84 protein-coding genes (1 of these 84 cut by a window edge) are annotated in these 53539 nt (G+C 47.9%); 83 read left to right on the top strand and 1 reads right to left on the bottom strand.

Features of this window, described 5'->3' with window-relative positions; translation table 11 throughout:
- Positions 1–168: the start of a helix-turn-helix domain-containing protein gene (locus tag GT641_RS11505; protein ID WP_012742976.1), read on the bottom strand. Its footprint begins 198 nt before the window's first position; the window shows 168 of its 366 coding nt (coding positions 1–168); its start codon is at positions 166–168; its stop codon lies beyond the left edge, outside the window.
- Between the two features lie 241 nt (positions 169–409).
- Between GT641_RS11505 and GT641_RS11500 the strand changes: the two genes are divergently transcribed.
- The 83 genes from GT641_RS11500 to GT641_RS11100 all read left to right on the top strand — a co-directional run bounded on the left by GT641_RS11500 (position 410) and on the right by GT641_RS11100 (position 53512).
- The gene (locus GT641_RS11500) at positions 410–826 is read left to right on the top strand and encodes a helix-turn-helix transcriptional regulator (protein ID WP_161117620.1); all 417 of its coding nucleotides are present in this window, start codon (positions 410–412) and stop codon (positions 824–826) included.
- A gap of 28 nt (positions 827–854) precedes the next feature.
- Complete coding sequence (locus GT641_RS11495; protein ID WP_161117619.1) at positions 855–1349, top strand: helix-turn-helix transcriptional regulator; 495 nt, start codon at positions 855–857, stop codon at positions 1347–1349.
- Positions 1350–1379: 30 nt separating this feature from the next.
- On the top strand, positions 1380–1988 hold the full coding sequence (locus tag GT641_RS11490; RefSeq protein WP_041254101.1) for a cell wall hydrolase: 609 nt from the start codon (positions 1380–1382) through the stop codon (positions 1986–1988).
- Between the two features lie 14 nt (positions 1989–2002).
- Complete coding sequence (locus GT641_RS11485; protein WP_161117618.1) at positions 2003–2302, top strand: hypothetical protein; 300 nt, start codon at positions 2003–2005, stop codon at positions 2300–2302.
- Positions 2303–2470: 168 nt separating this feature from the next.
- On the top strand, positions 2471–2701 hold the full coding sequence (locus GT641_RS11480; protein WP_243143757.1) for a hypothetical protein: 231 nt from the start codon (positions 2471–2473) through the stop codon (positions 2699–2701).
- A 1-nt stretch (position 2702) separates the two neighbouring features.
- A complete protein-coding gene (locus tag GT641_RS11475; protein ID WP_012742969.1) occupies positions 2703–3611 on the top strand; it encodes a recombinase RecT in 909 nt (302 codons plus the stop codon).
- A gap of 11 nt (positions 3612–3622) precedes the next feature.
- Positions 3623–4420, top strand: a complete 798-nt coding sequence (locus GT641_RS11470; RefSeq protein ID WP_161117616.1) for a PD-(D/E)XK nuclease-like domain-containing protein — start codon at positions 3623–3625, stop codon at positions 4418–4420.
- A gap of 19 nt (positions 4421–4439) precedes the next feature.
- Positions 4440–5219, top strand: coding sequence for a phage replisome organizer N-terminal domain-containing protein (locus GT641_RS11465; RefSeq protein WP_161117615.1), 780 nt, complete (start codon positions 4440–4442; stop codon positions 5217–5219).
- Positions 5220–5221: 2 nt separating this feature from the next.
- On the top strand, positions 5222–6076 hold the full coding sequence (locus GT641_RS11460; RefSeq protein ID WP_161117614.1) for an ATP-binding protein: 855 nt from the start codon (positions 5222–5224) through the stop codon (positions 6074–6076).
- Positions 6077–6080: 4 nt separating this feature from the next.
- A complete protein-coding gene (locus GT641_RS11455; RefSeq protein ID WP_117483421.1) occupies positions 6081–6350 on the top strand; it encodes a hypothetical protein in 270 nt (89 codons plus the stop codon).
- A gap of 10 nt (positions 6351–6360) precedes the next feature.
- Positions 6361–6810 carry a RusA family crossover junction endodeoxyribonuclease gene (locus GT641_RS11450; protein ID WP_161117613.1) on the top strand — a complete coding sequence of 150 codons (450 nt, stop codon included), beginning with the start codon at positions 6361–6363 and terminating at the stop codon, positions 6808–6810.
- Between the two features lie 10 nt (positions 6811–6820).
- Entirely contained in the window at positions 6821–7945 is a 1125-nt protein-coding gene (locus GT641_RS11445) for a DUF1351 domain-containing protein (RefSeq protein ID WP_161117612.1), read from the top strand.
- Positions 7945–8613 carry a hypothetical protein gene (locus tag GT641_RS11440; protein ID WP_161117611.1) on the top strand — a complete coding sequence of 223 codons (669 nt, stop codon included), beginning with the start codon at positions 7945–7947 and terminating at the stop codon, positions 8611–8613. Before GT641_RS11445 ends, GT641_RS11440 begins: the two co-directional genes overlap by 1 nt.
- 2 nt (positions 8614–8615) lie before the next feature.
- The gene (locus GT641_RS11435) at positions 8616–8927 is read left to right on the top strand and encodes a hypothetical protein (protein ID WP_161117610.1); all 312 of its coding nucleotides are present in this window, start codon (positions 8616–8618) and stop codon (positions 8925–8927) included.
- Positions 8928–8936: 9 nt separating this feature from the next.
- Complete coding sequence (locus tag GT641_RS11430) at positions 8937–9161, top strand: hypothetical protein (protein ID WP_161117609.1); 225 nt, start codon at positions 8937–8939, stop codon at positions 9159–9161.
- 5 nt (positions 9162–9166) lie between these two features.
- The gene (locus tag GT641_RS11425; protein ID WP_161117608.1) at positions 9167–9466 is read left to right on the top strand and encodes a hypothetical protein; all 300 of its coding nucleotides are present in this window, start codon (positions 9167–9169) and stop codon (positions 9464–9466) included.
- A 5-nt stretch (positions 9467–9471) separates the two neighbouring features.
- A complete protein-coding gene (locus GT641_RS11420) occupies positions 9472–9729 on the top strand; it encodes a hypothetical protein (RefSeq protein ID WP_161117607.1) in 258 nt (85 codons plus the stop codon).
- An 11-nt stretch (positions 9730–9740) separates the two neighbouring features.
- Complete coding sequence (locus tag GT641_RS11415) at positions 9741–10031, top strand: hypothetical protein (RefSeq protein ID WP_161117606.1); 291 nt, start codon at positions 9741–9743, stop codon at positions 10029–10031.
- 10 nt (positions 10032–10041) lie between these two features.
- Positions 10042–10302, top strand: a complete 261-nt coding sequence (locus GT641_RS11410; protein ID WP_161117605.1) for a hypothetical protein — start codon at positions 10042–10044, stop codon at positions 10300–10302.
- Positions 10303–10362: 60 nt separating this feature from the next.
- On the top strand, positions 10363–10569 hold the full coding sequence (locus GT641_RS11405) for a hypothetical protein (protein WP_012742957.1): 207 nt from the start codon (positions 10363–10365) through the stop codon (positions 10567–10569).
- 89 nt (positions 10570–10658) lie between these two features.
- Positions 10659–11255, top strand: a complete 597-nt coding sequence (locus GT641_RS11400; RefSeq protein WP_161117604.1) for a MerR family transcriptional regulator — start codon at positions 10659–10661, stop codon at positions 11253–11255.
- A 279-nt stretch (positions 11256–11534) separates the two neighbouring features.
- Positions 11535–12050, top strand: coding sequence for a hypothetical protein (locus tag GT641_RS11395; protein WP_161117603.1), 516 nt, complete (start codon positions 11535–11537; stop codon positions 12048–12050).
- Positions 12051–12323: 273 nt separating this feature from the next.
- Positions 12324–13742 (top strand): hypothetical protein, encoded by a 1419-nt coding sequence (locus tag GT641_RS11390; protein WP_161117602.1) that lies wholly within the window; start codon positions 12324–12326, stop codon positions 13740–13742.
- Positions 13691–14614: a ParB N-terminal domain-containing protein gene (locus GT641_RS11385; RefSeq protein WP_012742953.1), complete on the top strand. Its 924-nt coding sequence runs from the start codon at positions 13691–13693 to the stop codon at positions 14612–14614. Before GT641_RS11390 ends, GT641_RS11385 begins: the two co-directional genes overlap by 52 nt.
- A 7-nt stretch (positions 14615–14621) precedes the next feature.
- Positions 14622–15083, top strand: a complete 462-nt coding sequence (locus GT641_RS11380) for a LuxR family transcriptional regulator (RefSeq protein WP_161117601.1) — start codon at positions 14622–14624, stop codon at positions 15081–15083.
- Positions 15083–16531 carry a phage terminase large subunit gene (terL, locus tag GT641_RS11375; RefSeq protein WP_118389538.1) on the top strand — a complete coding sequence of 483 codons (1449 nt, stop codon included), beginning with the start codon at positions 15083–15085 and terminating at the stop codon, positions 16529–16531. Before GT641_RS11380 ends, terL begins: the two co-directional genes overlap by 1 nt.
- 11 nt (positions 16532–16542) lie before the next feature.
- On the top strand, positions 16543–18021 hold the full coding sequence (locus GT641_RS11370) for a hypothetical protein (RefSeq protein ID WP_161117600.1): 1479 nt from the start codon (positions 16543–16545) through the stop codon (positions 18019–18021).
- Positions 17942–18898, top strand: a complete 957-nt coding sequence (locus GT641_RS11365) for a phage minor head protein (RefSeq protein ID WP_161117599.1) — start codon at positions 17942–17944, stop codon at positions 18896–18898. Before GT641_RS11370 ends, GT641_RS11365 begins: the two co-directional genes overlap by 80 nt.
- 4 nt (positions 18899–18902) lie before the next feature.
- Positions 18903–19382: an XkdF-like putative serine protease domain-containing protein gene (locus GT641_RS11360; RefSeq protein ID WP_012742948.1), complete on the top strand. Its 480-nt coding sequence runs from the start codon at positions 18903–18905 to the stop codon at positions 19380–19382.
- Between the two features lie 85 nt (positions 19383–19467).
- Positions 19468–19680, top strand: coding sequence for a hypothetical protein (locus GT641_RS11355; protein WP_117483403.1), 213 nt, complete (start codon positions 19468–19470; stop codon positions 19678–19680).
- Positions 19681–19709: 29 nt separating this feature from the next.
- A complete protein-coding gene (locus GT641_RS11350) occupies positions 19710–20966 on the top strand; it encodes a hypothetical protein (protein WP_161117598.1) in 1257 nt (418 codons plus the stop codon).
- A gap of 17 nt (positions 20967–20983) precedes the next feature.
- Complete coding sequence (locus GT641_RS11345; RefSeq protein ID WP_117483401.1) at positions 20984–21415, top strand: DUF2190 family protein; 432 nt, start codon at positions 20984–20986, stop codon at positions 21413–21415.
- 18 nt (positions 21416–21433) lie between these two features.
- Positions 21434–22459: a hypothetical protein gene (locus GT641_RS11340; RefSeq protein ID WP_161117597.1), complete on the top strand. Its 1026-nt coding sequence runs from the start codon at positions 21434–21436 to the stop codon at positions 22457–22459.
- A 12-nt stretch (positions 22460–22471) separates the two neighbouring features.
- Positions 22472–23071: a hypothetical protein gene (locus tag GT641_RS11335; protein WP_161117596.1), complete on the top strand. Its 600-nt coding sequence runs from the start codon at positions 22472–22474 to the stop codon at positions 23069–23071.
- Positions 23071–23481: a hypothetical protein gene (locus tag GT641_RS11330; protein ID WP_012742942.1), complete on the top strand. Its 411-nt coding sequence runs from the start codon at positions 23071–23073 to the stop codon at positions 23479–23481. Before GT641_RS11335 ends, GT641_RS11330 begins: the two co-directional genes overlap by 1 nt.
- Positions 23478–23834, top strand: a complete 357-nt coding sequence (locus GT641_RS11325; RefSeq protein ID WP_118096189.1) for a hypothetical protein — start codon at positions 23478–23480, stop codon at positions 23832–23834. Before GT641_RS11330 ends, GT641_RS11325 begins: the two co-directional genes overlap by 4 nt.
- A gap of 119 nt (positions 23835–23953) precedes the next feature.
- Positions 23954–24289, top strand: a complete 336-nt coding sequence (locus tag GT641_RS11320; RefSeq protein WP_243093940.1) for a hypothetical protein — start codon at positions 23954–23956, stop codon at positions 24287–24289.
- A gap of 13 nt (positions 24290–24302) precedes the next feature.
- Positions 24303–24605: a DUF5026 domain-containing protein gene (locus GT641_RS11315; protein ID WP_012742939.1), complete on the top strand. Its 303-nt coding sequence runs from the start codon at positions 24303–24305 to the stop codon at positions 24603–24605.
- The gene (locus GT641_RS11310) at positions 24602–25483 is read left to right on the top strand and encodes a hypothetical protein (RefSeq protein WP_161117594.1); all 882 of its coding nucleotides are present in this window, start codon (positions 24602–24604) and stop codon (positions 25481–25483) included. The genes GT641_RS11315 and GT641_RS11310 overlap by 4 nt, the downstream gene beginning before the upstream one ends.
- Before the next feature lie 11 nt (positions 25484–25494).
- On the top strand, positions 25495–25734 hold the full coding sequence (locus GT641_RS11305) for a hypothetical protein (protein WP_012742937.1): 240 nt from the start codon (positions 25495–25497) through the stop codon (positions 25732–25734).
- A 2-nt stretch (positions 25735–25736) separates the two neighbouring features.
- On the top strand, positions 25737–27140 hold the full coding sequence (locus GT641_RS11300) for a phage tail sheath subtilisin-like domain-containing protein (RefSeq protein WP_117502444.1): 1404 nt from the start codon (positions 25737–25739) through the stop codon (positions 27138–27140).
- Between the two features lie 16 nt (positions 27141–27156).
- On the top strand, positions 27157–27621 hold the full coding sequence (locus tag GT641_RS11295; protein ID WP_012742935.1) for a hypothetical protein: 465 nt from the start codon (positions 27157–27159) through the stop codon (positions 27619–27621).
- A gap of 79 nt (positions 27622–27700) precedes the next feature.
- Positions 27701–28270: a hypothetical protein gene (locus GT641_RS11290; protein WP_012742934.1), complete on the top strand. Its 570-nt coding sequence runs from the start codon at positions 27701–27703 to the stop codon at positions 28268–28270.
- Positions 28271–28423: 153 nt separating this feature from the next.
- A complete protein-coding gene (locus tag GT641_RS11285; RefSeq protein WP_161117593.1) occupies positions 28424–33112 on the top strand; it encodes a phage tail tape measure protein in 4689 nt (1562 codons plus the stop codon).
- A gap of 3 nt (positions 33113–33115) precedes the next feature.
- Positions 33116–33799 carry a LysM peptidoglycan-binding domain-containing protein gene (locus GT641_RS11280; protein WP_161117592.1) on the top strand — a complete coding sequence of 228 codons (684 nt, stop codon included), beginning with the start codon at positions 33116–33118 and terminating at the stop codon, positions 33797–33799.
- Positions 33800–33809: 10 nt separating this feature from the next.
- The gene (locus GT641_RS11275; protein ID WP_161117591.1) at positions 33810–35051 is read left to right on the top strand and encodes a hypothetical protein; all 1242 of its coding nucleotides are present in this window, start codon (positions 33810–33812) and stop codon (positions 35049–35051) included.
- A 15-nt stretch (positions 35052–35066) separates the two neighbouring features.
- A complete protein-coding gene (locus GT641_RS11270) occupies positions 35067–35423 on the top strand; it encodes a hypothetical protein (RefSeq protein WP_161117590.1) in 357 nt (118 codons plus the stop codon).
- Positions 35424–35437: 14 nt separating this feature from the next.
- Positions 35438–35875 carry a DUF2634 domain-containing protein gene (locus tag GT641_RS11265; protein WP_161117589.1) on the top strand — a complete coding sequence of 146 codons (438 nt, stop codon included), beginning with the start codon at positions 35438–35440 and terminating at the stop codon, positions 35873–35875.
- A gap of 14 nt (positions 35876–35889) precedes the next feature.
- Complete coding sequence (locus GT641_RS11260) at positions 35890–37008, top strand: baseplate J/gp47 family protein (RefSeq protein WP_161117588.1); 1119 nt, start codon at positions 35890–35892, stop codon at positions 37006–37008.
- Positions 37009–37019: 11 nt separating this feature from the next.
- Positions 37020–38291, top strand: a complete 1272-nt coding sequence (locus GT641_RS11255) for a putative phage tail protein (protein WP_161117587.1) — start codon at positions 37020–37022, stop codon at positions 38289–38291.
- Positions 38288–38683, top strand: coding sequence for a phage tail protein (locus GT641_RS11250; RefSeq protein WP_118488076.1), 396 nt, complete (start codon positions 38288–38290; stop codon positions 38681–38683). Before GT641_RS11255 ends, GT641_RS11250 begins: the two co-directional genes overlap by 4 nt.
- Positions 38684–38702: 19 nt before the next feature.
- Positions 38703–38900 (top strand): hypothetical protein, encoded by a 198-nt coding sequence (locus tag GT641_RS11245; RefSeq protein ID WP_161117586.1) that lies wholly within the window; start codon positions 38703–38705, stop codon positions 38898–38900.
- A gap of 14 nt (positions 38901–38914) precedes the next feature.
- On the top strand, positions 38915–40147 hold the full coding sequence (locus GT641_RS11240) for a DUF6273 domain-containing protein (protein ID WP_161117585.1): 1233 nt from the start codon (positions 38915–38917) through the stop codon (positions 40145–40147).
- A 67-nt stretch (positions 40148–40214) separates the two neighbouring features.
- Positions 40215–40631 (top strand): hypothetical protein, encoded by a 417-nt coding sequence (locus GT641_RS11235; protein WP_161117584.1) that lies wholly within the window; start codon positions 40215–40217, stop codon positions 40629–40631.
- Positions 40632–40948: 317 nt separating this feature from the next.
- The gene (locus tag GT641_RS11230) at positions 40949–41968 is read left to right on the top strand and encodes a reverse transcriptase domain-containing protein (RefSeq protein WP_161117583.1); all 1020 of its coding nucleotides are present in this window, start codon (positions 40949–40951) and stop codon (positions 41966–41968) included.
- 4 nt (positions 41969–41972) lie between these two features.
- The gene (locus GT641_RS11225; RefSeq protein ID WP_161117582.1) at positions 41973–42146 is read left to right on the top strand and encodes a hypothetical protein; all 174 of its coding nucleotides are present in this window, start codon (positions 41973–41975) and stop codon (positions 42144–42146) included.
- A 1-nt stretch (position 42147) separates the two neighbouring features.
- Positions 42148–42360 carry an XkdX family protein gene (locus GT641_RS11220; RefSeq protein ID WP_192919850.1) on the top strand — a complete coding sequence of 71 codons (213 nt, stop codon included), beginning with the start codon at positions 42148–42150 and terminating at the stop codon, positions 42358–42360.
- Positions 42361–42618: 258 nt separating this feature from the next.
- On the top strand, positions 42619–42972 hold the full coding sequence (locus GT641_RS11215) for a serine/threonine protein kinase (RefSeq protein WP_161117581.1): 354 nt from the start codon (positions 42619–42621) through the stop codon (positions 42970–42972).
- Between the two features lie 16 nt (positions 42973–42988).
- Positions 42989–43210, top strand: coding sequence for a hypothetical protein (locus tag GT641_RS11210; protein WP_012742918.1), 222 nt, complete (start codon positions 42989–42991; stop codon positions 43208–43210).
- A gap of 65 nt (positions 43211–43275) precedes the next feature.
- A complete protein-coding gene (locus tag GT641_RS11205; RefSeq protein WP_161117580.1) occupies positions 43276–43980 on the top strand; it encodes a hypothetical protein in 705 nt (234 codons plus the stop codon).
- A 70-nt stretch (positions 43981–44050) separates the two neighbouring features.
- On the top strand, positions 44051–45115 hold the full coding sequence (locus tag GT641_RS11200; protein ID WP_161117579.1) for a GH25 family lysozyme: 1065 nt from the start codon (positions 44051–44053) through the stop codon (positions 45113–45115).
- Between the two features lie 20 nt (positions 45116–45135).
- Positions 45136–45309, top strand: coding sequence for a hypothetical protein (locus tag GT641_RS11195; protein ID WP_012742915.1), 174 nt, complete (start codon positions 45136–45138; stop codon positions 45307–45309).
- 626 nt (positions 45310–45935) lie between these two features.
- Positions 45936–46109 carry a hypothetical protein gene (locus GT641_RS11190; RefSeq protein WP_161117578.1) on the top strand — a complete coding sequence of 58 codons (174 nt, stop codon included), beginning with the start codon at positions 45936–45938 and terminating at the stop codon, positions 46107–46109.
- A 78-nt stretch (positions 46110–46187) separates the two neighbouring features.
- Complete coding sequence (locus tag GT641_RS11185) at positions 46188–46340, top strand: hypothetical protein (protein ID WP_161117577.1); 153 nt, start codon at positions 46188–46190, stop codon at positions 46338–46340.
- 5 nt (positions 46341–46345) lie between these two features.
- Positions 46346–46687, top strand: a complete 342-nt coding sequence (locus GT641_RS13020; RefSeq protein WP_192919848.1) for a hypothetical protein — start codon at positions 46346–46348, stop codon at positions 46685–46687.
- Position 46688: 1 nt separating this feature from the next.
- Positions 46689–46877: a hypothetical protein gene (locus GT641_RS11180; RefSeq protein WP_161117576.1), complete on the top strand. Its 189-nt coding sequence runs from the start codon at positions 46689–46691 to the stop codon at positions 46875–46877.
- Entirely contained in the window at positions 46874–47257 is a 384-nt protein-coding gene (locus tag GT641_RS11175) for a hypothetical protein (protein ID WP_161117575.1), read from the top strand. Before GT641_RS11180 ends, GT641_RS11175 begins: the two co-directional genes overlap by 4 nt.
- Before the next feature lie 16 nt (positions 47258–47273).
- Positions 47274–47519 carry a hypothetical protein gene (locus tag GT641_RS11170; RefSeq protein ID WP_161117574.1) on the top strand — a complete coding sequence of 82 codons (246 nt, stop codon included), beginning with the start codon at positions 47274–47276 and terminating at the stop codon, positions 47517–47519.
- A gap of 4 nt (positions 47520–47523) precedes the next feature.
- A complete protein-coding gene (locus GT641_RS13015) occupies positions 47524–48276 on the top strand; it encodes a hypothetical protein (protein WP_192919847.1) in 753 nt (250 codons plus the stop codon).
- Positions 48276–48794 carry a hypothetical protein gene (locus tag GT641_RS11160; RefSeq protein ID WP_161117573.1) on the top strand — a complete coding sequence of 173 codons (519 nt, stop codon included), beginning with the start codon at positions 48276–48278 and terminating at the stop codon, positions 48792–48794. The genes GT641_RS13015 and GT641_RS11160 overlap by 1 nt, the downstream gene beginning before the upstream one ends.
- Positions 48764–49183 (top strand): hypothetical protein, encoded by a 420-nt coding sequence (locus tag GT641_RS11155; RefSeq protein ID WP_161117572.1) that lies wholly within the window; start codon positions 48764–48766, stop codon positions 49181–49183. The genes GT641_RS11160 and GT641_RS11155 overlap by 31 nt, the downstream gene beginning before the upstream one ends.
- Before the next feature lie 81 nt (positions 49184–49264).
- The gene (locus tag GT641_RS11150; RefSeq protein WP_161117571.1) at positions 49265–49636 is read left to right on the top strand and encodes a hypothetical protein; all 372 of its coding nucleotides are present in this window, start codon (positions 49265–49267) and stop codon (positions 49634–49636) included.
- A gap of 15 nt (positions 49637–49651) precedes the next feature.
- Positions 49652–49780, top strand: coding sequence for a hypothetical protein (locus GT641_RS13315; RefSeq protein ID WP_279282162.1), 129 nt, complete (start codon positions 49652–49654; stop codon positions 49778–49780).
- The gene (locus GT641_RS11145; RefSeq protein WP_161117570.1) at positions 49777–50187 is read left to right on the top strand and encodes a hypothetical protein; all 411 of its coding nucleotides are present in this window, start codon (positions 49777–49779) and stop codon (positions 50185–50187) included. Before GT641_RS13315 ends, GT641_RS11145 begins: the two co-directional genes overlap by 4 nt.
- 8 nt (positions 50188–50195) lie before the next feature.
- Positions 50196–50546, top strand: coding sequence for a hypothetical protein (locus GT641_RS11140; RefSeq protein ID WP_161117569.1), 351 nt, complete (start codon positions 50196–50198; stop codon positions 50544–50546).
- Positions 50539–51051: a hypothetical protein gene (locus tag GT641_RS11135; protein WP_161117568.1), complete on the top strand. Its 513-nt coding sequence runs from the start codon at positions 50539–50541 to the stop codon at positions 51049–51051. The genes GT641_RS11140 and GT641_RS11135 overlap by 8 nt, the downstream gene beginning before the upstream one ends.
- Positions 51048–51308, top strand: a complete 261-nt coding sequence (locus GT641_RS11130) for a M15 family metallopeptidase (protein ID WP_161117567.1) — start codon at positions 51048–51050, stop codon at positions 51306–51308. Before GT641_RS11135 ends, GT641_RS11130 begins: the two co-directional genes overlap by 4 nt.
- A complete protein-coding gene (locus GT641_RS11125) occupies positions 51305–52111 on the top strand; it encodes an HNH endonuclease signature motif containing protein (protein ID WP_161117566.1) in 807 nt (268 codons plus the stop codon). Before GT641_RS11130 ends, GT641_RS11125 begins: the two co-directional genes overlap by 4 nt.
- Complete coding sequence (locus GT641_RS11120; RefSeq protein ID WP_161117565.1) at positions 52112–52321, top strand: XRE family transcriptional regulator; 210 nt, start codon at positions 52112–52114, stop codon at positions 52319–52321.
- 101 nt (positions 52322–52422) lie between these two features.
- Positions 52423–52632: a hypothetical protein gene (locus tag GT641_RS11115; RefSeq protein WP_161117564.1), complete on the top strand. Its 210-nt coding sequence runs from the start codon at positions 52423–52425 to the stop codon at positions 52630–52632.
- A gap of 79 nt (positions 52633–52711) precedes the next feature.
- Positions 52712–52990 carry a hypothetical protein gene (locus GT641_RS11110; protein ID WP_161117563.1) on the top strand — a complete coding sequence of 93 codons (279 nt, stop codon included), beginning with the start codon at positions 52712–52714 and terminating at the stop codon, positions 52988–52990.
- An 11-nt stretch (positions 52991–53001) separates the two neighbouring features.
- The gene (locus GT641_RS11105; protein ID WP_161117562.1) at positions 53002–53178 is read left to right on the top strand and encodes a hypothetical protein; all 177 of its coding nucleotides are present in this window, start codon (positions 53002–53004) and stop codon (positions 53176–53178) included.
- A 4-nt stretch (positions 53179–53182) separates the two neighbouring features.
- On the top strand, positions 53183–53512 hold the full coding sequence (locus tag GT641_RS11100) for a DUF4313 domain-containing protein (RefSeq protein WP_161117561.1): 330 nt from the start codon (positions 53183–53185) through the stop codon (positions 53510–53512).
- Positions 53513–53539 lie beyond the last annotated feature (27 nt).

The following is a 53539-nucleotide window of genomic DNA, read 5'->3' as shown; positions in this document are numbered from 1 at the left end:
CACGCCCAGGAAGTCTGCAATCGGTTTGATGTATTTCGCTGGCGGGTCGCTATTGCGAGTTTTCCAGGTAGACATCGTAGATGTCCGAATGCCGAGGCGGTCGCACAGATCAGTAGCCTTTTTGTCCGTTTTTTCAAGGGTTTCAGTGATTCTTTCGATGATTTCCATAGGCAACCTCCGTGGTAAAAATAATACGCAAATAAGAGTAAAAACATTTACAAACTCGCAGATACGTGCTATAATAAATACATGAAATACAAAACAACTCAAAGTTGCGAGCCGAGAGATTGTGCTTGTATTTCGTGCGTCTGTTTGCGAGTTTGTAAAGAGGTTTACTTACATTATAGCACGCAAATCAGAAAAGATAAATAGTTTTTACACAAATGCGAGAAAGGAGTGAAACGCAAGCATGAAGCAGGAAACATCACAGTGGGGCAAAGCTGTTAAAAAAGCAGTAATCGACCACGATATGACATTGAAGCAGCTGGCCGAAAAAATCGGTTACAGCAATGCTACTGTTTCCCAGGTAGTCAACGGCAGATATTCCAATTCGAGTTACAAGGTAATCGCTGAGAAGATCAACGAAGTGCTTGGAACGGAAGGACTGCCGGAGAGAACCGAAACACCGTCCGATGAATGGTGTCAGACAGTGAAGGTGGAACTGGTAAAACAGAGCATGACCGTCAATGAGCTGGCGAAGCAGCTGGATGTCTCCAGGGATCGGCTGTCACTGGTAATTAACGGCAAGATGATGAACAAAGCAATCGTAAGCGGGGTGAATAACCTGCTCGGAATCAACCTGGTCGCTGTTCCAGCTGATAAGTAAATTATAGCGGAAGGGTAGGTAACAAGAAATGGGAAGAGGCCCTACAAACGAGAACACAAATATGTATTTCCAGGCCAGGAAAAAGGCGGCAACGTACAACGAGAGGCTATGGAGCCGTGAAGGAGCTGCAGAACTGTTGGGAATATCGGTTTCGACATTGGCAGATTATGAGCTTGGCAACACGAAGGTTGTCCCGGTGGACAAGGTGGTGCTTATGGCTGACCTCTACAACGCCCCGGAATTGATTACTGGGTACTGTATGCGAGAATGCCCGGTACACGGATTCCTACCACTGGCAACCGAAGAAAAAAGTTTAGAAGGAATTGCACTAAGGCTTTTGCAGAACTTCAATGAGGATTCATTGAAGAATATGCGAGACAGTCTGATCGAGATAACTGCAGATGGAAAAATCACAAAGGATGAATTACCAGCCTTGGAAAAAATCATCGGGCAGCTCGAAAAGATGGCAGAGGTAATAAGCGAAATGAAAATTGCCGGAGAGAAGTATTTGAACGGCAAGTAAGCCGGAGCAACGCCGGAAAGGAGTTCAGAATTGAAGAAAGCAAGTAAGCGAAGAATATTGTTTGCGGCAAGAATGGCAACGATGGTCGGAGCTGCCTGTTTTGCAGTAAGTGGCATTTCAGAAACGCTCGGGCAGGAGAAAGAAAAAAGCCGGCCGGTCTACATAGCCACAGAGGAAGTGGCAGAGACGACGTATATGCCGGAGGTCGAAGAGACAACGCAACCAACGGAGACAGCAAAGGCAGTTGAGACAGAAGAACCGTTGATTGCAAGTATGGATTGGGACAAGGACGATTCTTACCTGCTATGCAAGATAGCAATGGCCGAAGCTGAGAGCGAAGGCGTGAAAGGAAAGGCACTGGTTATGCTGGTAGTCCTCAACAGAGTTTGGAGCAATGAGTTCCCGGACACAATCGAGGAAGTGATTTTTCAGAAGAACCAGTTCAGTCCAGTTGCAAACGGAAGATACGATGCAGTAGAGCCGGACGAGGAGTGTTACGAAGCATTGAAGCTGATCCAGGTAGACCATTGGAACGAAAGCCAGGATGCTTTGTATTTTGAGAGCAAGAGCGACAGTAAGTGGCACAGCGAGAATTTGGAATTTCTTTTCAAGTACGGCAAGCACTACTTCTATAAGTGAAAGGAACAGGCGGTATGAGAAGATTTAGAAAGAAAGTCAGAAGATTTGTGAGACTGTATTGGTTTTGGGTAAGCCTGGGACTGGCCCTCACAAAAGTATCGGTTGAAGCAGCGTACATCGAGAGAGGATATAAAGCCTACGGCGGCGAGTGGCTGGTTTTACCAGTGGTGATGATCGTCGGATATTTTGTAAATGAGGCGAGAATGTACCTGCCGGACTTCATTGAAGAATGGAGAGAGGAGAAAGCCTATGAGCGAAGAGCTGCAGAAAATTGTAGACGAGTACAGAGAGAAAGAAATTCACATCTCAGATGAAGAGGCTGAGCAAATCTTATGGTTGTGCAACCGGAAGATGGATATATGCAAGATTGAGAACAGAGAGGAATACCTGCCGTTGTTATTCAAGGACGAGGTTAAGAACTATCTGTTCAGATGCTCGGTAAATGCTACGACGTTTTTGAGAAGATTGGAGGCAGAAGGAATATGTGTGCAGAATGCGGTATGAACCCATGCCATCCAAGATGCCCGAACGCACCGGAGCCGGTACCGGTTCACGAATGTGTGAAATGCGGGTATGGAATCCTGGCAGGAGATAAGTTTTGGGATTCTCCGGAAGGGAAGATTTGTGAAGAATGCGTGGATGATATGAGCGCAGAAGAAATATTAAAGTTGTGTGGCGAAAGCCTCACGGAAGCAGAAAAGGAGGAAAGGTAGTATGGCAGAACAGAATGCAGTGGCAACACAGCAGGGAACGCAGTTAAGTGTAGCAGCGCAGGTTAAGAGCATGATTTCCCAGGACGCAGTAAAGAAGAAATTTACGGAAGTCTTAGGGCAGAAAGCACCACAGTTTTTAGCATCCATTACGAATGTGGTTGCTGGATCAGCACAGTTAAAGAAATGCCCGGCAACAACGATCATGAGCGCAGCGTTTGTAGCAGCAACCTACGATTTGCCGATTGACAGCAATTTAGGGTTTGCGGCAATCGTGCCTTACAACAACAATAAGTACAATCCGCAGACGAGACAGTGGGAGAAACATCCGGAAGCACAGTTTCAGATGATGTACAAGGGATTTATCCAGCTGGCGATCCGCTCCGGATATTATGAAAAGATGAACTGCTCGGTTGTCTATAAGGACGAGCTGGTTTCATACAATCCGATTACCGGAGAGGTTGAGTTTGTGACGGATTTCTCGAAGTGTACGCAGAGAGCCGAAGGAAAATCGGAGAACATCGCTGGCTATTATGCCTGGTTTAAGTTATTAACCGGTTTCAGAAAAGAACTGTTTATGACAACGGCAGAGGTTGAGAACCATGCCCGCAAGTATTCGACAGCGTACAGATACGACTTGGAAAATAACAAGAAGGGCAGTAAGTGGACGACAGATTTTGAGGCAATGGCATTAAAGACGGTTATTAAGATGCTCCTCAGCAAGTGGGGTATTTTGTCAGTGGATATGCAGAGAGCAATCCAGGACGATCAGAAGGTTTACGACGAGGACGGCGAAGGAAGTTACGGTGACAACCAGCCAGACATCGTAGAGGCACAGGACCCGTTCGGTAATATCGAGCAGAAAGAAGAGGAACAGCAGATCGGCGGCTTAGATTTGGAAGAGGTTGAATAGGAGGAAGAAGAATGCAGCTGACATCAGAAAATTATTATAGCCAGGAGGCTAACAAGGAGTACATGAGCGTATCGGGGTACAAGGATTTTGCCGGAACCTACGGCAAGATGCCTTGCGAGTTCTACGGAATGGAGAAACTGAACGGACGCTGGGAGGATGAAAAGAGTACAGCACTGCTGGTAGGAAGCTATGTGGACAGTTATTTCGAGGGAAGCCTGGAACAGTTCAAAAAGGACAATCCGGAAATCTTCACTCAGAAGGGAGAGTTAAAGGCGAACTTCAAGCAGGCAGAAGAGATCATTGCACGTATTGAGCGAGACGAATACTTCATGAAGTATATGAGCGGTCAGAAGCAGGTCATTATGACAGGAGAATTGTTCGGAGCGAAGTGGAAGATCAAGATGGACTCATACATTCCGGGAGTGGCTATCGTTGATTTGAAGGTTATGGCATCCATTACGGATTTGAAGTGGGTAAAAGACATCGGCTACCTCGATTTTGTCCGTTACTGGGGTTACGACATCCAGGGTGCGGTCTACCAGGAAATCGTGAGACAGAATACAGGCGAGAAGTTGCCGTTCTTCATTGCAGGAGCAACGAAGCAGACAGAGCCGGACATCCGCATTATCCACGTAACAGACAACTATCTGCAGGAAGCGTTGCACATGGTAGAAATGAATATGCCGAGAATCCTCAGAGTTAAGAATGGAGAGGTTGAGCCGGACAGATGCGAATTGTGCGATTGCTGCAGACACAACAGAGTGTTAAAGAAGCCGATCTCGATTATGGACTTGACAGCAGGCATTTAAGGAGATAGGCGGTGACTGAATGGCAGACAACAGAAAATATTACTACCTAAAGCTGAAAGAGGACTTTTTCGACACGGACGAGATGAAGATTTTGGAGAGTATGAAGGATGGATATTTATACAGCAATATCCTGCTGAAACTCTATCTGAAAAGCCTGAGCAATTCCGGCAGGTTGATGTATAGAAATGTGATTCCGTACACGCCGGAAATCCTGGCAACTTTGACAGGGCACCAGGTAGGCACCGTCGAGAAAGCATTGGATGTATTCAAAAAGCTGGATTTAATCGAGATGCTCGATAACGGAGCAATTTACATGATGGATATTCAGAACTTCATCGGCCAGTCGTCCAGTGAGGCTGACAGGCAGAGAGAATATTACAACCGTATGAAGGCTGAGAAGGAAGCACTGGCAGGAGAAAGCACAGAAACGCCGGAACTTCCGGAGCCGAAAGAACCGGTACAGCCTGCAGAACAGAAGTCAAATAAGGCGATTGGTAATTACACCACGGATTTCGAGGAACTGTGGGAGGCATACCCGAGGAAGGTTGATAAAGGGCAGGCATACAAGAAGTATAAGGCCCGCCTGGAAGATGGCTTCTCCCACGAGCAGTTGTATGAAGCGGTAAAGAACTATGCGGCACAGTGTAAGAAGCAGAGAACAGAGACAATGTACATAAAGCATGGCAAGACATTCTTAGGAGAGTCAACGCCGTTCCTGGACTATCTGCCAAAGGACAAGCCGGTACAGAGCGAGGCAGAGTACGACGACAACGAGAATCCGTTCGGAAGGAGTGAGTGACGATGAATTTGGATTTGCAGAAGGTATTACCTGCAGAAGCATTCGAGACAGAGCAGAATGAGGGCGACTACATCGGCAAAGACGGACTGCTTTACTGTGGAGTCTGCAGAACCAAAAAGCAGACCAGGTTGCCAGCGTCGGATTTTACCGGCGGCAGGGAGATAATTGTTCCATGTATCTGTAAGTGCAAGGTTGAGGAGAACAAACGCAAGGAAGAGGAAGAAAAGAAGAGACAGGAAATGCAGCGCTTGGAAAGATTGAAAGCCAGCAGCCTTATGGACGCCAAGCTGAAAGCGGCAAGGCTGGACGGATACCAGGTGGACGGAGACAATCAGAAAATCTACAACCTCGCAGGCAATTACGTGAAAAGGTTTGACGAAATGTACGAGAAACGCCAAGGGTTGTTGTTTTGGGGGACGGTCGGAACCGGGAAGAGTTACACGGCCGCCTGCATTGCGAATGAGTTGCTGGATCAGATGATCCCGGTGGTTATGACATCATTCGTGAAGATACTGCAGAACATCCAGGGCAACCCCGACGAGGAAGAAAGAATAATGGCGGGACTGAATGCGGCAAAGCTGTTGATTATCGACGACCTGGGAGCAGAGAGAAGTACCGATTATGCGTTAGAGAAGGTGTACAACATCATCGACAGCAGGTATTTATCCGGAAAGCCGTTGATCCTCACTACGAATATGACATTGAAGGATATGCAGGAGTCAGAGGACATCCGATACAGACGTATCTATGACAGAATATTTGAGATGTGCTTTCCGGTAAGGTTTGCAGGCAGAAGTTGGAGAGAAAAGGCGGCGTCGAAGAGGTTCGATGCCATGAAGAATTTAATGGAGGAATGACAGCATGGGATTGATTAAGGTGGCAGAAATCAGCATTGACAAGCTGGAAGATCGCAAGACGGTTACGGCAATCCTGCACGAGAACGGTTATACCGTCGGGCCAGGAAAGAGAAAAAAGACAGAGACCGGAAAGCAGTTAGATTACTACTTGAAGGTGTATGTGGAGGAAGGCACAGATAAGGCAGAACTCTACAAAGCAACAAGCGGAAAAACGAAGGTGACAGCCAAGAAGGTGACGGATAAGATGTCGGCCGAGATTGGCGACAAGGCATAGGAGGCAGAAAGTGGATGAAGATATGAAGCAGATTCGTTTCACAATACCAGGACAGCCATTCGGGAAACAGAGACCGAAGTTTTCAAGAGCTGGGGCGTATGTTAAGACGTACACCCCGAAAGAGACCACCAGTTATGAAAACCTGGTGAAGCTGTTTTACAACGAAGCAGCCAAAGGAAAGATGTTTCCGGAAGGGGCAATGCTGGATGTAAGGATAATTGCATATTACGAAATTCCGAAGTCCACCAACAAGAAGAAGCGCAGGGAAATGTTGGAACACAGGATCAGACCAACCAAGAAGCCGGACTGGGATAATATCGGCAAGATTGTTTGCGACAGTCTAAACCTGGTAGCGTACCACGATGATTCGGCAGTCGTGGATGCACAGGTAAGGAAGTTTTACCCAGAAACGCCGAGGGTTGATGTGATGATAAAGGTCGTAGGACCGGATCAAATTTAGGAGGTAGACAATGGCAGGAATAAAGAAAACTGAAACAGTGGAAGCAGAAGTTGTTGAGACAGCGGTAGTACCGGCAGGGAAAATGGAGTTCAGACTGATTAACCCGACAGAGGATGGTTTCCTCAGACGCATTCAGTGGAACAAGGAAGAGTTGGAGGCTGCAGTAAGAGCCAAGATTGCTGGCTACGAGAATGTGGTTTACACAGAGGAAAACATTAAGGCAGCGAAGAATGACAGGGCAGAGCTGAACAAGCTCATTAAGGCTATTGAGGAGAGAAGAAAGCAGGTAAAGAACATCATCAATGAGCCTTATGCAGTGTTCGAGGCAGAGCTAAAGGAAATCACGGCACTTATCAATGAGCCGGTCGCACTGATCGACCAGCAGGTAAAGGCGTTCGAGGAGAAACAGAAGGAAGAAAAGAAAGCGGCTATCAAGGCTACCTACGATGAAAATATCGGAGATTTGGCCGAGGTATTGCCGTTTGAAAAGATTTTCGACAGCCGTTACCTTAATCAGACATATAAGCTGGCAACCGCACAGAAGGAAATCGTGGACAAGATCGACACGGTTAAGACAGATTTGGAGACTATCGACAGCCTGGATAGTAAGTATAAGCTGAATGCGAAGGATGTGTATATCAAGACCCTGGACCTCAGCAAGGCCCTGGCAGAGAACAAGAGGCTGGCAGACCTGGAAGAAAAACTGGAAGCGGACAAGCGCCGTAAGGCTGAGGAAGAGGCCGAGAGAAAACGCCAGGAAGAAATCCGCAAGCAGAAGGAAGCTGAGGAGCAGGCAAAGCGTGAGGCAGAAGAAGCGGAGCGTAAAGCGGCAGAAGCTAAGAAAGCACAGGAAGCCGCCGCAGAAGTCGAACAGACAGAACCTCAGTCCGAAATGGGTAAGGTGATTGAGTCTATTGAAAAATCGGCATTCGCCCAGGCAGTAGCCGGAGAAACGCAGGCGGCACCAGCGGCGCAGGTGGTTGATCCGTTTGCGCCAAAAGAAGAACCTGAGCAGGAAAAGAAGTACAGAGTACGTTTCTTTGCAGACGGAACTAAGGAGCAGCTGGGGAAACTGATTGCTTTTATGAATGAGAACAATATCAAATACGGCAAGATTGCAAAGGAGAGTAAGTGATGAATGATTTTGACAAGAAATTGGATTTCGACAGCAATACCTTCGAGAATATGAAGCACGATATGAATTTTGTTCTGCAGAGACTTCTTGGAAACATGATTGAGAAGCAGTCCAAAGAAGGAAGTATGACAATTAAGATTGACGTTACCATGGTGAAGGAATTTATCCCGAACTACGACCCGAATATCAAGGGAGAGTCCAGGGAGATTAGCAAGCCGCAGTTCAAGCACAAAGTCACATCTGCAGTAAAGATTACCGACGAGAAAGGCGGGAATCTCAATAACGAGATGGAGATGGTTATGGATGAAGAGACTGGTTGTTATGTATTACAGCCGATTGCGAACACCCAGCAGAGAACGATTTTTGATTCAGACTTCATGCAAGGTCAGAAGCAGGAAGGTGAAGGAAACGAGGATATTATCGACGGTACATACATCGATGCAGATGTAAGACCGGCGTTACCTGGACCGGCAGATGAAGAGAAGCCTGCGGAGACCGAGAAAACAGATACCCAACCTGCAGAAGAAACGCCGTCAGAAGAGAACAACGGAGAGCCGGGAGATACACCGGCCGAGGAACCTAACGAGGAAGAGCCGGAGGATATTACAGACGACATCCTGGGCGATGCAGACACAGAAGGTTACGATTACGAAGATCCGGAGGAGTAGATATGGGACTGATGAAACCAAGAGTGAGCAGTTATGTGGACAGAGGCAATGAATTGATTGCAAAGGGCAAGACCAAGCAGGCAATGAACCTGGTGAGCCACGGCCTGCAGTATTACTCAGAGAGGGTTATCGACAGCATATCTCCATACGCCAAGAACGACGCGGGACTGATAGTTTTAGTCCTGCGCCACCTGGCAGATGAAGTCGAGAAGAACAACCCAGGAGCAAAGGAACTGGCGGCTGGCATGGAGAAGTGCGTAGGCAAACCTTCCCTGCAGGAGATTGAGAGAATTAAGAAATCGAACAGAAAGTAAGGAGACAGAATGAATACACCGGAGAGTGATATGGAGCAGATGAAATTTGCGAGAGAATGGGTAAGAGCGCACGCTGCAAAGAAGATGGCAAAGTATGAGAAAAAGCTGAGAAGAGCCGCAAAGGATTTCTTCGGGCATCCGGTAGCAATCGCATATTTGAAGCCTGGCGTGATGTTTGAAATCAAAGATACCGGAGAAAAGGCAAAGATTGTAGCGGACGAAGAGAAAGGATAAATGACATGGCAAGAGGTTTCTTATACGTGTATGAGCGGATATACAAAGGAGAGACTGAGATGCAGACTGAGTTCCGGAAGATACCGGTCAACGGTAAGCGAACCTCAGTGGCAGATCAGAAGAGAGTCCGGAAGATTATCTCAGATAACGCACATAGAATAGCGCAGGAATGCTCGGTGCTGGTGAGCTATCCCAAAATGAGAATTGAGGGTACTGCAGTCAACTTGGGAGACGTGCATATAATGCTCCCGGACTGCAGGATCATCAGCATTGAGGAATTGAAGAAAATTGAAGGGGGGGGGTGAAATAGGTGCGAAGGCACAAAGAGACCGAAGAGGAAGCGGTAAAGAGGCGGCAACAAACGTATGGATGCAATGGAAAGTGCTGCGATAGAGTAATTGATCCGGAAACAGGCGAAGGGCAGTATTTCATATGTGGTGGCATAGATACCTGCGACGAAACAAGGGTAGGCGAGTTTATAGGAACGGTAGGAGCAGTATTGTTTATCGTCCTGGCACCGATCATGCTTATAGCAGGAGTTGCAGCCTTGATATGGTTGAACATATAGGAGGGAAGAAGATGATTTCAGAAATGGTCGAAACCAGGGACAGAATACAAAACGAATTTTATGAGGAATTTGAAAATATGTCTCAAAAGTTCATAGGAAAACCGATTGACGCAAGCGTACTTTATACACTTGAAAGATATATGGAGGCCGTGGCTCAAAGAATATCCGCTGAGAATGGAGTACACATTATTTCGGGCAAGGTCAGAGCTAACATATCCGGAACGGTGATGGTAGAAGAGCCTGAAATAGAGATGGCAGATGGAAGCACACGAAAACTGTCAGAATGGTTCGACGGACTGTAGGAGGCGGATGATGAATTGCAAAAATTGTACAAAACGTAAAGGCGACTGCGGGCATCACTTCATAGACGGCGATGAACATATACATTATGACATCCCGGCAGAAAGCTCCTGTGACAGATATGGAGATTGCTCGTTCTACACCGAAAGAAGGAGTAGGTTTCAAATACAGATAGACTTGCTGAATGAAAAAGACATAGAGCTGGCAGATTTGAACGTCGGCGTATTGAGAGAAGCACTGGAATGTGCATTAAAAAACGAAAGAAAGGAGTGATAAAATCCCATGAGGTCCCATGATCCGTTCGGGACTTGCAGGAACTGCGGGTGTCATATTATGTGGGTTAAGACAAAGGCTGGAAAGAATATGCCGGTAGACCCTACGATGATCAGCTACCGCAGACCAGGAGCAGGAGTGAAGGCGAAGGAGAAGATAGTTACGCCGGAAGGCGAGGTCGTATGCGCTGATAAGGTATCATCCGAGAGTGCAGAAGGCTTTGGCTACATATCACACTTTGCCACCTGCAAGGCAAGAAACCGTTGAGAAAAAGAAAAGCCGCCCCTTTGGCAGGAACGACTCGTGACTGAGAATATTATACTCGCATATGCGAGAAAAGTCAAGGAGGCGACATTATGGCAACGGAGAATAAGGAGAAGGAAAAGGGCGAAGCAATCTTCCCCCTAACGCAGGAACAGATCAACCAAATAGCTGCTATCGGTGCCAAGGAAGGCGTAAGGGCATACAAGGAAGAGCAGAAGAAGGAAGAACGTAGGAGAAAGAAGGAAGATAGCAAAGTCAGAAAGACAAAGAAACTGCTCAGCTCATACAGAAGAATCAAGGCGACATTATCGGATGGAGAGCAGTTCACTCCGGAGGAGCAGGCAGAACTGAGATGGAAGTTCATTGAGGACCTTATGGGAAACACAAGAGAGATAGCAGGAAAGTCCGAGAGGACAATCAAAGATACGGAGCGCAAGCGTGAAGAGGATTTATACTGCGTGTTCCGGATAGAAAAAGCGACCGAAATGTACCGTGAGGAGTGCGAAAAGAGCGGAAGCGAAGAGGCGAAGCGTCGTTATAGGGAGTTAAGCATGATGTACCTGGACGAAAAACCTTACACGGTGCAGGAGATTTCGGAAGTAGAAAACATAAGCGATAAGACCGTCTACAAGGACATAGGAATAGCTTGTGGCATTGTGGCTATTTACTTACTGGGCGCGGATTTCTAAACGCTCCCTGTGGCTGTAAAACAACCTGGTAGAAAATGAGTAGGTTGCATAAAGAATTACCAAGTGGTAATATGCTAATTAGCCGATAACCCAAATGTCACCCCTAAAAATAGCCAGTTGTATTTCTTCCCAACGGCAGGCACGGCAGGGCGAAATCCCTGCCAGTTAGCCGAAGAGGAAATATGAACAATCGGTTAAATAAGGCTATTTCAGTGTACTTAGGCAGGTCTGTATAGTATAATAAAACTATAAACAACCAGCATAAAAGGAGTGATTGAGATGGCAATTTGGATTAGCAGGTATAGCAACAAGGAATTACAGAGTGGTAAGTATTACCCGGTAGGAATAAGCATCGGAACACCGAAGTTTCCGCTGGGGTACACGCTGAGAAAGCAGTGCTACTCGCTGGCACCGAAAGGCTATATGCTGAATATGGAGCTTGACAGATTCAAGCCTGCATATTACGAGAAGTTGGAAGGTATCGGCACAGACAGAATCATCGATATGGTCGAGAAGATGAATGCGGAAGCAAGGGCAGAAGGGAAAGAACTTGTGCTTCTCTGCTACGAAGATGTGAGAGTTCCAGGAGACTGGTGCCACAGAACCGTATTCGCTGAGTGGTGGGCGGAGCAGACCGGAGAACTGATTGAGGAGTTATACGATCCGTCAGAGCCGAAGGTCAAGAAGTCTGCAGCCAAGAAAGAAAACAAGGAACCTGTCAAGAAAGTAGTCGAAACCAGGAAGGAAGAACCTGGTTACGAGCAGCTGAGTTTGTTTGGTTTGGCAGGGATTTAATCATAACATCCGGAACTGGTGTAAGTAGCACGTGGCTATTCCATAGTTAAGGTCCTGTTCATCGCAGGGTTCCGGTCCAAAAACAACGGCATCGCATCCGAAAGGGTACGGTGCCTTATTTATTATCACGGAACGTACCTCAGTGTCCTTCGGGTCTGAGGTCTTTTTTGTGCAATATGCTGAGGCAGGTATTAAAAATCCCCGGGTCAGTACCAGGGAACCGCCTCGGCTTTTTGTATATATTGAACAATTTTTAGGGAAGGAGACAAGGATATGGCATTTTTTATGGATCCGGGAGCAATGTTCCTGGGGTGCTTAGGCCCGTCGGAGCAGAAGTTTCTTGTTACTCTGATAGAGACTGCAGCAAAGTCCGGATATACAAGGTTCGTTGAGCCGTGTGCCGGTACCTTTGCAATGGCGAACCTGGCAGTACAGAATGGGTTTAAGCCGGAGCAGATCGAGACCAGCGACGTCAATATGATGTCAACAGTCCTCGGATATGCGATTACCGGCCAGTCATTAGAGCCACTGGAAATCCATGCACAAGGCTTTAGTGACGAAGAGCTTCTTGACCCGGCAACAGCATTGTATGCGCAGTTGTACCTCAGAACCTCGAAAAATGCGGGCAATGATTATTTCTATCAGATACTCACAGACCTACGCCTCAGACGAGAGGAACACATCGAGAGTATCAATCGGCAGATAGAGGTAATCAAGAACCTGCTCGGTGGCATGAGCTACAGACCGTTGGATATGTGGGAGCATCTGAAAGAGGTACTGGATGATCCGCACGCTTTGGTTATTGCAAATCCACCGACCTACTTCTCCGGCTATGAGAAGTTCTACGACACACAGGGTAAGATGACCTGGAAGGAACCGCCGTATGAACTGTTTGATCCGGAGACAGGACACCAGCAGTTCTACGACCTCTGCATGGATGCAAAGGCGTTGGTTATTTGCTACCAGGAGAAGAGAGCGGGCGAAGCGGTAGGTTATACGATATATGCTCGCTCCGGCACGAGAGCAGATTTGAATGCTTACATCACTACGAATCGAGAGGAAGAGGCAACCGCTCTTGCAAACGGTAAGAAGATAAAACGTCCAGCAGAGAGTAAGTTACAGCCGTTAGACTGCAGTATGCTTCCGAGAGATTATGTGATCCGGGAAGATAGCAAGGTACAGGTTATCCCGATTAAGTCGGCAGAGGCTCAGTATTACAGAGAGTTATGGACTCACAACTTTGTCGGTTCATCGGCGACGTTCAACAGGGCATTGCTGATTGATGGCTATGTGGCTGGGGTATTCGGCATCTCGAAGATGGCGGCAGACAGCGTATTCGTTTGGTACGTGATGAAGGTGCCACACAAGACATACCGCCTCGGCAGACTGTGTTATATGCTGGCGCAGAACAGAGATTTTGTAGATACACTCCTGGACAATATCGAACAGGAGAAGGTCACAAAGATGCGCACCGCAATGCTTACCAGGTACCCGGAGAACAAAGAGGTACGAGGCATCATGAAACTTGTAAACAGGGTTGAGGACAAGAAGAACGGCTACAAGCTCACGTATGAGGCTGAACTAGTAGAGGGAAGAACCGAACAGCAGACGCTTCAAGAATGGCTAAGGAGGGAAAACGAATGGCAGAAGAACAGAGCAAAGGCATCCAGCAAATCGAAGGATGCGAAGTAATCTATGATATGGGTTCCGGCTTGGTGATCGCCAAGGTTCCGCTGGATAAGGTTAAGGAGCAGGACATCAACGCCAGGATAATGAAAAACGAGATGCAGGATCAGTTGACTGCTAATATCAAGAAGCGAGGACAGCTGGAAAGCCTGCCTCTTTTTGTTTTGGTGGATGGCAAGCTGGAAATCATCAGCGGCCACCACAGAGTAAAGAGCGCACGTGCTGCAGAGATGAAGGAAATCATCGCTATTGTCGATGTGTCCGGTCTCTCACGAAGCAAGATTGCGGCAAAGCAGCTGGCACACAATGCAATTTCCGGTTTCGACGACGACAGTACGTTGAGAGAAATCGTGAAGATGATAGACGATGTGGACGATATGATTGAGTCATTCGTCGGCAAGGAGATCATGGAAGAACCGCTGGAACAGTACGACAAGATGCTGAGTCCTGCGGTTCAGTTTGATTTTAAGAATGTGACGTTTACATTCCTTCCGCACCAGGTAAAGGATATGGACGCACTGGTTAAAGACCTGGAATCAAAGGCTCCGGACATTGTGGGCGTGGCATCCTACGAGCAGTGCAAGGGATTTGTGGAGACACTTAGCAAGTATCAGAAGTTTACGGACATCCGAAACGTCGGTGCGGCTATCCACTCCATGATCGAGAACGCCGCTCAGAAGATGGACGACTGCGGTTTCACAGAGGAAGGAGAATGGACCTACCTCGCTAAACTGTTTGGCAGTAATGCGGTACCGGGTGAGTCCGCTTCCGTTATTCAGCAGGCAATCAAGAAAGCTGAGAAGGAAGGGACAATCACGAGTAAGAACAGGTGGCAACTGATCGAGTACCTATGTGCTGACTACCTCAGTGGCAGGTAGTTAATGTATGGCAGCTAAGCCAAAATACAATGCCCCTTACCACGATAACTGGGCGTGGTCTTTGGCTGCAATGGGTGCCACCAATGAAGAGATCGCCCTTGCCATGGGAGTCTCCGAACGAACCATTATGCGATGGGCCAAGGAACACGAATCATTCGGCAAGGCGCTTGGAGAAGGTAAAGGCGTATCAGATGCGAAGGTAATAAGGAGTCTCTACGAGAGAGCTACCGGCTATGAGTACGAGGAAGAGAAGAAAATCATTGAGTATGACAAGGACGGCAATGTGAAACCGGTCAAGATCGAAAAGACCAAGAAGCACGTACCGCCGGATGTCACGGCTCAGATATTTTGGTTGAAGAACCGTCAGAGAGACCGCTGGCAGGATAGACCACAGGACTATGTGGATCAGACCGGCGACAATGACGCAGAGGTTCAGATTTACCTTCCGGATAATGGGAGGGACGATTGATGAAAGAGAAAATCGTATTAGCTCCGCAGAAAGGACCGCAGGAAATGTTCTTAGCGACCTCTGCGGATATTTGCATTTATGGAGGCGCTGCAGGCGGAGGAAAAACCTTCGGATTGCTGTTAGAGCCGCTTCGGTACATGAACAATCCGGACTACAACGCAACTATCTTCCGACGTGACTACACGCAGGTAACATCCCCAGGAGGCTTATGGGATAGTTCACGAAAGATTTACCGCTACGTGAAAGGTTCCCAGCCGTTAAAGACACCAAAACTACACTGGACTTTCAAAAGAGGCGCATCGGTCAATTTCGCCCACCTCGGACGTGATGAAGATTGCGACGACTGGCAGGGTTCACAGCTCACGATGATAGGATTTGACGAGCTGACGCACTTTAGCGAGTACCAGTTCTTTTATATGCTGTCTCGAAACCGTACAGATTCCGGTGTAAAGCCGTATGTACGAGCAACCTGCAACCCGGACGCAGACTCTTGGGTTGCTGAGTTTATTTCCTGGTGGATAAACCAAGAGACTGGCTACCCGATACCGGAACGGTCGGGAGTGATCCGCTGGATGGTGCGACTGAATGAGGTCGTTACCTGGTTCGACAGCAGGGAAGAGGCAGTGCAGGGAGCCATCGAGAACGGCGTCAAGCCGGAACAGGCTGAGACGATGCCTAAGAGCGTGACGTTCATTGCGAGTACGCTGCATGACAACAAAATTCTGATGAAGAATGACCCGGGATATTTAGCCAACCTGCAGGCAATGGCTCTTGTGCAGAGAGAGCGACTACTGCATGGCAACTGGAAGATTAAAGCCGCTGCAGGCTTGATGTTCAAGCGAGTAAAGGTAAATATGCTGGAAGAGATACCGCCCGATGTTATCAAGTGGGCGAGAGGCTGGGACCTTGCGGCAACATCTGAGGATGAAAAGGGAGACCCGGCATACACAGCGGGCGTGCTGATCGGAAAGAGAAGAAACGGACGGTACATTGTGGCCGACGTTATCAATCGCCGGTTGAGTTCGTCCGATGTGAGAGAAATTATAAAGCAGACCTGCATAGCTGACAGGGCGAAATACGGAAGGGTAGCAACAAGGCTTCCGCAGGACCCAGGCCAGGCAGGTAAAGACCAGGCACAGAGTTTTATGAAGCTCTTGGCTGGTTTTACTGTTAAGTGCATTCAAGAGTCCGGAGACAAGGTAACGAGAGCAGAACCGTTCTCGGCACAGTGGTTAGGACTTGAAGGCATGGATAAGGGCAATGTTGATGTGCTGATCGCACCGTGGAATGAAGAGTATTTCAACGAGTGTGAGAACTTCCCACAGTCCAAATTCAAGGATATGGTGGACGCAAGTTCATCGGCATTTACGGAGTTAGAGAGTGGTGCTACATACTCAGCACCGCCTAAGGATAGCCAGTTAGGCAAGAGCAGTTATTGGAATAAGTGAGGTGAGAACAGATGGCTAACAAAGAAATCGGTCGCATAGGTCAGCGACGCTACGGAGGAACAATCTACGAGGAGTTCCTTCATGAACTGAGAGGCACACGAGGAATAGAGGTCTACCGTGAAATGTCAGAGAATGACGATGTGGTAGGTGCGATCCTCTTTGCTATCGAGATGCTGGTAAGACAGTGCGACTGGAATGTAGAGCCGGGAGGCGACGCCGCAAAGGACAAAGAGGCTGCAGAGTTCGTAGAAAGCTGTATGCACGATATGCAGGACACCTGGACGGACACAATTTCGGAAATCTTATCTTTCCTCACTTACGGTTGGAGCTTCCACGAGATCGTGTATAAGCGCCGCATGGGAAATACGAAGAACCCAACCACGAAGAGTAAGTACACGGATGGTTTGATTGGATGGAAGAAATTGCCTATCAGAGCGCAGGAAACGCTCTACCGATGGGAATACGACAACGAGGACAATCTGCTGGGAATGACTCAGATGCCGCCGCCGGACTTCGGAACGTACACGATACCAATGAGTAAGGCGTTGCTGTTCCGTACAAAGAGCAGGAAGAACAACCCGGAAGGGCGAAGCATTCTGAGAAATGCCTACCGATCCTGGTACTTCAAGAGACGAATCCAGGAGATTGAGGGTATCGGCATTGAGAGAGACCTTGCAGGACTCCCGGTAATGCACGCTCCGGAAGGTTTGGATATTTGGGATGATAATGTGCCCGAGAATAAGCAGACACGAATTGCGTTGGAAAATATGGTAAAGAGTATTCGCCGAGACGAGATGGAAGGTGTGGTACTTCCAGCAGGTTATGAGTTGGAGTTGTTAAGCTCCGGCGGTACCCGGCAGTTTGACACGAATGCGATCATCAACCGCTACGATACCCGAATTGCAATGACGGTACTGGCGGATTTTATTTTCTTAGGGCATTCAGAGACCGGTTCCTGGGCGTTGAGCTCCGATAAGACGGAGTTGTTCGCTATGGCAATCGGCGCATTCCTGGATATGATCTGCGAGACGTTCAACAGCCAGGGCATCCCGCCTCTGATTGATATTAACGGCGAACATTTCGCAGGCATCACGGAGTACCCGAAGATGTCCCACGGCGATATTGCAGATGTGGACGTGACGAAGGTTGCAGCATTCATCAAGGATATGACCGGCATCGGAATCTTAGTACCGGACGACGGACTGGAAGATTACATTCGCCAGGTCGGACACCTGCCGGAGAGAACAACAGACGACAGGACAGTAGACCAGCGGCGTAAGCAACAGGCAGAACAGAACCAGCCACCGGAACCCGAGACAGCCGCAGGAAGCGATGGAAGCGACGAAGGCGAAGAAATCCCCGACAATGTGGTGGAAGCCGCTAAAAGGCGGTTAGGAAGGAGCGGTACAAATGGCAATAAGGTTCATACGACCAAAGCGAATACGCAAGGCAAAGACACCGGGCAGTCAAGAAGTCCTACGCAGACTTGAAGAGTACCTGCAGAGTGAATGTGACGAACCGGTTGAAATCCTATGCGGGTTTTGGCAGGATCAGCAAGACGCCATCACGTACCAGGAACTCCGAAAGGCAGTAGCGGACGGAAGCCTTAGTAAAGAGACGTTAGAGGCTTGGCAACAGGATTACTCAGTGCTTGTTGCCGAGAGATTACAGTCAATGTGGACGCAGGCAATAGCGGCAGGACCAACCGGGCAACCAATCCTGGATGGTCTCGCTTTTGAGTTCAACACTCAGACACCAGGCGTTCTCGACTGGATCAGCGAAAGAGGAGCTGAGTTTGTTACCCGATGCACAGAAGAACAAAAGGACGCAATAGCGGCACTCTTAGAAAAGAAAATGAGAGAGAGCCACACAGTAGATGAACTGGCAAGGCTTATTCGTCCGTGTATCGGTCTGACAGAGGGCGATGCAAGAGCAAATGCCAGGTATTATGACAATATCGTGGCTACGATGCGAAAAGAGCATCCGAGAATGAAGATTGAGAGCATCCGCCGGAAGGCATTGGACGCTTCTCAGAAATATGCAGAGAAACAGCACCGGGCCAGGGCATTCACAATCGCTCAGACCGAGAGTGCTTTTGCTTATAACCGTGGAGCCGATGAAGGCATACGCCAGGCACAGGGCGAAGGGTATCTTGGAACGATGGTAAAGAGATGGAGTACATCCGGAGACGATTCGGTGTGCGACATCTGCAATGCGCTGGAAGGTACTGAGGTAGATATGGACTCCGACTTTGATTTCAAAGGAAAGGTTCTGTTTGCAGGACAACATATGTTACCACCTGCACACCCGAGATGTGCCTGCGCTATCGAGTATATCGAAGTGGCTGCACCGAGAGGAAGGAAGTGAGAAAGTGAAGAAGTTCTCTGATTTCATCAAGAAGTCTGCAGAACCGCAGAAGAAAGAGCCTGCCAGCAATGTGATTAAAGGCAGGTTTAAGATTGCCAAGTCCGACGACGACAAGCACCTGGCATTTGGCTGGGCGAATGTGGCTATCCGTGCTGACGGAGAAGAGATTGAGGACTGGCAGGAGGACATCATCGAGCCGGAAGAACTGGAAAACGCAGCATACCAGTATGTATTACTCTATCGTGAAGGCGGAGAAATGCACGAAAGAGGCGGAGCTGCAGTCCTGGTTGAATCCGTGGTATTCACGGAAGAGAAAATGCAGGCAATGGGAATCCCGGCAGGCACTCTTCCGATTGGTTGGTGGATCGGCTTCAAAGTAACCGACGAGGATGTATGGGAAAAGGTTAAGGACGGCACATATCCGATGTTCTCAATCGAAGGAGAAGCCGAGAGAGTCGAAGTAGAAGATGAAAACACCTTGTAAAAATGGGGCGTATTGAGTTTTTCAGCAGTCTTAACCTTATAATTCCACATACGAGAGTGTAATAAGGGCATAGGTAGTTCACATTATGGAGACAAATCTAAGCAAAAAGAACAAATTGATAAAACAGATCAGCAAGGCATCCGATATGGTGCCTTTTTCTGATTTCCTGCTCGAATTTATGGACCGCTACGGTTTGAATAACCTGCGAGAGTCCACAGTAGAGCAGTTAGAAGAGTTTATCAGCAACAGAAACATCATTCCGTTATTAGGAGAGGCACCGCAAAGGTGTCTTTTTTAATATAAATCTTGCGGAAAGGAGGAAGCAAAGTGGCAACAAAGTTAAAAAATCTCAGAATCAGCAAGGTTGATTTTGTAGATGAGGGTGCAAATCCGGATGCTCACATTAAGCTAACAAAGAGTAAAGGCGAAAAGGGGCAGTCCACAGGAGAGAATGGCGATAAGAATGGTTTTGTCAGCCGATTGTTCGGTTTCATCGGCAAAAAGGCCGGCATGAACCAGGAAGAGATCGACAGTGCAGTAGAGGAAGTTCTGAAAGGCAACTCTGTTAGTTTCAACGAGCGTTTCAATGAAATCAAGAACAGAAAGATTGCTGATGAAATTTGGGATATATGCTACGCACTGCAGGCAAGCCTCTGTTCGATTCTGAATGACGAGGAGCTGGATAGCACCGGCGCAGCAACAGCGATGAATGAGAGCCTTGACGAGTTCACTGCAGTAGTGAAGGAAGCGATTAGCAACTGGTCCGGCGGAAAGGTAATCAACATCGTAAAGAGTGACGAGGTGACGGAGAGTGACCTGGCAATGATGAAGTCTGCGGCTGCAAGGCTGAATGACAACATCGAGAAGGCACAGACCGCCGCTGGAAAGCCTGCCGGAGAAGGAGACGATCCGGAGGTAAACACAGAGGACAAAAAGGACCAGGGCAAAAAGAAACAGTCGAAAGGAGACAACGAAGATATGAAGATCGACAAGAGCAAAATGACCCAGGCTGAGCTTCTCATTCTCGAAGATATTGAGAAGAGATACGGCGTGGCAGACGACCCGGCTCAGACAGAGCAGACTCCGGAGGGAAAACCTGCGGTAACAAAGTCTGTTGAGAAGCCTGAGCAGAACCAGGAAACACCTGCAGATGGCGAGGACATCTACAAGGGACTCAATCCTGCTGTTAAGGCAGAAATCGAAGCACTCAGAAAGTTCCGTGAGGATGCTGAGAACAGAGAACTTGAAGCCGTAGCAGGCAAGTATGAAATCATCGGCAAGAAGAAAGAGGAGCTTGTACCTATGCTCAAATCTCTCAGAGCTACCGGTGGAACTGCATACAACGATATGATCGCCGTTCTTGACGCCACCGTGGAAGCGGTCAACAAGTCCGGCGTTTTTTCCGAGGTAGGCAAGTCCGGCCACAACTCTATGCACGTAAGTGATGCAGAGGGCAAGATCGAAGGTATCGCCAAGAGCTATATGCAGAAAGAACCTTCCATGAGCTATACGGATGCGTTGGCTAAGGCTTGGGAAGATAACCCGGACCTTATGGACGCATACGACGCTGAGGAAGGATTTTAAGGAAGGAGGAAAAGACCATGGCAAAGAGAAACTTCAACGGCTCACAGATTAACCAGTCTGTGACAATCGCAGAGCAGGCCGGTGCTGCTATCGACGATGTGAGAAACCTCATTCTCAAATATGACGAGAATGGAGATGTAGTCGTAGCAACCGACGGCACAGCACCTATCGTAGGCATTGCAATTATTGAGGCAGGCTATAACGACATCTCCGGAGCAGAGTCCGGAAAGGTTGCAAAGGGCGACCAGGTAGATGTTCAGATTAAGGACATCGGCTACATTCTTGCTGGCGGAGCCATCAAGAAGGGCGAAGAGGTAACTGCAACCGCAGGAAAAGCAACAAAGGCAGCTGACGGAGATTATGTGATCGGCGTGGCGCTCAGCAATGCAGCTGAGAATGACTATGTGAGAGTTCAGATTTCCAAGTATCAGAAGAATGCCGCAAAATAAAGAAGGAGGAAATGGTAAATGAAAAGAACAACAAAGAGCATCCAGGCAGACATTGCCAAGGGTGCTTTCAGACCACATACAGCGCTTTCCACTATGGCGCTGGCTTATTATCAGCAGGATTCAACGACCCTTGCAAAGAATATGTTCCCGGTTTGCCCGGTAGGGTTATCCTCTGACAACTATTATGTATTCGACAAAGAGGATCTGTTACGTGATAACTGGCAGAGAAAGCCTGCATACGGCAAGGTTGACCCTGCAGTAATCTCTGAACACACAGAGACCTATGCTTGTACGGTAGATCAGATGATTATGGGTATCGACTCCATTCGTCAGACTGACCTTAACCGCCGCCAGGGACCTCGTACTGCGGACCCTCGCCAGCAGAGAACTAAGGTTATGGCAGCACAGGCAAACATCCACCAGGATTCGGATTTCTCCAAGTCCTTTATGAAGCAGGGAGTATGGGCGAATGAAGGACAGGGCAAGGATGATACAACTGTTTCCGGAAATGAGTTCATTAAGTTCAGCAACGGCAACAGCGATCCTATTGCATTCTTCGATGCAAAGAAAACTGCCATGAGACAGGCAACCGGCCGTACTCCTAACAGATTAGGACTCGGTATCAACGTATTTAATGCGTTGAAGGTACACCCTGCAATCCTCGAGAGAGTGAAGTTTGGCGGTACAACTGCAAATCCTGCAAATGTTACCGAGAACGTGCTTGCACAGCTCTTCGGAGTTGACAGAATTGTTATCGATCAGACCGTGCAGAACAAAGCCGGTTTAGGCCAGGCTGCAAATATGCAGTTCATTGGCGATCCTAACTCATTCCTGTTAGCGTATGCAACAGATACACCTTCCATCGAGGAGCCTTCTGCAGGTTACATCTTCACTTGGGACATGTTAGAGAACGGCATCTTACTTCCGGTACTCAACTACCAGGGTGAGGCCGGAACACATTCTGAGTTTGTCGAGGGTCTTATGGCTTACGACATGAAGAAAACTGCAGATGATCTTGCGTTCTTCGGTTACGACGCAGTGTAAGGAGGTTTCGCCATGAGATTAATTGCAAAGAAGCCTTGCAGTTATGGCGGCAAAAAATTCTTCATCGGGGATGAAATCCCAGCAGAACTCGTGGTAAACATCGAGAGAGAAGAAAAGCTCGGCGTAATCTCAGCCGCAAATGACGAAGCAGGGGTACCGGAACAGTCCGGTGCCCTTTATTCGCAGGAGCAGGTAGATAAGATGATCGCCGATGCAGTCGCCAATGCAGGCAAAGGATTTACGCAGGAGCAGGTAGATGAAATGATCCAGTCCGCAATCGCAGAGCTTGAACCGTTCGACTCCGACAATGCCGGTTTTACCGTAACAGTCAAGGGCGAGGGTGACAATGTGACGGCGGTTTCATGCAGTGCAGAGGATATTCAGTCTGTGGTCGATGTACTGCAGATGAATGCGGACGATGGTGCAAAGGCAGTAGCCAACGTACAGTCGGACAGCGTTCTGATTTTGCTTCACGCCTTAGACACACGCGCTACGGTCAAGAAAGCGGCTCAGAAACAGCACGACACTTTATTCTCCGCTGACGGCAATTCAAACGAATCCGTAGGCGGTAACGCAACCACAGACAGCATTACGGAGGGAGCTGATACCTAATGTCAAAAGGTGCATACACATATGAGCCGGGAAACATCACGGAGTTTGGCAAAGACCGTATGAGGTTTGAACTTGGAGACACGATGGTAGAGGGCCTGGCAGATACGACGGCATTGACCGACGAGGAGATACAAGCAGCAATCGACGCATACCCGAATAAGTGGAAGCGTGCGAAGCTGATGCTTCTTGAAAGTTTGTGCCGCCGTTTTGCGTATGAGGTCAACACAAAGACCGGTCCTCTCAGCCTGGATATGAATGGCAGGGCGAAACTTTGGAAAGAAGATTACGACAAGCTGAAAAAAGAGGTCCAGGCAGAATCGGTGTCAGTGCCACGGTTCGGAAATGGGGTAGATGGTCCGCCTTACTTTCATACAGGAATGCACGAAAACGAGAGGGTGTGGAACGGATGATAAATGCGAGATTTATGTATTTAAGGCCGGGAAACCTATTCAAGGATTTTGTTGTCGAGTCAAATACGCAGGTTGTAACAGCAAGTGGAAGGGTAGCAAACGCCCCGAAGGGAGACGGCTCAAAGATCATCAGAGGATGTCTTGCCGAGTCCACGAAGGAACAGAAGGAATCTCATTCAACGAGAGACCGTGTTTGCACCCATACGATTGTGCAGGCGGGAAGTCCGGAAGCAAAGAAGTCCGATAAACTCATACTCGGAAATCGCACGTTTTACATCATCGACCTGGACGAGGTGGGTAGCTTGGGTATATCCACAATCTACTACGCCGAGGAAAGGAAGGATGTCAAATGAAACTGTGGAACGATGGAAAAGCAGGGAGCGCAGGAAGTGCCATAAGGGCAACAGTCAAAGGACAGGTAGCCAAAATCAACCGGCAAGTCGTAGCCAGGGGCGCTAGGGCAGTGAATGCTATGAGAAACGCAGAACTGGAAGTGCTAAAAGGTCAGAGAAGCGGGCGAACATATCGCAAGCCGCACAGCAAAGCGACCTACACAGCTTCGGCACCAGGAGAACCACCGGCAAGACGTACAGGAAATCTCCGTATGCACTGGAATGGCCAGGTAAAGAGCGAAGGCAGTACCGCTGGTGGCGGAGTCCAAATCATTGCAGAGCTGGAAAGCCAAGAGAAGTATGCTGGCTACCTTGAAAACGGAACGAAGAAAATGGCAGCAAGACCATTCGTAGACAAGATCAAGGAGAAGGCAACCCCGGAAATTGAGAAAATTTACAAGGAGCCGTATGGCTAAGGAGGCATGATATATGGCACTGGTAGTAGAACAGCCGATAGCAACCTTCGATTTGAGCGAGATTGCCAGGGGCGATTTGGTCTATGGCAAGCATCGCACATGGCCGGAAGGTAAAGCCGGATTTGTAACATCAGCCACCGAGAAGGAGCTGATCGTCCAATATCATCCGGGTATCGGCAATGTAACTAATCACTTTCGGATTCCCATTGATGAAGCGGTAGACGCTCAGTGGGAAATCCGATATTCACACGATATGTCGGAGGTCAAGACCTACGGCATCGAAAAGCAGGACACTGAGGAAGGAGCGACAGAGTGAAGCTGGAAGAACTGATTCAGAAAAGGTTCGTCAGTACGGCAGCACTCGCAGAGAGGCTTACAACCTACAACGGTGTGCCTGCTGTTTTTAGTCCGGAAGCACCGGGCGACGAACAGGAAGGGTGGGGCGGTGAAACGCAGTACCCTATGGTAACTTACAACTATGACCTGCAGGCAAACGAAGAACGAAACAGCGCCGGTAGTCTTTCGGTATCGATATTCTGTCAGAACACAACAGATGTATTCCCGGAGGACATAGCGCCTATCGTGAAGGAATGCCTGCGTGATGTGATCCTTCTTCCGGAAGGCGGTACGCCGTACTGCTTTACTTGGGCGAGAACGGATGCGTTTACTATGGGCGAGGATGCAGGAAAAGCCGGTGTTGTAATCGGCTGTGAAGTCAGATTTGACATCCTGGAATATCCGTCTATGGAAACGTCCGATCCGGACCCAGTAATGGCGGTTGATAAGTACATCAAGGAATTGTACCCGAAATGTCTGGTGATGGGGTATGACCGGATGGAGGAGATAACCGAAGCCTCGGCGGATCAGCCGGTGGTTTACTGCAGACTGATTTCATCTGAGAAGCAGGAAGAAACGAATACAGTAGCTTGGATGGACGGTAGAATTGCCGTCCATGTTTTGTGCCCGGAAAGCACAGTGAGATTGAAGATGGCCGCAGATATTGCCAACCATTTGTCACTCGACGGAGAGGTAATTATGCTGGACTATTCGCCTATGTTCATTAAGAGACTGCAGGTGAATTACAAATCTGACTACTTGAAGGAAGGCCAGGTATTCATCACAGGTCACTATGGATTGCTTAGGTACAAGGCTAAGCCTCATGTGCTTATGGCAGCTCATGGAAATTACAGTTAAGGAGGTAAAGCATGGCTAAGGAAACAGCAACTCCGGCACCTGCTGAAACAAAGGCAGAAAAGAAGCCGGAGAAAAAGGCCCCTGCAGAGTCCGTTTACACAGTAAGCGAGCTTGCAGGCAACGCAAGAAGCGTATTCGGCACAATGCAGGAATGCGTTGTAGCCGCTCTGAAAACTGACGGCAAAGCCGAGTACACAGTATCAGAGGCAAAGGAAATTGTAAGCAAGTTCTTACAGAAGGAGGTTAAGTAGAAATGGCAGGAACATTCATTTTAGGCGAAACTAAGGTGCGTCCTGGTACCTATTTCAACATTCAGAAGAAAGGCGGAAATGCCGCTGCTGGCGTTATGAATGGTGTTACCGCAGTAATCTTCCGTGCAGATTTCGGTCCTCTCAACGAGGCAATCGAGTTATCTGCAGAGGATGGCTACGAAGGAACATTCGGTACCGCACTTACTACGGATGCAATGAAAGAGGCAATCGCCGGTGGCGCAAAGACGATCATCGCCTGCAGAGTCGGTAACGGCGGCACTCAGGGCAGTATCAAGTTGCAGGACAGCGAAAGCACAGATGCAGTAAGCATCACAGCAAAATATCCAGGAGCAAAGGACTTTGTAGTAACAGTCCGTGAAAAGCTCTCAGACAGCACTCTCAAAGAGTGCATTTTTTATGCCGGTACAACAGAGTTTGAGAAGGTGGAATTTGCCGCCGGAACAGACGAAGCTAATGCCCTTGTGGATGCACTGGCATCTTCCAAGAATTTCAAGGCAGAGGTTATCAAGTCCGGCACCGTAACATTACAGAATGTGTCTCAGTCCCAGTTTACAAAGGGAACTGATCCGCAGGTAACGAATGGGGACTACTCCAATGCGTTTAAGCAGGTAGAGGCGTATGAGTTTAACACAATCTGTGTCGATACCGAGGACACTTCGGTACATCTGCTTCTGCAGAGCTTCATCAATCGTATTTTTGATGCGGCATCTCTTACACAGGCGGTCGTTGCTGAGAAGCACACGGTAGACCTGGAAACAAGGGAAGCACACGCCGCTTCATTCAATGACGAGAAGATGCACTACGTTCTCAATGCCCATGTGAATGAGCAGGGTACGGAGATCGACGGTTATCAGACTGCAGCACGTATTGCTGGTATGATCGGCGCAGTAGCGGCAAACTCTTCGCTCACTCATACAGTAGTCAGCGGCTTCTCCGAGATCAAGGAAAAGCTGACAAACACTGAAATGATTGCTGCAGAGAAGAAAGGTTGCCTGGTACTCAGCTATAACAAGGCTAAGCAGGTGTGGATTGATAATGCAATCAATACCCTCATTACGCCGAAGGACAACCAGGACGATGGCTGGAAAAAGATTCGCCGTGTTAAGACTCGTTTCGAGCTTATCAGACGTATCAATACCACCTCTGACAACCTGGTAGGCAAGGTAGACAATGATACCAACGGTCGAGCAACTGTAATTTCTCAGCTGCAGGCAGTCGGTGATGCAATGAGAGAGGAAGGCAAGCTGGTAGCCTGCACAGTAAGCGAGAGTTCTGCTTACACAGCAGACGGAGACTCCGCATGGTTCGACATCGATGTGATCGACAAGGATTCTATGGAGCATATCTACCTCAGCTTTATTTTCCGTTTCAGCACCAATGAGTAGAAGGAGGTAAAAAGCGATGATTAGAAACGAGAGAGCCGCCGGTGATTCAAGACACGCACGTACCGGTAAGGACGGAGCGTTCTACAGTGAGGACGGCGTTTTACTTGCGACCGTTGATACGTTCACTTCCAACGTGAACTACAACAATGCTAAGTACAGTGTGCTTGGAGATGCACAGGAACATGAGACAGCCAACACATTTGCTGTCAGCCTCACGATGTCTCAGATCGTAGTAGAGGACGACCAGTTCTTTGTAGAGGTCATGGAGGCATTAGAGACTCAGATCCCGCCGCACTGGAACTTCCAGGGTTCACTTCTCGGACGTAATGGTTCTGAGGAGCGTGTGGTTTACAAGGAGTGTATTCCTTCCGGACAGATTGACATTCAGAATGTCACTGTCGGCGATGTTATCAAGAGAAACTGGAACTTCTTTGTCAACAGACCGCCTAAGTTACAGTCGTTACTCGGCGTAGACAGATAAGGAGTACCACATACGAAACCAGTAGGGGAGCCGGAGCGGTTCCCCTTTATTTAATCAAAAAGAATTGGAGGACATTCAAATGGCTAAAGAATTTGTAAAAGGCGTAACAGTAGGCGAGGCAACAGCTGAGGAGAATACTCAGCCTGCAGTAAGTACAGTGGAGACAAACGAAGAGGAAACAAAGCAGGTAATCAGAGCGAATGAGGAGGACTTCATCGCAGGTCTGATTGCGGCTGCAGATTTCGCTTCCGATGAAGAGGAAACACAGAGAATTGAGATTGTCAGAAACGGCAAGCTCGCTTTTGCATTCTCTATCAGACCTCTCGGCTCAGAGGAGTACGACAAGTGCCGTAAGAAATTTACAAAGTATGTTCGTAATAAGCAGCTCGGTATCAAGATGCCGGAGGACACAGACCGTATCAAGTACCAGTCAGCAATCATCCACAAGGCGACTATCGCAGAGGATAGAGAGAAGTTATGGGACAACAAGAAGGTATGGCAGGCGCTTGAAAGCAAAGGATTTCAGATTATGTCCGGCCTGGATGTAATCGAGTACACCCTTAAAGCGGGCGAGAAAGACCGTATTATTGATGCGATCGACACCCTCAGCGGCTACGAGAGCAACATTGAGGAAGTAGCAAAAAACTAATTGAAGCCGGGGGCAAGATGTGCTTGTTGCATCACATATTCCAAAAGACAGGAATAACCCCCGATGAATTTTACGAGAAACCGAAAGGCGTGCAGGCGTTCATGCTTGCGTCTATGCGGACAACCCTAGAATCACAGAAAGGAGGTAATGACGGTGGCGGAAACACTTAGAATCGAAATTCCTATTGAGACGGTCGATAATACCGATCCGGGAGTCTCCAATGCTACGAAGAAATTCGAGAAAATGGAACGAGCGGCCAATAGTGCGAATAGTTCAGCCAAGAAAGCGAGCGACACAGTTTCCAAGTTTGACAAGCAAGCTCAGAAAACCGAAAAGAGCCTGGCAAGCTGGGCGAAAGAAAAGTACGAAGTCCTGCTTGAAGCGAAGGAACGAATCAGTCCGGTACTCTCTACGCTGGGTAATGGGTTAAGGAGTTTTGCAGGGAAAACGTGGAGCGTTACAATGCGAGCGATTGACCTCATAACCTCCCCGGTTCGAGGGATCATAAACCTGTTGAAAAATCCGATTTTCCAAGTCGGAGCGGTCCTGGGAGTCAGTATCGGTCTGAAAGACACGATAGAGACATACAAGGACTTCGAGGCCGCAATGTCACAGGTCCAGGCTATAAGCGGAGCCACCAGCACAGAGCTTGTCAAACTGACGAATAAGGCGAAGGAAATGGGAGCAACCACGAAATTCACAGCCGAAGAGTCGGCGCAGGCGTTTAATTACATGGCGATGGCTGGATGGAAAACCGACGATATGCTGAATGGTATCGAAGGTATTCTCAGCTTGGCAGCAGCTTCCGGAGAAGATTTGGCAACGACATCCGATATTGTTACGGATGCGCTCACGGCGTTCAATATGAAAGCCGGTGATGCCGGACACTTCTCAGATGTTTTGGCGGCGGCTGCATCAAATGCGAACACGACAGTCTCCGGAATGGGCGAGACTTTCAAATATGCAGGCTCTATGGCAGGATCGCTCAGTTACTCCATAGAAGATGTTGCCCTTATGACAGGCTTAATGGCAAATACTGGAATTAAGGGAACAATGGCCGGTACGGCACTCAACTCAATATTCACGAGATTATCGACGAACACCAACGGAGCGGCTGATGCTATGAAAGACTTAGGCATCAGCTTTTTTGATTCCAACGGACAAGCCAGGGATTTATCCGATGTGATGGGTGAGTTAAGGACGGCTACGGCAGGTATGACGGCTGAGCAGAAGTCAAACCTGGCAAATACAATCGCAGGAACACAGGCACAGAAAGGTTTGCTTGCTATCTTGAATGCCTCAGAAGAGGACTATAACAAGTTGGCAGACGCCATCAACAATGCAGACGGAGCGGCAGCGAATATGTCTGAAACGATGATGGATAACCTGCAGGGTTCTATCACGTTACTGCAGAGCGCAGTAGACGGAGTGAAAATCTCATTTGGCGAGAGACTATCTCCATACGTGAGAAGCCTGGCAGACTGGCTTACCGATCAGATGCCAGCGGTTGAATCCGGTCTTGATGAAATGATGGACTGGGTAGATACAAAGGTGGACCGCATGAAGAAGAAATTCCACGACTTAACAGAGTCGGAAGAATGGAAAAACGCAGATTTCCTCGGCAAGGTGAAACTGAGCTGGGATGAATTTATTGCTGATCCGTTCAAGGAGTGGTGGGACACCAAAGGAAAAGCAAAATTTGCTGATTTCGCCGGAGACATCGGAAAAGGCATCGGCAGCGGAATTAAGATCGGCGTTATGACAATGCTCGGTATTGACATCTCGGAAACATTCGACGAGGGAACCAGTATCGGAGCGTCGTTCGCCAAAGGCTTCTCAGAGGGATTTGATTTCGATGCCGTATCTGCGAAGTTGATGGACGGACTCGGTAATTTGGTATCAAATGCGGGCAAACTGCTTCCTGGCGGTAAGTCTGCAGATTTGTCGTCTGTATTCTCAGCGGTATTGCTCGGTAAGATTGCCAGTCCGTTTATCAGTCTTGGCAAGGGAGCAATCAGCCTGGGAAAAGCAGGAAAGACAGTATTAGGTTCGGGAACCGGAGAGATGGGACTTGGGGCAGCAATGCTTGGTTCGTCTGCAATGGGTACCGGACTTCTCGGAAAGTCGGCAATGCTGGCAATCAACCTCGGAGCAGGAAACCTGGCCGGGGGAGCATCACTAAGCGCAGGAGCTTTATCTGCAGTCGGAATGGGTGCAGGAGCAGGAGCGATTGCCGGTGGTGCAACGCTCGTAAGTAGTGCAATGGATTTGTATAAATCTATCAAGTCCGACAATAAGGACGAGAAAGCCGCTTACGGTGGTTCAGCCGCTTGGAAAGCAGGCGGCGTAGCAGCTGGTGCGGCGGCAGGTGCAGCACTTGGTTCTGTAATTCCTGGTCTTGGTACAGCGGTCGGTGCTTTAATCGGTGCCGGTGTCGGAGGTATCGCAGGATGGATCAAGGGCAATAAGGTCAAAGAAGAGTACCAGGATAATGTCGAAGAAATGCAGAAGGAAGCCGAGAAAGCTCAGAAGATTTTCCAGGCAACCGGTTTGTCAATCGAAGATGTACGATTTCAGAATAAGGCTCTGCAGGACGCTATGAACGATAGCGAGGTTTCTGCGGAGCAGTTTTCAGCTATGTTCCAGGAAGAGTGCGAAAACGTGGCAAAGAATGCTTTCGGAAAGATTAAGTTATCCCTGGAAGAGGTCAAGAGTATTGCAAGTGATATTACATTCGGCGATATGACGGACGGACTGAACACCTTCACAACAGCAACTAGCGACACACAGCAGGCACTTAGCGACCTGCAATCATCAGTATCGACCTTGAAAAAGGAGAACTGGAAAGTCAGCTTAGGAATGAAACTGGATGAACTGCAGAAGGACGATTACAAGAGTGCAATCGAAAACTTCATCAGCGACAGCCAGTCCTATATTGACAACAACCATTACGAGGCGACAGTCGCTTTGAAACTGCTCACTGGAACCGACGCAGACACCAGCGGTATCGACAGTTACTACGGCAGTATGAAGAAACAGCTGGACGACTTGGGAAAAGAACTCAGCGGAAAAGTGGATATTGCCTTAGAGGATAGCGTTATCAGTCTTGACGAGTCTGCAGAAATTCAGAGCTTGCAGGATCAGATTTCGGCTATCACAGGAAAGATTTCGCAGGCCAGGACGGATGCGGAATTTGACACATTGAAGATTAAGTATTCCGGCGCAGAGCTGGATATGGATAGTTTCAATGCTTTGCAGGAAGAGCTGCAGACGCAGGTAAGCAATGCGTCGGATCAGTACGAGCAGGCACTCACGCTCACGCTCACAAATCTGAACCTGCAGCTGGCAGACGGAGCTATCACGCAGGAAGAGTACGATGCGGCCGTGAAAGAGGCGACCGATGGCTACTACGCCCAGCTGAATGAGATTAACGCAAGAGTATCTTCGTTCAACCTGGAAACGATTGCCGAGGCGTGGGACTCCTCACTTCAAGGTTATATGCCGGAGATTGAGGGAAGCACGAAGGAGAAGTTGGAAACAGCTTTGAACAATGCGTTGCTGGCACACCCGGACGTACAGACTTGGACTGCAGCTGATGTGGCAAGCTGGATGGGATTAGACAAGCTCAATCTCGATACGGCAGTTCAGACGGACATTGCGACTCAGATTTTGCAGACGGCACTTGCGGTACCGGATGGCACCAAAGAGAAGATTATGCAGAATTTCAAAGATTCTGTACCGACTGCAGAGGAAATCAAGGAAGCAATCGACTGGGATTCAATGACTAATGAGGACTGGACGGAACTTATGGAGTCTATCACAGGCCCGACGGAAGGCGAGTCAATCGGCTTGAATACAGAGGATCTGAAAAAGAAGATGTCGGACTACTACGGCGAGTATTTCGAGAGCGTCAAGACGTCCTATTCAGAAGCACTTCACAACGCCCTGGAGAACAGCGGTAGTGAAGAAACACTCAGCACATTCATGCAACAGTATATGCAGGATCAGATGGCCGATTTTGATTTTTCAACGGTCATGGAGAATTACGGTCCTATCTCGAACGAGTATTTTGCTACGCTGCAGTCAGAGTGGCAGACAGCCGGTACAAATCTCGGAACATCACTCAACACGGGAGCGTCAACGAGTCTTACCAATGGCTCGGCGGGATTGAGAACCAGCCTGCAGACCTCTCTTAATACAGCAACGGCAAGTCCGTTCAGCATCAGTCCGACGGTAAACGTAACACCGAAGTACAACCTGTTGACGCTGCCGACAATTCCGACAACGACATCCACACCGGCGAAACACGCTGCAGGTGGTCGAGTTGGTGGCGGCCCTCAGCTGTCATGGTTGGCAGAGGAAGGTTGGGACGAGTTTGTTATCCCGACAAATCCAAGCCGAAGGACAAGAGCACTTGAATTGTACGAGCAGGCAGGCGAAGCACTCGGCGTTTCTAAGCACGCAGAGGGCGGTCGTATAGAAGGCTCAAATTTGAGCGATATTGTATCAGACCATAATTTATTCACTGAGGCGACAAGAAACGCATCCTATGGCTATAACGAAACCACAGAAGGTAATTATGAGGACAACTCAGCAGAAACATTTGCTCCGGTAAGTTCAGAGGTTCCGACCTCTACACCACAGACCGGTCCGATCAGTGTAAATGTTGCGGTAAGCCCGAATTTCCAAATCGAGGCAAAGGAAGGTCAGAGCGAGGAAGATATTGTTGCCGTAATCAGAAGGCACTTAGGCGAGATCGCAGACGAACTTGGCGGAAACATCGCCGACAAGTTGAGTGAGGTATTCGCCAATATGCCAGTATCAAGCACGAAAGGAGCGTAGGCGATGGATATTAAACTGATTCCGGTGGAAAAGGGTTCAAAGTTTACGTTCCCGGCTCTACCCGAAAAGGTACAGGGCAAATATGCAGCCAAGTACCAAAGTTTTGACATCATCTCCCTGGGTACCGTAAAGGTACCTAAGGGGACGGATGTTTCAGAGTTTTCGTGGGACGGTGTATTTTTCGGAGCGTCAAAGAAGAATGAGGCAATCGTCAAAACGAATGCCTGGAAAAGTCCAAACGAGTGTGTGAAAATTCTGAATGACTATATGTTGAATGAGACAGTGCTTACATTGATCGTAACGGAAACGTGGATAAACGTGGATGTTACGATTTCTTCATTTCAGCCGAGACCGGTTGGAGCGTATGGCAATGTCGAGTATTCCATTACGTTTGTGCAGAAGAAACCGCTGAAAATCTACAGCACAAATGAACTGAAAATTGCGGCGTTTGTAAGGAAAACGAAGCCGAGAGCCAGTTCATCATCGAGCGGAGGCAATTATACAGTAGTCTCCGGAGATACGCTGTGGGGCATCGCCTCAAAGAAACTGGGAAGCGGCACCAAGTGGACGAAAATTTACGACACAAACAAGGATACGATAGAGTCCACAGCAAAGAAACACGGAAAGAGCAGTTCGGATCACGGCCACTGGATATGGCCGGGAGAAGTCCTGACAATCCCGGGATAGGAGGCACGCTATGATTGATTTGGCGAAAATCCAGTATCGGGTCGTGGTTATGGACGAAAGCAAGAACCAGTACAACATTAAGGAGTACATTGAAAACCTCGGATGGGAAGAGAACGACGGCGAGTTATCCGTCAGAACCTCATTTGTGGCGAAGAATGATAAGACATCCAAGGGTTATCTGTCGAAGATAATCAAGCCGGGGTGCCTGGTCGGAGTATTCGCAACAGACGGCGCTTCCCAGGACGAGGAAGTAGCACGAGGGTACGTGGAAACGTGGAATCCGGTTGAAAAGAGCGGAGGACATACGCTGAAATGCACCTGCTACGACGAGCTTTACAAGCTGCAGAAGAGCCAGGACAACAGATATTTCCCTTCCGGAACTGGCACAAAGTCGGCGATAGAAGGGATTTTTGATGATTGGGAGATACCGCAGGGATCATATCAAGGACCGAATGCTTCACACGGTAAAACAGTGGAGAATAATAAGTATCTGTCAGACATTATCATCAATCTGCTGGATGATGCAGCGAAGAAAGGCGAGGAGCAATGCTTTGTGCAGGCCAGGAAGGGCAAGACATCTGTTATTCCGAGAGGAAGCAATAAGACGGTGTATGTATTCCGGACAGATAATACGCAGATGTTCAGTCAGAGCATAAGTACAGCAGATATGATTACCAGGGTTAAGGTTGTAGGGCAGGCAGACGATGATGGAAGAACCAGCGTTGAAGCCACGGTAAACGGCGAAACAAAGTACGGTATTCGTCAGAGAATTTATACGAGAGGCAAGGACGAAAGCCTTGCGGACGCTAAATCTGCAGCGCAGGAAATCTTAGACGATGAAGGAAAAATCAAGAAGGAGATCAAAGTGCAGTCCCCGGATGTTCCGTTTGTCCGAAAAGGTGACCTGGTGTATGTAGTGAGCGAACTGGCCCAGTCGTATTACTACGTGAAGGGCATCCAGCACACGGCAGACACCTACAGCATGACGATGGATTTGGAGCTTGCAGAACCAAAGAAGGAAAAGGCAAGCTCTGAGAAAAAGAAAGATTACAACGTGGGCGACATCGTGAATTTCCACGGCGGAACCCATTACGTGAGCAGCTACCCAGGCTCAAAAGGCTACAAAGCCAGGGCAGGAAAAGCAAAGATTACGATTAAGAACGGTTCCGGAAAAGCGCACCCTTGGCATCTGATCCACACGGACAGCGGAAGCAATGTGTACGGGTGGGTTGATGACGGAACCTTTGATTAAAGGCAGGTGATATAGATGGACCAATTTGACGGACACCCAGGAACAGCAAAACTGGCACAGGTGTTAGATAGGCGAACCTCGCAGAAAACAGAGTCTCCGTTGACTTTGGACTTTGGAGAAATCCAGGCGAACGGAAGTTTGAAAACGAACACATTCCCGGTGCCGATACCGAAGGGAGACTACACGATCTGCAGGCTGGCTGCAGGATTAACACTTTCAACCTCGGAACAGAGCTGGCTCAACAAAGCGCCGTCGGGTGTTCCTCTTCACAGCCACAGTGTAACGATACCGGAAGTGAAAGCAGGAGATCGAGTGCTGGTTGCCTGGATTCAGAGTGAAGCAGTCGTAATCGATGTGATCGAGAAATCATAAAGGAGGCGAGGCAAATGTCACAGCCACTATTTCCGGTTGTTGAGGTACCGGATTTTATCTCGGAGGACAGCCAGTACGACACTCAGTACAAAAGGAGTATGAAGTGGGACCCGGAACTGGGAGACTTCGTGAGAGATGGGGCGCACCGGATCAAGGAATGCGATGGCAAAGAAGCCTTCGCCATTTGGTGTTTTAAGATTGCACAGACAGAGCGGTACCGCTGTTTGGCGTACCCCGATTCAATCGGTACCGAGATGGAACGTGCCATGGATAATGACGATGAAAAAACTGTCGAGTCTATGGTGGAAAGAACAATCACAGATGCGATTATGGTAAATCCCAGGGCAGAAAATGTCCGGGATTTTCAATTTACCTGGGAAGGCGATCAGATGCACGTAACCTTCAAGGTAAAGGGTAGCAACTGGGATGAAGAAATAGAGATTAGCTTGTAAAGGAGGTGGAGAGTATGCAGCCGGAATTTAACAGACCGGAGTTCCTGGAAGGAAACTCGGCAGAGGAAATTCACGAGCGAATGATGAACAACTTGCCGGACGACATCGACGATATGCCGGGTGGTTTTCCGTATGATATGACAATGCCTGCAGCATTGGAAAAAGACGAAATTATCAATTTCCATATTGTAAGGGCACTGATGATTGCGTTTCCGGAATATGCCTGGGATGAATGGCTAGACCTTCACGGTCGCCAGGTGCATCTTACAAGGCACGAAGCGGAACCGGCTTTTGGCTATGTGAAAATCACAGCTGCAGAAGGAACCGAGATTTTATCCGGAACGGTATTCTGTACGGCGGCAACCGAAACCGGCCCGTCGATTGAGTATGCCACCACAGAGGATGCGGTTGTTGGAAGCGAAAGATCAGTGCTTATACCGGTATCAGCGGTTGAAGCAGGCACAGGTTCTAATGTAGCGGCGAATACGGTCGTGCTGATGATGGTACCCGATAAGAATGTGACCGAGATTAACAATCCGGAGCCTATTCGTGGCGGTACTGAAAGAGAGACAGACGATGATTTTTACGACAGGATCGCCGCAGAGTACGACAACAGCATGACCTACCTGGGGAACGATACGGACTATAAGAGATGGGCGAAGCAGGCAGGAGCAGGAGATGCGATAGTTATTCCTGTTTGGAATGGTCCTGGCACGGTGAAACTGGTGCTGGTAGACGGAAACGGAAAACCAGCCAATGCAAAGCTAGTGCAGGATGTGTATAATTACATCGTTTCTCCGAACGACAGGTCGGCAAGATTGCTTCCTACCGGAACAGCAGAACTGACTTGTGCGGCAGCCACAACGGTTGCCGTAAATTATGTTATTACAGGACTCAGCTACGATGAAACAACTGGCGTCGAGCAAATTAAGGCAGACTTTACGGAAGCCGTGAGAGCGGTCTATGCACAGGCGAAAACCGAAGGAGTTCTGAGGTACAACGACGTAAGACCGTTGATTTCTGCAATCGCAGGAGTCGAGGACTTTGAAACATTCACAATGAATGGGAAAATGCAGAACATCACTCTGAAAAGCGAGGAGTACCCGGACACCGGTACCCTTAATTTTAGTTAGGGGGTGTGAATGTGGAAAAGTTTGATTTAGAGAATTTCCCGGTCAGCGAGAGCGCGAAGAACATGATCGCCTCAGTGTCAGATGGCTTTTACGACAATTCCTATGTTGGAAAGTGGTTGTACGAGGTTATGGGCCAGGAGTACGACACGGCAAGAGAAATAGCTGAGGATATTCTGAACCAGCTATTTCCGGAAACTGCCACCTGGGGATTGATGTACCATGAGATTAAGTGGGGACTGCCGGTGCGAGAAAATCTTCCATACGAGGAGAGGCGACAGCTGATTTACCGGAAGAGAGACTATCGGGCGCCAATGACACCGTATCGGATGGAAGGGTACTTAAAAACTGCTACCGGATTTGATGTACGAATTGCAGACATCAATGATCCTGGAGACTATGGTTTTGTGGCACCACACCCGAATGTGTTCAAGGCATACTTCATGGGTGAGGGAACACTTGCATCGAAGCGGGCGAGAGCCATGCTGAATGAGCTGAAACAGTCACACACGATGTTTACAATGAATGACCGAACCGAGATCGTATCAGACAATCGGAACTTAGAGGAGATGAATCTGAAAAAGGTAATCTTCCATATCGCAGAGTCGTTTTGGTATAGCGATCTGCTGGATGGAAGAAAACTGCTGGACGGTTCCAGCCTTCTTTATCCGTATATGAGATACAATCTGATGCTTGGTTTTAAGTATATACTCGGTGGTTTTACAACCCCGACAGACGCAGACCTGCAGAAGGTAAAATTCAGAGCAAAACAGGAAACAGAAAATGATGTCAAGGCAGGAGCAATCCGGATCGCCTCGGACATCATTTTTTGGAATACGTACCTATTGGACGGTTCGTGGGATTTGGACGGCTCACACAGGCTCGATGTTACACGAGGCTATCAACTGGGTGTTGCAATCGTTGCAATGGTTGCCTGCGCCTACAACAAAGTCGCAGACTCAATGAAAGTAAGAAGTACATACGGCTTACGGTCAAGTTCGGATGCCAGGGCGGCAATCCGTTCGGAGTTTGAGGCTGATTTTTGGAACACTGTCTATTTAGACGGAAAGTTGCTACTCGACGGCAACGCTATGTTGGAGTACAGAGGCGGCAATAAACGACTTGAAGCTGCAGTTACGCATCACATGGGAATTGAAAGAGAAGATGTGGACGTGGAGGCACAGGTCATTACCAAAACAAGGAATTACTGGTTTCTTGATGGCAGCAATACGCTGGACGGAAAGAAGAACCTTAATTCAATCTATAGAAAGGAGTATATCCAATGAGTACAGAAAAGAGCAAAAACGTGGTGATCACGAAGAAAGCCAGGGAGAACCTGGTTAAGGCACGTGCCGGAGCCATTACGCTTCCAAAGATTATCGGTATGGCGTTTGGCGAGGGCGGTGTAAACAGTTCCGGCACGGTCATTGCACCGGCGGAATCCCAGTCTAGGCTCAATAAGGAATTGTTCCGCAAAGCCATTGATGGTTACACATTCCCGAACGACACAACCTGCAGATACGAATGTACCCTTGCAGAGAGTGAACTTGCTGGAAAAGAGATCAGCGAAATCGGACTGTATGACACCAACGGCGACATTGTGTGCATCAAGACCTTTACCAGGAAGGGCAAGGATGATGATGTAGAGCAGACATACGTGCTTGACGACATCTTCTAGGCCAGGAAGGAGGCAAAACGTGAAGAATTACACACCGACAACGAGAAATTTTTCTCAGTCCGTGCCGAATGTTGAGGTTACGGACACGAACCATGCAGACAACATCAACGCAGCATCTAAACAGCTGATTGAGAATGACAATTATCTGAAAGACAGAATGGATGATGAAGGTTTTTCTCTCGTGGATGGTGTTCTGTGTCAGACATTTGAAGAATAAGGAGGCATACAAGAATGAGTAAAGTAACAAAACCGGTAGTGCTGGACGAAACAGCAAAGCAGGTTGTAGCTCAGATGCAGTTACAGAATGAGATTTTAACATCACTTGCCAGCGGCATCAATTATAAGCCGACATCCATTAAGGATGTACTTAATGTTGTGCGCGCAGGCCAGGCAAGTAAAGTGTTCCAGGTGGGCGATCAGATTATCGTTCCTTGGACGGACATCGCAACGGGGCAGAAATACGATGTACCGCTTGATATTGTAGCTTTTGGAACATCAGCATTGCAGGATGGTGAGGAACTTCCGAGCATGACCGTACAGTGGCACTATGCTACACCGTTCGGGGTGCAGTTCAATCAGTACCAGGCGTTTTTCTATGCGACAGAAGGACTTGCTGCAGGAACGTACTATATTGAGATTGGCACTACATGGGGTGACAAAGGATATTGCGTAGCCGGAAAAAAATACCAGTTTACGCTCACAAAGCCTGTGCCAGCAGGCGGTCAGCTTGCCGGATTCAGAGGCGCACCGGATCAGGCACCTTCTACTTGGAAAGTATATTCATACAACAGTAAGACGGCGGTGGACGCTATTGAGACGGTTTCGGTAACAGAAGGAAGTTCCGGAACAAGCCTCGGAGTCTTAAAGTTCGGAGGAGATGGAAAACTCAACTGCTTGCAGAGAACAGCATACGGCTACAACAGATGGTCCCAGTCAGCAATGAGGCAGTGGCTTAACTCTGATAAGGGAGTAGGCGAGTGGTGGACTCCACAGAATGATTACGACAGATGCCCGGATCAGCTTGCAGCAAAGGCCGGCTTCTTAACAGGTTTTGACGCAGATTTCCTTGAAGTCCTCAGACCGACAAAGGTTGTAACAGCGCTCAATACTATTACAGACGCTACGAGCAGCAACTCAGTTGATCCGCTCGAAACAACGTATGACAAAATCTATCTGCCTGCGTTGGAGCAGATGTCTATTGAGCCTCAGCTCGCTGGCGAAGGCACCACATGGGACTATTGGAAGAGAGCGTCCAACATGACAACGAAGATGAAGCAGTATCAGACATACCCTCAGATTCGTACATTTGCGATTGAGAATCACACTTCACCGCAGACCGTCCGCTTGCGCTCGGCTCATCTTGGCTATTCGTGCAATACGTGGTACGTGAACTCTAGCGGCTACGTCTACTACAACAGCGCGAACTGGGCCAATCGCTGCGCCCCGGCTTGTGATTTCTGCTAATCAGCAATCAGTAAATCCCGGCACCCACGGATGCCGGGTATAATTTCAGAGAAAGGAGGAACATAGCGTGTCAGTACCAGTTGGAGAAAGAAGAGAAAGCAGACTGGAAGTATTCGTGCAGGCGTTGGACTTAGTAACTTACACTCTCAGAATCACGAAGAACGAGAAAATTTTTCTTCCGGAATACCAAAGACAAGTTACCGACGACATTATCGAGACTGCAAAGAGTATCTACATCGATGCTTGGGATGCCAACAATGTTAGGGTAACGACGAAAGATGATTGGAGAGCCCGCAGGGAGCTTCAACTTCGTGCGGCCAGGGAATGCAATAGACTCCTAGCTCTGATCGGAATTGCGAAATCCTCGTTTCATCTCAAAAATAAGCGAGTCAAGTTTTGGACCGGTAAGGTTTTGAAGGTTCGAGGCATGATCCGCAGTTGGAATGAAAGTGATAGTAAACGCTACTCCCAAATTGCGGAGTAGTTTTTATTATACGGATGTAGGCTAAACGCAGAACGTCCGCTTGCGCTCGGCTAATCGTGGCAATTCGTACAATACGTGGTACGTGAACTCTAGCGGCAACGTCAACAACAACAACGCGAACTGGGCCAATCGCTGCGCCCCGGCTTGTGTGGTATTAAGGACATAAAGGCTATTCCGTAAGAATGGCGCTCCAACCAATCAAACACAAGGAGCCTGCATCCGGCCGTAAGGCGAACAACACTGTAGCGATGCGGTCAGCCGGAGAACGACTGTTACCCGCTGTCAACGCTATGGACCTATCTATAAGTTTTATGGATATGGAAGAAGTAATCGGCTTTGAAGCCTTATATGATTCGATGCACAAGTGCAAGAAAGGAGTTATTTGGAAAGAGTCCGTTGCACATTATGTATTGAACAGCTTGGAGGAAACATACAAGCTCAATGAGCAGTTGGAAAATGGAACCTACAAGGCAAGGCAGATAGCAAAATTCACGATAACCAGGCCGAAGAAAAGAGAAATCATCAGTGTATGTTTCAGAGACCGCGTTTATCAGAGAAGTTTGAATGACAACGCACTGTACCCAATAATGACAAATTCGTTCATTCGTGATAATTGGGCCTGCCAGCGTGGCAAGGGTACCGATGATGCGAGAGACAGGATGAAACTATTTCTGCAGAGGATGTACCGGAAGTACGGTACAGAATTTTACGGTCTGCAGATAGATGTGCATGGGTATTATCCGAATATGCGGCACGACTTAACCAACGCAATGTTGGAAAGAAAGCTGGAACCGGAAATAGCAAAACGAGCCATTGATGTACTCGACGGACAGTACGCCGGAGATGTTGGGTATAACCCAGGAAGTCAGATGGTTCAGATTGTTGGCATATCGGCATTGGACGATCACGACCACAAAATCAAGGAAGAATTGGATGTGGACGAGTTCGGAAGATATATGGACGATTCGCTTGCGTTCCACCCTTCCAGGGAATACCTGGAATACTGCAGAAAGGTGATCGGCGAGATATTGGCTGAGAAAGGGTTAGAGTTCAACCCGAAGAAAACGAAGGTATTTTGCATTACAGACGGTTTCACATTTTTAGGATTCAAGTACCGGCTAACAGATACCGGGAAGGTTATTATGATAATCGATCCGAAGAACGTCAAAGAAAGACGTCGGATATTACGAAGGCTGGTGAGAAAAGCCAAAAGAGGCGAACTCACGAAGGCTAAGGTAGACGAGTGTTATTACGCTTGGAGAAACCATGCCAGCAAGGGCAATAGTTTTAAGCTCCTGCAGCGCATGGATAAATATTATAAATCATTATGGAGGTAGCCAAATGGAAGTAAAGAAGAACGGCGGCGATGTCGCCAAAATGAGAGCTGACGAGAACATGAAGGCTGAGCTGGCCGATCAGAATGCCAAGATTGATTACCTGGCAATGATGGCAGACATTGAGTTCCCGGAAGCAGGAGACTCAGCAACCAGCACCGAAGAAAGTGAGGAAGAGTAATATGGCAAAGGCTAAAGAAGTAACAGAAGCAGTAGACACATCTGCAGAGGAGACGATCCAGGAAGAAGTGCAGCACAGCGACTGGTTCTACAAAGTCAAGGACTATTACGACACAAAGAGATGGAACCTGGTTATGGTAAAGAACGCTGTCAAGAAGGACAAGATTACCGAGGAAGAATACGAGGAAATCACAGGTCGTAAGTATAAGGCATGATACCCTACGCAGAATTTTACAACTATGACCGCCTGGAAAGCGCGGCCGTAGAGTTAGACTTGCTCAATACCGAGGCAGACGAAGAGAATCTGCTGAACCTGCATAATCAGTTGGTGTGGCATCTGTACCGGTTCGATAAGGACCCACGTGCGGATGCCATTCTTTATGCAGTAATAGAGGCCATTTTGGGTGAAAAGGCGGCAGATATTACGGATGTGCCGTGGGAATTACGGTGCGTTTGGGAAGGAGGTGATAAAGGTGGACGTGACGGCAATCATTGTGGCAGCGAGCATACCGTCGGCACTGACTGGCTTCTTTTTTTGGCTCATAGAGCAGAGCATACAGAAGCGTGCAGACAAAGAAAAAGCAGAGCGTGAAGAGCGACAAAAGGAAGTGGATGCTAGAGAGAGAGTCCGAGAGAAGAATGAACTCTGCATCATAAACTGCGTCAATGCTTCCCTGGCGCTTGGAGAAGCGACAGCTAGAGCGGTGCAGAGGATTCCGGACGCACATTGCAATGGAGATATGCACGCAGCACTCGACTACGTTCAGAAGGTTAAGCACGAGCAGAAGGACTTTCTGAACGCACAGGCACTCAAACAAATTGTATAACAGGAGGTAAAGGAACATGAAGAAAATTGATTGGGTTAGAAAACTCACAAGCAGAAAGTTGTGGACTGCGGTAGCGTCATTCGTATCTATGATGATCCTGGCTACTGGCGGTACGGACAACACAGCAACACAGGTTACAGCGCTCATTATGGCAGGAGCGTCCGTGGTGGCATACATCATCGGCGAAGGTTTGACTGATTCAGCCAACATCGGCTCAAACAGCGAGGACGAGGAGTAATCTGAGAACATATTGTAAGCACAGGGCGGTCGAAAGACTGCCCTATTTTGTTAGGAGGAAGAACCATGAGTTTAGTAGTTGGAAGCGCAAGAATTGACGAGAACGGTCACATTTCCGGAGGAAAGCCGGGAGATCAGACTGGAAACGAGGTATCAACCCAGGCGTATTACGTCCATTCAAAAGGCTGGTACTGTCTGAGACCGAAGAGCGTCACGGTAGCAAATGCCATTGCGGAAGCTATGCTGCAGGGATGCAGAAACAACAATATCGGATATTGCCAGGGACACAGAAGCAATGTAATCGAACAGCTGAGAAAAGCCGGAAAGCTCGCAAAGATTTCTGCAAAAACAGAGGCAGACTGCAGTTCACTTGTGAGAGCGTGCTGCATCCAGGCTGGCTTTGATCCGGGAAATTTCAACACAGCGTCCGAGGTTTCGGCATTGAAAGCAACAGGACAGTTTATGGAACCGATTGCGGTAACTTCCAAAACTGAACTGTTCAACGGCGATGTGCTTGTCACAAAGACCAAAGGACACACGGTGGTTGTTGTTTCCGGAAATCCGAGACGTGGAAACGCCTATTACCCTAAGTATGAAGGGGCATCGGGTTCTATCATTACGGCACTTGCTGCAGTGGGCGAGAAAGATACATCGAAGGCGCACCGGGCCAAGATTGCAGCCGCAAATGGAATTACAAATTACGCATATACCGCAGCACAGAACACCAAGATGGTTAATCTTCTCAAAAAAGGAAGGTTAATCAAAGCGTAAGTTCTGAAAAGGTATCGCATCGGGGTGGCTGAAAAGCTGCCCCTTATTTTGATTTAAGGAGGAGTTTTCTATGGAAAAACTATTTGGTATTGATGTTTCACACTGGCAGGGAGATATGAGCATCGAGCAGGCCAGGAACGAAAGAGACGTGAAATTTGCTATTATCAAGGCTGCAGGCGCAGATGATGGCAAGTATAAGGATAGCAAGTTTGAAAATTACTATGCACAGTGTAAGGCTATCGGACTTCCGGTAGGTGCATACTATTACGGTAATGCAAAGTCTGTTACGGAGGCAGAACAGGAGGCAGACCATTTCCTGTCAGTTATTGCAGGGAAGCAGTTTGAATATCCTATCTACTACGACGTAGAAGGTAAGATGCTTAACAATAGCAGAGGTGTCCTTACGGATATTGTAATTGCGTTCTGTGACAGGTGCGAAAAAGCCGGATATTTTGTCGGAGTATATACATCTGATTCGCATTTCCAGGCACACGTAGACGATGATCGCCTGCAGAGATTCACTCATTGGGTAGCGAGATATTCTTCAAATGAGCCGGTAACAGTTCACGATATTTGGCAGTACGGAGGAGAGCATAACTACATTGCTGACAAGACAATCTGCGGAAGAACTGTGGACCAGGATTTTTGCTATCGTGATTTTGAAACAGAAATCAAGAAGGCAGGACTCAACGGATTTTCTGCCAGCGCAGGAGATGAAACGAAGGAGCCGGAGGTTTCAGAACCGGAAGGCAGTACCCTCGATCTGCTCTACAGAACGATGAAAGACGAGTTCGGCGGTGGTGACGCAAGAAAGGCGGCTCTCGGTAGCAGATACAATGAAGTGCAGGATGTGATCAATCACATCGACAAAGCATCCGTGCAGGAGCTTGTAGACGAAGTGTGGGCCAATAAGTACGGTGACGATGAAGTGAGAAGGACCATTCTTGGCAGTAGATGGCAGGAGGTCCAGGACGCAATCAACGCCGGAAATAAGAAGTATTACACCATTAAGAGCGGAGATACGCTTTCCGGCATTGCAGCGAAGTATGGAACTACAGTCAATGCGATTGCTCAGCTCAACGGCATTGAGAATCCGAACCTTATTATCGCAGGAGACACCATCAGAGTAAAATAACAGGAGGAAACGGTGGCATTATGAAAAACTACATCGGCGTGAAAATTGTAAAAGCTGAGCCGAAGGAGAAGAACGGAGTACCTGGGTACGCCGTGAAATATCCGGATGGTTATGTATCATGGAGTCCGAAGGAAACCTTTGAAAAGGCGTACCGTGAATTGGACTGCCAGGATTTCATCAATTCAGCAGAGTAAGCAAGGGAGCCTATGATCCGCAGGGGTTGTAGGCTCTTTTTTTATTGCAGAAAAGCGGAACAAGACCGCAGGTAAAATCAATATACAAAATAACCAAAATCAGACCGGGTATTTTGACGAAAAGTTCCCGAGACACGATAGGCGATTTTAGTACCTATCCTATGTCTAAAGACTAAAAGCCGGTATCGAACCGTGTACGAAGTCATAGAGCTATATGTTTTCAGAGGTGTAATTATCCACATTATCCACACGCATTTGTGGATAAAATACGCTTTTGAGAGTACGCAAATGAGCATATATTATTCTATCTCTAATATCTATTATCTAATCTCTAATATCTAGTAAAGAATCCTTGTAGAAACCTTAGAAGAAATCATGTAAGAAATCTTACAATGCACCAAGCAACCATGCGGGTTTACGGTCCTCGCAAATGAAAATAGGGAGTAATGCACCAGGTAGCGCAGATGATCCGGAAATTGCAGAAGTTCTCGTGAGTGCGAAAACATTTTAGCAAAAACTCGTAAAATAGAAGTATATCTATTGACAAATACGCAAGTGCGAGTTATAATATAACCATAATCAAACAAAACAATTTGATTAAATCCGAAGGAAGGAGGAATTACCAGTTGGGTAAGAAAGGTAAGAAGAAAGACTTTTCCACAAAGGAAAAGGAACTACTTGAAATCGAAAACCTTAAATTACAGAAGAGAGAAAAGCAGGCCAGCATAATCTCCACCATAGTAATCATGATTGTGTCAGTGATTACGGCAATTCTGAAATGGTTAGGTTTGATTGATTAAGTAGTTCCCTTAACGGTCGGGAGGCAGCAACACCGCCTCTCAACTGTTAAGTCTATCATAAAGGAGGCTGATTTGGCAATGAAGAAATTGAGACAGTTCCTACAGTCGGTGTTGTTCATCAACTTTATGGTCGGCATATACGACGGTATGAGAGCGAAGAATTTGGTGGCAATTTTGATAAACGGAGTAGTGGTACTGGCACTGATCGCCGGAGAAAAGGAAGAGAGGTAAACGATATGAAGTGGGATGTAAAACACGATAGAGCAAAGAAGGTATTAAATCATTTCCTGGATAATGCAGGATATTGGACCGAGACAGAGAGCTTGACAGAAGGACTTACTGAGGACGAAATCCAGGAAGTAAGCGCAGAGGTAGCGACGATGATTCAGAGCATCACAAAGAGATACAAGCTGGATGTTATGCTTCCTGCAGAGCCGGTAGTCAAGGAAGAACCGGTGGTCGAAGAGAAAGTCGAGGAACCGGTAGTCGAGGAACCTGCAGAAGAGGTCAAGGAAGAAAAGCCGGCCGAAAAGCCGAAGAGACGTGGTAGAAAGCCGAAGAAAGAGGAGGTTGCGTAGGATGGCATACGAGAGAAAGACAATCGACACTTGGGAGTTGCAGTTAAATTATGGGTACGGCTGGGAGTACACCTTGACCGAATACACAAGGAAAGAGGCAAGGGAGAGACTGAAAGAATACAGAGAGAACCAGCCGCAGTACCCGGCACGACTGGTTAAGAAGAGAGTTAGAAAGGAGGCGATTGCGTGAGCACAGCGACAAAGCTGACAGCAGAGCAGATTGAGAACCTGGCAAAGGAGATTCGAGAGTTTCTGCTGGATCATGGGTTATGGCAGGACGTTGATATTTACTTCAACGGAAAGAAGTACACGAGTTACGATCCGGAGAACGGAGAATATTATTACAACGACAGGGAGCATCTGATCGAAGTGGCAGACCAGCCGGAGAAACATTTTGAATATGTTAATCCGGAACACATTCTCAGCATGAGTTTTGAAGGGCCGGTATGTGAGATGCTGTACTACGGCATCCTTCCTTCGGTCAGAAAAGAATTTGACAAGATATTCGAGAGATACGGTCTGTATTATGAGTTCGGGCATCACTGGAATTTCAGTTGCTATTATATCTGAGAAAGGAGCAGGCACAATGAATATTGGCGTGGAAGTATTAAAGGAAAGCGTAATCAGAGTGCAGTCACAGTTAAACGACTGGATGGATTGCGTGTTTGTTGTAAGCAAAGATGATGAAGAGAAGGCAAAAGAGGTATTAGAGAAAGCCTGGGACAGTTTTTGGGAGGATGGAGACGGTTGGTGCTACGGTAATTACCTGGAAGATAAACTGGTAAATGCCGGTATTGCATTTGATGCGTACTACGCAGATGCGAAGGAATAAGGATATGGAAGAATACAAGGACATATCGAGAGGCTTAAAAATGCTTCTCGACAAGGCAGAAGAAATGGGGTGGAACTGGGAAGCATACATTGAGCCGGACAACAGAAGAACCTATGTTGAAATCGGGCAGTCGTCACCTGCAGGCGAAGATTTCTCAATGACGATTGATTTTGATGAAGAGAACCAGGCAGACAGTTTCAAGGACAGCCTGGAATCCTACTACGAAGATTTCGACATCGACGAGCATATTGAAATGTGGATAGAAGCCAAGCGAAGCGGAACGAGCGGAGTTCCTTCCACAAGGGAGCTTGTAAAGGACGCAGAAGCCATTGACGGCATGATATTGGAACTGTCGCAGGCCTTGCAGAAAGTAAACATCCCGGTACTGGTTGGCAGTTACACGCCGCCGGATGAAAACGGAGAAGGCGAGAAGATCGTCCGTGAGTTCTACGGACAGGGACATATCTTCAAAGACGAAGATGCGTTTTACCACAGACCGGATGATCCGTGTTACATCCCGGAATTATCCGATACGGTGTACACGAGAAACAGCATCCTGCAGGAGTGCAACCAGCAGGACGATTTGGCAGAGGAAGTTTTCGAGGCACTGGACTGGCAGCACGTAAGTAGCTTGCTGGAAGATTGGCAGAGAAATGGAGAGTTAGATACCTGCAAAGAATGCGGAAAGATGTTTAACTGCTACGGAGTAACGAAGTGTCCGTATTGCGGGGCAGATTATGAAGGAGGCGATGAATAATGGGTTACACCTGGTTGGGAATGCGAAAGCTGACCTGGGAAGAAGTTCTGCAGAGACACGAGAAGGGCGAACTGGCCGGATGTTTCAGACTGTACGACGACAACAGCGAGGCTATGATCGACAGAGGCTATGACTTTGCAGGCGACATCCTGGCACACCACAAGAAAGGCGGTGAGTTCGGAGAAGAGATTGACACAGTAGACCTGGAACTGGCAGACGGAAAGAAAATAACAGCACCGGCGGTCGTGGACGTATCGGCACTCGGATGTGTGGACGAGCTGGAATATGAGTTGTGGCACGTGATCGAGGACTACATGGTTCAGTTCGGTATCAGAACGCAGGACGATGAACCGGACTGGGCGACAGTCAAGGCGGTGCAGGATAGCATTTTTACAGCGTTTACAGACGCAGGCGTGAATTTTAAGTTTCTCAGTGATGAAAAACTCGGAGAGATAGAAAAAGCGATAAAAAAGAAGGAGAGCGAGTCATGGGCAGCAAAGAGAAAGAAAAACAGGTAACGGTAAGTGTAACATTGGAAATCGTACTTACCCAGGAAGATATTGACGACATTATGTGCGGAGCGTTGGAGGGTGGCATCACTTACTGGTGTGATGAGGCAAAGGTTGTAGGCGATTATCTCGGAGAATATGGAAGCGAGCAGATCGCAAGAGGCGGAAAACTGAGATTACACCTGCCGGAACCGTTCGACAAGGACGAGACAGAGTATTACGAGCTGGACTTGGAGAAATTCAAGAAAGGAGTAGAGCTGTGGGCGATTACACCGGTTGGCTGCAACTGCTTAGAACAGATGGATGGCAAGATCAGATTCGACACCTGCAATGCAGACGCAATCGTGTGTGATGCGATCATCCAGTACGCACTATTCGGAACAGTGGTTTTTGGTTAAGGAGGCGAGACTATGGCAGCATTAGTGGTATTTGCGTTCTTGGTAATCGTTGGAGCTAGAAACAGAAAGTAGGTGTAAGCGGTGGGTAAAGTAATAGTGACAGACTATCCGGAAATCTGTTTCATCTGCGGCAGACCGTCGGAAGCTGAGCATCATTTGGTGTTCGGTACCGCCGGTAGAGAGCTGAGCGAGAAGGACGGATTGAAAGTGCCGGTATGTAACAACTGTCACAATATGGGAGAAATCCTAAAGAGAATACACGGAAACCCGATGGCGGAAAGAATGTCAAAGATTATCGGACAGCTGGCCTGGGAAAAAGAATACGCCCTGCAGAAGGCAGACGAATTTGCACGAATAATCGATGCGGATCGGGAAGAAGGTGAAGTAAAGCAGATTATTCATAAGGGCGGCAGGGAGACCTTCCGAAAGAGGTACGGCTGCTCGTATTTGTAGAAAGGAGCGGATCAGATGTTAGGCGGAGGACCATACGAGGCAAGCACTTGCCCGGAATGTGGTAGTACGATGTGGAATGGTAGATGCGAAAATCCGGATTGCAAGTATCACTGGCATCCGGAAGAAGAGGAGGATGCAGAATGAATACAGAATTAGTAAGAGCAGTGTTTGACTGTGGAATAGATGATTTGAGACTATTAGATGATGCGGAATGCGATATGTATGCAGTGATAGGTAGAATGCGAGAAGAAAGCATAGAACTGACAATGAACAACATCATCCAGCAGGTGTTTGAAGAAGGCAGATATATTCTTACCAAGGCGAGAGAGGAAAAGATAGCCAGCTTGCCAGCAGAGCCGATGACAGAGGCGGACTTTGAGCTAAGAAGAAACTTGGGAAGGCTGAACCCGGAACAGGATTTCAGTTTTTGGATAAATCTGCAGGACACCAATTTTAGGGGCAAGTCTGAATTGAAGGAGTTATATGAATCAATGTTCGCAGAAGAGTTGGAGCAGTGCGAAAATCTGACCGGATATCCGATTGAATGGTAGGTGATGATATGACATATAGAGAAAATGCGGCGGTGCTGGAAACATACCTGCATAATATCCGGAACATCGAAGAGGTGCCACCTGGTCCTATGGAACTGGAAGCACTGGATGCGGCAATAGAGGTTATGAAAGCTGCAGTCGAGAATGTAGAGTACGGAGCATTTGCCTGGGACAAGCAGAGAGGTATGTTTGTTCAGATAGGCAGACCAGTACCAGTAAAGCAGTTGTGTTTGAACCGGTACCAGGAAAGAGTAAGAAACGGAGAGATACCGAGCTGGATTGATCCGGAGAAGTTCAAGATTTTGGAGAGAACGGTCGCAGAGATTGCAAGCGACTGGAAGGAGGCAGAGGATGAATAAAACAGTAAATTTATTTGTGTTAGCTGGATGCTGGGAATGTCCGGACGACATTGGAGTAACTGTGGTTGCGATTTCCAGTGACGAGAAACAGCTGATTGATAGACTGGATCAGATAGCAGACACCCAGGCAAAGGAGTATGTGAGCATTGAAGGTAGCATTCTGATGGAAGAGCATACAGACACTAGGTACGAAATCAGCGGAGGTATCAGCGGCAGCGCAAGGTTCTACATCACGGAAGAGCCTGCAGTAATCAACGAGGCACTTATGGGCGAGATCAGCAGAGCAATGAGTAAGAACGACAGAACAGAGGATGTAAAGAATTATCTGCAGGGGTTGCTTGAAAACGGAAACCTGGATGAAGAAAAATACGAGGAACTGGTAGACAGCGAAGAGTTCCTGCAGAAGGCAGTCGAATTATTCGATAAGATGGAGGACTGCAACACGCCGTTCAATACAACGATGGAGTTGGCGGTAGACGAAGCAAGGAAGGAGATGACAATATGAAGAATACATTAGGAGACTTGAATAACCACCTGTTCGCTCAGCTGGAAAAGCTGGGAGACGATGATCTGACAGGAGAAGAGCTGGAAAGCGAGTTAAAGAGAACCGACGCTATATGCGACATTAGCGAGCAGATTATCAAAAACGGAGAGCTGCAGTACAAAGCGATGAAGCACATGGACGAGTATGGGTACGAAAGACAGAAGGCGGTTCCGGAAATGCTCGAAGTTCATGCGAGGGGGGGGGCGAACCATAAATGAGAGGCTGGCCCGAAGAAGTGATCGCCTGGCTGCGTGATAATGTTCCAGGCAGAACCACAAAACAGGTTACAGAGCTGATAAATCAACAGAGGTTCGATAAGAAGTACGGAATGGTATTTTCCGATGCGGCGATAAAGGGTGCGAAGAACCGGTATGGCATAAAGAGCGGCACTACCGGCGGGGTTCCAAAAGGGTACTCACTAAAATATCCGAAGGGAATGGAAAGTTACATTCGGAGCATTGCGGTAGGGAGAAAGACAAAAGAAATTGCAGAACTGGTGTCAGCGCATTTCGGAATAGAGTTCAGTGAGAAACAGTGCAGGGCATACAAGAAGAACCACGACATTATCAGCGGTGTTGACTGCCGGTTTGAAAAAGGACACGTTCCGGCAAATAAAGGAAAGCCAATGAGTCAGGAACAATATGAGAAGTGCAGGGCAACGATGTTTAAGAAAGGTCATGTCCCGGCAAACCACATGGAAGTAGGAGAGTACACACATACGACAGACGGCTATCTTATCCGAAAGGTTAAAGAAATCGGTCAACAATGGGAGCGGTTCGAGTTTGTCCACAGGGCAGTATGGGAAGAACACAACGGACCGGTTCCCGAAGGTAAGATGGTATCATTCCTGGACGGAAATAAGGACAACTGCAACATAGAGAACCTGGTGCTGATAGACAATGAAGAAAACCTGGAAATGAACAGAAGTCAGTTAAGGTTTACTGATCCGGAAAGAACAAAGACCGGTACGTTGGTAGCGAAGGCAAGAGTAACAGTCAGACAGAAGAAAAGGAGAAAATAGATGGAGATTAAAGCGGCGAATGCAGAGGAGACGATCCGCTGCATCCTGGACGAAGAGAAAATGACCCAGCAGGATTTAGCGGACAGAATGGGGATTACGAGACAGAACATCAGCCAGTCTCTCAACCGAAACGCTAAGAGTATGAGATACGATAGTTTCTCAAAGATGGTAGCAGCTCTCGGTTACGAGATTGTTGTAAAAAAACTTTAACAAAATACGCAAATTAGAAGTAAACCTATTGACAAATACGCAGTTGCGAAGTATAATATATACATAATCAAACAATACTTAAAGCGATGGAGGTAGTCGGTATGAAGGTTTTTAGAATGGTAGATGTTGAGAAGATAGAAAAGATGCTTGCGGATGGAAAGACAGTGGTTGTAGAGTGGCACACGCCTTACGAAGCAGGCAACAAGGTAGAGACAGTTAAGTATGTAAGATGGGATGGCTTGGTATTTACAACTGGTGACTGCGTTTACACAGGGATAGACAAACTGATCGACATTAGAGAGGCGGCATAGAAATTTTTTTACCTAAAGAACTCGCAAATGAGTGTTTCACGTGAAACACAGTTCGCAAATTTGAAAGGAGCGTATTTGTATGAAGGAAGTATTGAAGAAGTTAAGAGTTTTAGAGGCTGAAATGGAAGAAGCCGAGAACCAGTCAGAGTATTGGATGGAAGAAGAACACTTGGATATGGAAAAGTCAGACAACTACGAGGCTGAGGCAGACAGATTGTACCAGGAAGTGTATAAGATGCACAACCAGGTGGCAGATTTCATCGTAAACCTCACTTCCGGTCAGATTGACAAAGTGACGGCAATGTTGATGATGCGTCAGAGAAGATCAGACGTAGAGAGAATTTTAGGAGCAGCATAGGAGGTGAGCAGGTGTACGACTACGACGGCAATATGGGTTATTTTCAGAGACAGCTGGAAAAAGCCGGGATCAGCCAGGAAGAGGTTGATATGAATAACTACGCAGGGCTGACAGCAAGAGAGCTGCAGAGCATTGTTGACGGTGTGATCAAGACAAAGCAGATTAGAGAATCAAAGAAGGAGGCGTAAGGCTATGGCATTATTAGAGGTTAAGACAGAATGGGCAGTGTATAAGGATTGCTTCCTGCAGGTAGCAAGATACCAGGCAGATAACAGCAGGGCAATCGAGATTTGGAACAACGAGGACGGACCTATTGCAAGAATCACGGTATGCATCGCAGGAAGCGGACTTGCAGAGGACGAGACAGTGATCGACACGAATAATTGCCCTTGGGCGATGGAGTTTATCAAGCAACACGGTTTCGGGCAGGCTACCGGCAGAATGGTAAGAAGCGGTTACTGCACATATCCGGTAGTAAAGCTGGACATTGAGAAAATCGGTGAGTATTTGGAGGTGGCGTAATGGAAAGAGTGTATTTCAGCATCAATG

The sequence above is a fragment of the Clostridium sp. BIOML-A1 genome (genome assembly GCF_009874105.1).
Taxonomy (GTDB): domain Bacteria; phylum Bacillota; class Clostridia; order Lachnospirales; family Lachnospiraceae; genus Coprococcus.
The sequence above is the reverse complement of the archived record's forward strand: the minus strand, read 5'-3'. Positions and strand labels throughout refer to the sequence as shown.

Bases quoted from the DNA above. Each gene is read 5' to 3' on its own strand.
- GT641_RS11495 (WP_161117619.1), top strand. From the start codon at position 855: ATGGGAAGAGGCCCTACAAACGAGAACACAAATATGTATTTCCAGGCC.
- GT641_RS11185 (WP_161117577.1), top strand. From the start codon at position 46,188: ATGAAGAAATTGAGACAGTTCCTACAGTCGGTGTTGTTCATCAACTTT.
- GT641_RS11410 (WP_161117605.1), top strand. From the start codon at position 10,042: ATGAATTGCAAAAATTGTACAAAACGTAAAGGCGACTGCGGGCATCAC.
- GT641_RS11265 (WP_161117589.1), top strand. From the start codon at position 35,438: ATGTCACAGCCACTATTTCCGGTTGTTGAGGTACCGGATTTTATCTCG.
- GT641_RS11395 (WP_161117603.1), top strand. From the start codon at position 11,535: ATGGCAATTTGGATTAGCAGGTATAGCAACAAGGAATTACAGAGTGGT.
- GT641_RS11200 (WP_161117579.1), top strand. From the start codon at position 44,051: ATGGAAAAACTATTTGGTATTGATGTTTCACACTGGCAGGGAGATATG.
- GT641_RS11160 (WP_161117573.1), top strand. From the start codon at position 48,276: ATGGGTTACACCTGGTTGGGAATGCGAAAGCTGACCTGGGAAGAAGTT.
- GT641_RS11210 (WP_012742918.1), top strand. From the start codon at position 42,989: ATGAAGAAAATTGATTGGGTTAGAAAACTCACAAGCAGAAAGTTGTGG.
- GT641_RS11145 (WP_161117570.1), top strand. From the start codon at position 49,777: ATGAATACAGAATTAGTAAGAGCAGTGTTTGACTGTGGAATAGATGAT.
- GT641_RS11295 (WP_012742935.1), top strand. From the start codon at position 27,157: ATGATTAGAAACGAGAGAGCCGCCGGTGATTCAAGACACGCACGTACC.
- GT641_RS11455 (WP_117483421.1), top strand. From the start codon at position 6,081: ATGGGATTGATTAAGGTGGCAGAAATCAGCATTGACAAGCTGGAAGAT.
- GT641_RS11300 (WP_117502444.1), top strand. From the start codon at position 25,737: ATGGCAGGAACATTCATTTTAGGCGAAACTAAGGTGCGTCCTGGTACC.
- GT641_RS13015 (WP_192919847.1), top strand. From the start codon at position 47,524: ATGGAAGAATACAAGGACATATCGAGAGGCTTAAAAATGCTTCTCGAC.
- GT641_RS11290 (WP_012742934.1), top strand. From the start codon at position 27,701: ATGGCTAAAGAATTTGTAAAAGGCGTAACAGTAGGCGAGGCAACAGCT.
- GT641_RS11320 (WP_243093940.1), top strand. From the start codon at position 23,954: ATGAGAAACGCAGAACTGGAAGTGCTAAAAGGTCAGAGAAGCGGGCGA.
- GT641_RS11460 (WP_161117614.1), top strand. From the start codon at position 5,222: ATGAATTTGGATTTGCAGAAGGTATTACCTGCAGAAGCATTCGAGACA.
- GT641_RS11125 (WP_161117566.1), top strand. From the start codon at position 51,305: ATGAGAGGCTGGCCCGAAGAAGTGATCGCCTGGCTGCGTGATAATGTT.
- GT641_RS11480 (WP_243143757.1), top strand. From the start codon at position 2,471: ATGTGTGCAGAATGCGGTATGAACCCATGCCATCCAAGATGCCCGAAC.
- GT641_RS11100 (WP_161117561.1), top strand. From the start codon at position 53,183: ATGGCATTATTAGAGGTTAAGACAGAATGGGCAGTGTATAAGGATTGC.
- GT641_RS11225 (WP_161117582.1), top strand. From the start codon at position 41,973: ATGGAAGTAAAGAAGAACGGCGGCGATGTCGCCAAAATGAGAGCTGAC.
- GT641_RS11120 (WP_161117565.1), top strand. From the start codon at position 52,112: ATGGAGATTAAAGCGGCGAATGCAGAGGAGACGATCCGCTGCATCCTG.
- GT641_RS11390 (WP_161117602.1), top strand. From the start codon at position 12,324: ATGGCATTTTTTATGGATCCGGGAGCAATGTTCCTGGGGTGCTTAGGC.
- GT641_RS11130 (WP_161117567.1), top strand. From the start codon at position 51,048: ATGAAGAATACATTAGGAGACTTGAATAACCACCTGTTCGCTCAGCTG.
- GT641_RS11205 (WP_161117580.1), top strand. From the start codon at position 43,276: ATGAGTTTAGTAGTTGGAAGCGCAAGAATTGACGAGAACGGTCACATT.
- GT641_RS11380 (WP_161117601.1), top strand. From the start codon at position 14,622: ATGGCAGCTAAGCCAAAATACAATGCCCCTTACCACGATAACTGGGCG.
- GT641_RS13020 (WP_192919848.1), top strand. From the start codon at position 46,346: ATGAAGTGGGATGTAAAACACGATAGAGCAAAGAAGGTATTAAATCAT.
- GT641_RS11315 (WP_012742939.1), top strand. From the start codon at position 24,303: ATGGCACTGGTAGTAGAACAGCCGATAGCAACCTTCGATTTGAGCGAG.
- GT641_RS11260 (WP_161117588.1), top strand. From the start codon at position 35,890: ATGCAGCCGGAATTTAACAGACCGGAGTTCCTGGAAGGAAACTCGGCA.
- GT641_RS11345 (WP_117483401.1), top strand. From the start codon at position 20,984: ATGGCAAAGAGAAACTTCAACGGCTCACAGATTAACCAGTCTGTGACA.
- GT641_RS11110 (WP_161117563.1), top strand. From the start codon at position 52,712: ATGAAGGAAGTATTGAAGAAGTTAAGAGTTTTAGAGGCTGAAATGGAA.
- GT641_RS11240 (WP_161117585.1), top strand. From the start codon at position 38,915: ATGAGTAAAGTAACAAAACCGGTAGTGCTGGACGAAACAGCAAAGCAG.
- GT641_RS11440 (WP_161117611.1), top strand. From the start codon at position 7,945: ATGAATGATTTTGACAAGAAATTGGATTTCGACAGCAATACCTTCGAG.
- GT641_RS11430 (WP_161117609.1), top strand. From the start codon at position 8,937: ATGAATACACCGGAGAGTGATATGGAGCAGATGAAATTTGCGAGAGAA.
- GT641_RS11305 (WP_012742937.1), top strand. From the start codon at position 25,495: ATGGCTAAGGAAACAGCAACTCCGGCACCTGCTGAAACAAAGGCAGAA.
- GT641_RS11270 (WP_161117590.1), top strand. From the start codon at position 35,067: ATGGACCAATTTGACGGACACCCAGGAACAGCAAAACTGGCACAGGTG.
- GT641_RS11400 (WP_161117604.1), top strand. From the start codon at position 10,659: ATGGCAACGGAGAATAAGGAGAAGGAAAAGGGCGAAGCAATCTTCCCC.
- GT641_RS11470 (WP_161117616.1), top strand. From the start codon at position 3,623: ATGCAGCTGACATCAGAAAATTATTATAGCCAGGAGGCTAACAAGGAG.
- GT641_RS11405 (WP_012742957.1), top strand. From the start codon at position 10,363: ATGTGGGTTAAGACAAAGGCTGGAAAGAATATGCCGGTAGACCCTACG.
- GT641_RS13315 (WP_279282162.1), top strand. From the start codon at position 49,652: ATGTTAGGCGGAGGACCATACGAGGCAAGCACTTGCCCGGAATGTGGT.
- GT641_RS11180 (WP_161117576.1), top strand. From the start codon at position 46,689: ATGGCATACGAGAGAAAGACAATCGACACTTGGGAGTTGCAGTTAAAT.
- GT641_RS11195 (WP_012742915.1), top strand. From the start codon at position 45,136: ATGAAAAACTACATCGGCGTGAAAATTGTAAAAGCTGAGCCGAAGGAG.
- GT641_RS11280 (WP_161117592.1), top strand. From the start codon at position 33,116: ATGGATATTAAACTGATTCCGGTGGAAAAGGGTTCAAAGTTTACGTTC.
- GT641_RS11335 (WP_161117596.1), top strand. From the start codon at position 22,472: ATGAGATTAATTGCAAAGAAGCCTTGCAGTTATGGCGGCAAAAAATTC.
- GT641_RS11140 (WP_161117569.1), top strand. From the start codon at position 50,196: ATGACATATAGAGAAAATGCGGCGGTGCTGGAAACATACCTGCATAAT.
- GT641_RS11435 (WP_161117610.1), top strand. From the start codon at position 8,616: ATGGGACTGATGAAACCAAGAGTGAGCAGTTATGTGGACAGAGGCAAT.
- GT641_RS11330 (WP_012742942.1), top strand. From the start codon at position 23,071: ATGTCAAAAGGTGCATACACATATGAGCCGGGAAACATCACGGAGTTT.
- GT641_RS11365 (WP_161117599.1), top strand. From the start codon at position 17,942: ATGGCAATAAGGTTCATACGACCAAAGCGAATACGCAAGGCAAAGACA.
- GT641_RS11220 (WP_192919850.1), top strand. From the start codon at position 42,148: ATGGCAAAGGCTAAAGAAGTAACAGAAGCAGTAGACACATCTGCAGAG.
- GT641_RS11155 (WP_161117572.1), top strand. From the start codon at position 48,764: ATGGGCAGCAAAGAGAAAGAAAAACAGGTAACGGTAAGTGTAACATTG.
- GT641_RS11355 (WP_117483403.1), top strand. From the start codon at position 19,468: ATGGAGACAAATCTAAGCAAAAAGAACAAATTGATAAAACAGATCAGC.
- GT641_RS11385 (WP_012742953.1), top strand. From the start codon at position 13,691: ATGGCAGAAGAACAGAGCAAAGGCATCCAGCAAATCGAAGGATGCGAA.
- GT641_RS11250 (WP_118488076.1), top strand. From the start codon at position 38,288: ATGAGTACAGAAAAGAGCAAAAACGTGGTGATCACGAAGAAAGCCAGG.
- GT641_RS11475 (WP_012742969.1), top strand. From the start codon at position 2,703: ATGGCAGAACAGAATGCAGTGGCAACACAGCAGGGAACGCAGTTAAGT.
- GT641_RS11370 (WP_161117600.1), top strand. From the start codon at position 16,543: ATGGCTAACAAAGAAATCGGTCGCATAGGTCAGCGACGCTACGGAGGA.
- GT641_RS11325 (WP_118096189.1), top strand. From the start codon at position 23,478: ATGATAAATGCGAGATTTATGTATTTAAGGCCGGGAAACCTATTCAAG.
- GT641_RS11170 (WP_161117574.1), top strand. From the start codon at position 47,274: ATGAATATTGGCGTGGAAGTATTAAAGGAAAGCGTAATCAGAGTGCAG.
- GT641_RS11115 (WP_161117564.1), top strand. From the start codon at position 52,423: ATGAAGGTTTTTAGAATGGTAGATGTTGAGAAGATAGAAAAGATGCTT.
- GT641_RS11135 (WP_161117568.1), top strand. From the start codon at position 50,539: ATGAATAAAACAGTAAATTTATTTGTGTTAGCTGGATGCTGGGAATGT.
- GT641_RS11340 (WP_161117597.1), top strand. From the start codon at position 21,434: ATGAAAAGAACAACAAAGAGCATCCAGGCAGACATTGCCAAGGGTGCT.
- GT641_RS11465 (WP_161117615.1), top strand. From the start codon at position 4,440: ATGGCAGACAACAGAAAATATTACTACCTAAAGCTGAAAGAGGACTTT.
- GT641_RS11415 (WP_161117606.1), top strand. From the start codon at position 9,741: ATGATTTCAGAAATGGTCGAAACCAGGGACAGAATACAAAACGAATTT.
- GT641_RS11230 (WP_161117583.1), top strand. From the start codon at position 40,949: ATGGAAGAAGTAATCGGCTTTGAAGCCTTATATGATTCGATGCACAAG.
- GT641_RS11500 (WP_161117620.1), top strand. From the start codon at position 410: ATGAAGCAGGAAACATCACAGTGGGGCAAAGCTGTTAAAAAAGCAGTA.
- terL (WP_118389538.1), top strand. From the start codon at position 15,083: ATGAAAGAGAAAATCGTATTAGCTCCGCAGAAAGGACCGCAGGAAATG.
- GT641_RS11425 (WP_161117608.1), top strand. From the start codon at position 9,167: ATGGCAAGAGGTTTCTTATACGTGTATGAGCGGATATACAAAGGAGAG.
- GT641_RS11275 (WP_161117591.1), top strand. From the start codon at position 33,810: ATGATTGATTTGGCGAAAATCCAGTATCGGGTCGTGGTTATGGACGAA.
- GT641_RS11485 (WP_161117618.1), top strand. From the start codon at position 2,003: ATGAGAAGATTTAGAAAGAAAGTCAGAAGATTTGTGAGACTGTATTGG.
- GT641_RS11445 (WP_161117612.1), top strand. From the start codon at position 6,821: ATGGCAGGAATAAAGAAAACTGAAACAGTGGAAGCAGAAGTTGTTGAG.